Origin of the sequence: Bartonella sp. CL100XZDX, from assembly GCF_042195375.1 — a bacterium.
In the GTDB taxonomy this organism is placed as follows: Bacteria; Pseudomonadota; Alphaproteobacteria; order Rhizobiales; family Rhizobiaceae; genus Bartonella.
On record NZ_JBHIOH010000004.1, the window covers coordinates 1 to 57,671 of the forward strand.

54 protein-coding genes, 2 tRNA genes and 1 pseudogene (1 of these 57 running past the window's edge) are annotated in these 57,671 nt (G+C 36.8%); 22 read left to right on the top strand and 35 right to left on the bottom strand.

Going from position 1 to position 57,671, the window contains the following annotated elements:
• Window positions 1–56 precede the first annotated feature (56 nt).
• Complete coding sequence (locus tag ACFILU_RS00140; RefSeq protein WP_375674296.1) at window positions 57–785, top strand: phage antirepressor KilAC domain-containing protein; 729 nt, start codon at window positions 57–59, stop codon at window positions 783–785.
• Entirely contained in the window at window positions 782–1,060 is a 279-nt protein-coding gene (locus ACFILU_RS00145; RefSeq protein ID WP_375674297.1) for a hypothetical protein, read from the top strand. The genes ACFILU_RS00140 and ACFILU_RS00145 overlap by 4 nt, the downstream gene beginning before the upstream one ends.
• Window positions 1,061–1,105: 45 nt before the next feature.
• Here ACFILU_RS00145 and ACFILU_RS00150 read toward each other — a convergent pair whose 3' ends face one another.
• On the bottom strand, window positions 1,106–1,417 hold the full coding sequence (locus ACFILU_RS00150; RefSeq protein WP_317993624.1) for an addiction module antidote protein: 312 nt from the start codon (window positions 1,415–1,417) through the stop codon (window positions 1,106–1,108).
• A 12-nt stretch (window positions 1,418–1,429) separates the two neighbouring features.
• Window positions 1,430–1,753, bottom strand: a complete 324-nt coding sequence (locus tag ACFILU_RS00155; RefSeq protein ID WP_375674298.1) for a type II toxin-antitoxin system RelE/ParE family toxin — start codon at window positions 1,751–1,753, stop codon at window positions 1,430–1,432.
• 182 nt (window positions 1,754–1,935) lie between these two features.
• On the opposite strand from ACFILU_RS00155, the gene ACFILU_RS00160 reads away from it, so the two are divergent.
• Together ACFILU_RS00160 and ACFILU_RS00165 are read left to right on the top strand one after the other, a co-directional pair.
• Window positions 1,936–2,598 carry a lysozyme gene (locus ACFILU_RS00160; protein WP_375674299.1) on the top strand — a complete coding sequence of 221 codons (663 nt, stop codon included), beginning with the start codon at window positions 1,936–1,938 and terminating at the stop codon, window positions 2,596–2,598.
• A 23-nt stretch (window positions 2,599–2,621) separates the two neighbouring features.
• Window positions 2,622–3,248: an antA/AntB antirepressor family protein gene (locus tag ACFILU_RS00165; protein WP_375674300.1), complete on the top strand. Its 627-nt coding sequence runs from the start codon at window positions 2,622–2,624 to the stop codon at window positions 3,246–3,248.
• 46 nt (window positions 3,249–3,294) lie between these two features.
• Here ACFILU_RS00165 and ACFILU_RS00170 read toward each other — a convergent pair whose 3' ends face one another.
• Window positions 3,295–3,615, bottom strand: coding sequence for an addiction module antidote protein (locus tag ACFILU_RS00170; RefSeq protein ID WP_375674301.1), 321 nt, complete (start codon window positions 3,613–3,615; stop codon window positions 3,295–3,297).
• Window positions 3,602–3,904: a type II toxin-antitoxin system RelE/ParE family toxin gene (locus ACFILU_RS00175; RefSeq protein WP_006589072.1), complete on the bottom strand. Its 303-nt coding sequence runs from the start codon at window positions 3,902–3,904 to the stop codon at window positions 3,602–3,604. Before ACFILU_RS00175 ends, ACFILU_RS00170 begins: the two co-directional genes overlap by 14 nt.
• Window positions 3,905–4,062: 158 nt before the next feature.
• On the opposite strand from ACFILU_RS00175, the gene ACFILU_RS00180 reads away from it, so the two are divergent.
• From ACFILU_RS00180 to ACFILU_RS00195, 4 genes are read left to right on the top strand one after another with little or no spacing between them, the layout of a single operon-like run.
• Complete coding sequence (locus ACFILU_RS00180) at window positions 4,063–4,725, top strand: lysozyme (protein ID WP_375674302.1); 663 nt, start codon at window positions 4,063–4,065, stop codon at window positions 4,723–4,725.
• Window positions 4,722–4,949, top strand: coding sequence for a hypothetical protein (locus ACFILU_RS00185; RefSeq protein WP_375674303.1), 228 nt, complete (start codon window positions 4,722–4,724; stop codon window positions 4,947–4,949). The genes ACFILU_RS00180 and ACFILU_RS00185 overlap by 4 nt, the downstream gene beginning before the upstream one ends.
• Window positions 4,882–5,088 (top strand): hypothetical protein, encoded by a 207-nt coding sequence (locus ACFILU_RS00190; protein WP_375674304.1) that lies wholly within the window; start codon window positions 4,882–4,884, stop codon window positions 5,086–5,088. Before ACFILU_RS00185 ends, ACFILU_RS00190 begins: the two co-directional genes overlap by 68 nt.
• Window positions 5,067–5,285 (top strand): hypothetical protein, encoded by a 219-nt coding sequence (locus ACFILU_RS00195; RefSeq protein ID WP_375674305.1) that lies wholly within the window; start codon window positions 5,067–5,069, stop codon window positions 5,283–5,285. The genes ACFILU_RS00190 and ACFILU_RS00195 overlap by 22 nt, the downstream gene beginning before the upstream one ends.
• Before the next feature lie 125 nt (window positions 5,286–5,410).
• Here the strand turns inward: ACFILU_RS00195 and ACFILU_RS00200 are convergent, their stop codons facing one another.
• From ACFILU_RS00200 to ACFILU_RS00230, 7 genes and pseudogenes are all read right to left on the bottom strand, one after another.
• On the bottom strand, window positions 5,411–5,740 hold the full coding sequence (locus ACFILU_RS00200) for a hypothetical protein (protein ID WP_375674306.1): 330 nt from the start codon (window positions 5,738–5,740) through the stop codon (window positions 5,411–5,413).
• A 179-nt stretch (window positions 5,741–5,919) separates the two neighbouring features.
• Window positions 5,920–6,051, bottom strand: a complete 132-nt coding sequence (locus ACFILU_RS00205; protein ID WP_375660843.1) for a hypothetical protein — start codon at window positions 6,049–6,051, stop codon at window positions 5,920–5,922.
• Window positions 6,052–6,075: 24 nt separating this feature from the next.
• A pseudogene (locus tag ACFILU_RS00210) lies at window positions 6,076–6,141 on the bottom strand (hypothetical protein); the annotation flags it as partial.
• Window positions 6,142–6,171: 30 nt separating this feature from the next.
• The gene (locus ACFILU_RS00215) at window positions 6,172–6,405 is read right to left on the bottom strand and encodes a hypothetical protein (RefSeq protein WP_375658136.1); all 234 of its coding nucleotides are present in this window, start codon (window positions 6,403–6,405) and stop codon (window positions 6,172–6,174) included.
• Between the two features lie 711 nt (window positions 6,406–7,116).
• The gene (locus ACFILU_RS00220; RefSeq protein ID WP_375674307.1) at window positions 7,117–8,061 is read right to left on the bottom strand and encodes an outer membrane protein; all 945 of its coding nucleotides are present in this window, start codon (window positions 8,059–8,061) and stop codon (window positions 7,117–7,119) included.
• A 563-nt stretch (window positions 8,062–8,624) separates the two neighbouring features.
• Window positions 8,625–8,897 carry a hypothetical protein gene (locus ACFILU_RS00225; protein WP_273790700.1) on the bottom strand — a complete coding sequence of 91 codons (273 nt, stop codon included), beginning with the start codon at window positions 8,895–8,897 and terminating at the stop codon, window positions 8,625–8,627.
• Window positions 8,891–11,266, bottom strand: a complete 2,376-nt coding sequence (locus ACFILU_RS00230) for a mechanosensitive ion channel domain-containing protein (RefSeq protein WP_375674308.1) — start codon at window positions 11,264–11,266, stop codon at window positions 8,891–8,893. The genes ACFILU_RS00225 and ACFILU_RS00230 overlap by 7 nt, the downstream gene beginning before the upstream one ends.
• A gap of 180 nt (window positions 11,267–11,446) precedes the next feature.
• On the opposite strand from ACFILU_RS00230, the gene ACFILU_RS00235 reads away from it, so the two are divergent.
• The 4 genes from ACFILU_RS00235 to ACFILU_RS00250 all read left to right on the top strand — a co-directional run bounded on the left by ACFILU_RS00235 (window position 11,447) and on the right by ACFILU_RS00250 (window position 17,250).
• Window positions 11,447–11,824 (top strand): hypothetical protein, encoded by a 378-nt coding sequence (locus ACFILU_RS00235; RefSeq protein WP_273790698.1) that lies wholly within the window; start codon window positions 11,447–11,449, stop codon window positions 11,822–11,824.
• 92 nt (window positions 11,825–11,916) lie between these two features.
• Complete coding sequence (gene secD / locus ACFILU_RS00240; protein ID WP_375674309.1) at window positions 11,917–14,430, top strand: protein translocase subunit SecD; 2,514 nt, start codon at window positions 11,917–11,919, stop codon at window positions 14,428–14,430.
• Window positions 14,431–14,529: 99 nt separating this feature from the next.
• A complete protein-coding gene (gene ybaL / locus ACFILU_RS00245; protein WP_375674310.1) occupies window positions 14,530–16,281 on the top strand; it encodes a YbaL family putative K(+) efflux transporter in 1,752 nt (583 codons plus the stop codon).
• Between the two features lie 15 nt (window positions 16,282–16,296).
• A complete protein-coding gene (locus tag ACFILU_RS00250) occupies window positions 16,297–17,250 on the top strand; it encodes a YbhN family protein (protein ID WP_273790695.1) in 954 nt (317 codons plus the stop codon).
• Between the two features lie 1,090 nt (window positions 17,251–18,340).
• Here the strand turns inward: ACFILU_RS00250 and ACFILU_RS00255 are convergent.
• A tRNA-Lys gene (locus tag ACFILU_RS00255) sits at window positions 18,341–18,416 on the bottom strand.
• A gap of 437 nt (window positions 18,417–18,853) precedes the next feature.
• Here ACFILU_RS00255 and ACFILU_RS00260 point away from each other — a divergent pair.
• Window positions 18,854–20,422 carry a TerC family protein gene (locus ACFILU_RS00260; protein WP_375674311.1) on the top strand — a complete coding sequence of 523 codons (1,569 nt, stop codon included), beginning with the start codon at window positions 18,854–18,856 and terminating at the stop codon, window positions 20,420–20,422.
• Window positions 20,423–20,993: 571 nt separating this feature from the next.
• Here ACFILU_RS00260 and ACFILU_RS00265 read toward each other — a convergent pair.
• From ACFILU_RS00265 to ACFILU_RS00280, 4 genes are all read right to left on the bottom strand, one after another.
• Complete coding sequence (locus ACFILU_RS00265) at window positions 20,994–21,221, bottom strand: DUF6990 domain-containing protein (RefSeq protein ID WP_375674312.1); 228 nt, start codon at window positions 21,219–21,221, stop codon at window positions 20,994–20,996.
• Between the two features lie 1,829 nt (window positions 21,222–23,050).
• The gene (locus ACFILU_RS00270) at window positions 23,051–23,164 is read right to left on the bottom strand and encodes a YbfB/YjiJ family MFS transporter (RefSeq protein WP_375674313.1); all 114 of its coding nucleotides are present in this window, start codon (window positions 23,162–23,164) and stop codon (window positions 23,051–23,053) included.
• Between the two features lie 5 nt (window positions 23,165–23,169).
• Window positions 23,170–23,361, bottom strand: a complete 192-nt coding sequence (locus ACFILU_RS00275; RefSeq protein ID WP_375674314.1) for a hypothetical protein — start codon at window positions 23,359–23,361, stop codon at window positions 23,170–23,172.
• A gap of 535 nt (window positions 23,362–23,896) precedes the next feature.
• Window positions 23,897–23,973, bottom strand: a tRNA-Arg gene (locus ACFILU_RS00280).
• A 263-nt stretch (window positions 23,974–24,236) separates the two neighbouring features.
• Here ACFILU_RS00280 and ACFILU_RS00285 point away from each other — a divergent pair.
• Both ACFILU_RS00285 and ACFILU_RS00290 read left to right on the top strand, forming a co-directional pair.
• A complete protein-coding gene (locus tag ACFILU_RS00285) occupies window positions 24,237–25,010 on the top strand; it encodes an NAD kinase (protein ID WP_273790691.1) in 774 nt (257 codons plus the stop codon).
• Window positions 25,011–25,155: 145 nt separating this feature from the next.
• A complete protein-coding gene (locus ACFILU_RS00290) occupies window positions 25,156–26,559 on the top strand; it encodes a DEAD/DEAH box helicase (RefSeq protein ID WP_375674315.1) in 1,404 nt (467 codons plus the stop codon).
• Between the two features lie 59 nt (window positions 26,560–26,618).
• On the opposite strand, the gene gltX (ACFILU_RS00295) is transcribed toward ACFILU_RS00290, so the two are convergent.
• The 7 genes from gltX (ACFILU_RS00295) to ACFILU_RS00325 all read right to left on the bottom strand — a co-directional run bounded on the left by gltX (ACFILU_RS00295) (window position 26,619) and on the right by ACFILU_RS00325 (window position 36,953).
• Window positions 26,619–27,992 (bottom strand): glutamate--tRNA ligase, encoded by a 1,374-nt coding sequence (gene gltX, locus ACFILU_RS00295; RefSeq protein WP_375674316.1) that lies wholly within the window; start codon window positions 27,990–27,992, stop codon window positions 26,619–26,621.
• A 10-nt stretch (window positions 27,993–28,002) separates the two neighbouring features.
• Window positions 28,003–29,664, bottom strand: a complete 1,662-nt coding sequence (locus ACFILU_RS00300; RefSeq protein ID WP_375674317.1) for an NAD+ synthase — start codon at window positions 29,662–29,664, stop codon at window positions 28,003–28,005.
• Between the two features lie 123 nt (window positions 29,665–29,787).
• On the bottom strand, window positions 29,788–31,167 hold the full coding sequence (locus tag ACFILU_RS00305; protein ID WP_375674318.1) for a class II 3-deoxy-7-phosphoheptulonate synthase: 1,380 nt from the start codon (window positions 31,165–31,167) through the stop codon (window positions 29,788–29,790).
• Between the two features lie 68 nt (window positions 31,168–31,235).
• Window positions 31,236–32,627 carry a glutathione-disulfide reductase gene (gene gor / locus ACFILU_RS00310; protein ID WP_273790686.1) on the bottom strand — a complete coding sequence of 464 codons (1,392 nt, stop codon included), beginning with the start codon at window positions 32,625–32,627 and terminating at the stop codon, window positions 31,236–31,238.
• 203 nt (window positions 32,628–32,830) lie between these two features.
• A complete protein-coding gene (locus ACFILU_RS00315; RefSeq protein ID WP_375674319.1) occupies window positions 32,831–33,400 on the bottom strand; it encodes a DUF2059 domain-containing protein in 570 nt (189 codons plus the stop codon).
• Window positions 33,401–33,507: 107 nt separating this feature from the next.
• Window positions 33,508–34,212 (bottom strand): ribose-5-phosphate isomerase RpiA, encoded by a 705-nt coding sequence (rpiA, locus tag ACFILU_RS00320; protein WP_375674320.1) that lies wholly within the window; start codon window positions 34,210–34,212, stop codon window positions 33,508–33,510.
• A 482-nt stretch (window positions 34,213–34,694) separates the two neighbouring features.
• Window positions 34,695–36,953: a ComEC/Rec2 family competence protein gene (locus ACFILU_RS00325; RefSeq protein ID WP_375674321.1), complete on the bottom strand. Its 2,259-nt coding sequence runs from the start codon at window positions 36,951–36,953 to the stop codon at window positions 34,695–34,697.
• A 111-nt stretch (window positions 36,954–37,064) separates the two neighbouring features.
• Here ACFILU_RS00325 and gltX (ACFILU_RS00330) point away from each other — a divergent pair, with 111 nt between their 5' ends.
• The 7 genes from gltX (ACFILU_RS00330) (at window position 37,065) to ACFILU_RS00360 (ending at window position 44,910) form a co-directional block, all read left to right on the top strand.
• Complete coding sequence (gene gltX / locus ACFILU_RS00330; protein ID WP_375663669.1) at window positions 37,065–38,495, top strand: glutamate--tRNA ligase; 1,431 nt, start codon at window positions 37,065–37,067, stop codon at window positions 38,493–38,495.
• A 262-nt stretch (window positions 38,496–38,757) separates the two neighbouring features.
• Window positions 38,758–40,053 (top strand): citrate synthase, encoded by a 1,296-nt coding sequence (gltA, locus tag ACFILU_RS00335; protein ID WP_375674322.1) that lies wholly within the window; start codon window positions 38,758–38,760, stop codon window positions 40,051–40,053.
• Between the two features lie 735 nt (window positions 40,054–40,788).
• Window positions 40,789–41,541: a transporter substrate-binding domain-containing protein gene (locus tag ACFILU_RS00340; RefSeq protein WP_375674323.1), complete on the top strand. Its 753-nt coding sequence runs from the start codon at window positions 40,789–40,791 to the stop codon at window positions 41,539–41,541.
• 257 nt (window positions 41,542–41,798) lie between these two features.
• Window positions 41,799–42,551 carry a transporter substrate-binding domain-containing protein gene (locus ACFILU_RS00345; RefSeq protein ID WP_375674324.1) on the top strand — a complete coding sequence of 251 codons (753 nt, stop codon included), beginning with the start codon at window positions 41,799–41,801 and terminating at the stop codon, window positions 42,549–42,551.
• A 79-nt stretch (window positions 42,552–42,630) separates the two neighbouring features.
• The gene (locus ACFILU_RS00350; protein ID WP_375674325.1) at window positions 42,631–43,353 is read left to right on the top strand and encodes an ABC transporter permease; all 723 of its coding nucleotides are present in this window, start codon (window positions 42,631–42,633) and stop codon (window positions 43,351–43,353) included.
• Window positions 43,350–44,057, top strand: coding sequence for an ABC transporter permease (locus ACFILU_RS00355; protein ID WP_375674326.1), 708 nt, complete (start codon window positions 43,350–43,352; stop codon window positions 44,055–44,057). Before ACFILU_RS00350 ends, ACFILU_RS00355 begins: the two co-directional genes overlap by 4 nt.
• A 79-nt stretch (window positions 44,058–44,136) precedes the next feature.
• Entirely contained in the window at window positions 44,137–44,910 is a 774-nt protein-coding gene (locus tag ACFILU_RS00360; RefSeq protein ID WP_273790676.1) for an amino acid ABC transporter ATP-binding protein, read from the top strand.
• Window positions 44,911–44,930: 20 nt separating this feature from the next.
• On the opposite strand, the gene lpxB is transcribed toward ACFILU_RS00360, so the two are convergent.
• The 12 genes from lpxB to rpsB all read right to left on the bottom strand — a co-directional run.
• Complete coding sequence (gene lpxB / locus ACFILU_RS00365) at window positions 44,931–46,127, bottom strand: lipid-A-disaccharide synthase (RefSeq protein WP_375674327.1); 1,197 nt, start codon at window positions 46,125–46,127, stop codon at window positions 44,931–44,933.
• Entirely contained in the window at window positions 46,120–46,992 is an 873-nt protein-coding gene (locus ACFILU_RS00370; RefSeq protein WP_375674328.1) for an LpxI family protein, read from the bottom strand. Before ACFILU_RS00370 ends, lpxB begins: the two co-directional genes overlap by 8 nt.
• 2 nt (window positions 46,993–46,994) lie before the next feature.
• Window positions 46,995–47,819: an acyl-ACP--UDP-N-acetylglucosamine O-acyltransferase gene (lpxA, locus tag ACFILU_RS00375; protein ID WP_375674329.1), complete on the bottom strand. Its 825-nt coding sequence runs from the start codon at window positions 47,817–47,819 to the stop codon at window positions 46,995–46,997.
• A 24-nt stretch (window positions 47,820–47,843) separates the two neighbouring features.
• Window positions 47,844–48,311, bottom strand: a complete 468-nt coding sequence (fabZ, locus tag ACFILU_RS00380; protein WP_375674330.1) for a 3-hydroxyacyl-ACP dehydratase FabZ — start codon at window positions 48,309–48,311, stop codon at window positions 47,844–47,846.
• Window position 48,312: 1 nt separating this feature from the next.
• Entirely contained in the window at window positions 48,313–49,359 is a 1,047-nt protein-coding gene (lpxD, locus tag ACFILU_RS00385) for a UDP-3-O-(3-hydroxymyristoyl)glucosamine N-acyltransferase (RefSeq protein ID WP_273790671.1), read from the bottom strand.
• Window positions 49,360–49,424: 65 nt separating this feature from the next.
• A complete protein-coding gene (gene bamA / locus ACFILU_RS00390; RefSeq protein WP_375674331.1) occupies window positions 49,425–51,821 on the bottom strand; it encodes an outer membrane protein assembly factor BamA in 2,397 nt (798 codons plus the stop codon).
• 203 nt (window positions 51,822–52,024) lie between these two features.
• Window positions 52,025–53,173, bottom strand: a complete 1,149-nt coding sequence (locus ACFILU_RS00395; RefSeq protein WP_375660091.1) for an RIP metalloprotease — start codon at window positions 53,171–53,173, stop codon at window positions 52,025–52,027.
• Between the two features lie 15 nt (window positions 53,174–53,188).
• Window positions 53,189–54,004, bottom strand: coding sequence for a phosphatidate cytidylyltransferase (locus ACFILU_RS00400; protein ID WP_375670848.1), 816 nt, complete (start codon window positions 54,002–54,004; stop codon window positions 53,189–53,191).
• 724 nt (window positions 54,005–54,728) lie between these two features.
• Entirely contained in the window at window positions 54,729–55,289 is a 561-nt protein-coding gene (gene frr, locus ACFILU_RS00405; protein ID WP_273790667.1) for a ribosome recycling factor, read from the bottom strand.
• A 37-nt stretch (window positions 55,290–55,326) separates the two neighbouring features.
• Entirely contained in the window at window positions 55,327–56,046 is a 720-nt protein-coding gene (gene pyrH / locus ACFILU_RS00410; RefSeq protein ID WP_273790666.1) for a UMP kinase, read from the bottom strand.
• Between the two features lie 157 nt (window positions 56,047–56,203).
• The gene (gene tsf, locus ACFILU_RS00415; RefSeq protein WP_375674332.1) at window positions 56,204–57,127 is read right to left on the bottom strand and encodes a translation elongation factor Ts; all 924 of its coding nucleotides are present in this window, start codon (window positions 57,125–57,127) and stop codon (window positions 56,204–56,206) included.
• 102 nt (window positions 57,128–57,229) lie between these two features.
• Window positions 57,230–57,671 carry the 3' portion of a 30S ribosomal protein S2 gene (gene rpsB, locus ACFILU_RS00420; RefSeq protein WP_273788135.1) on the bottom strand. 338 nt of this gene lie beyond the right edge of the window, so 442 of the gene's 780 nt are visible here — the last part of the coding sequence; the start codon falls outside the window, past its right edge; it ends in the stop codon at window positions 57,230–57,232.

Here is a 57,671-nt window from a genome sequence, read left to right on the forward strand (position 1 = left end):
CACCCGGCACTTTTTAAAAGTGTCATTAAGAAACATCTAAATAGTAAGGAATTCTTATGAACACTCTTATAGAAATTAAAGGAAGCACTGCTAATAGTGCTATCCCTCAAACTATGTCTAGTCGTGAAATTGCTGATTTGTGTAAAAAGCAGCACGCACATATTATGCGTGATATCAAGAAGATGCTTGAAGAACTTAACGGCTCCAAATTTGGATTGGTTGATTTTATAGGTACTTACATTGATGCAAAAGGTGAAAACCGTCCTTGTTACAACTTACCTAAGCGTGAATGTTTAATTCTTGTTTCTGGTTATAACACTACATTACGAGCAAAGATTATTGACCGTTGGCAAGAGTTGGAAAAGCAGGTAGCTGTTCCACAGATAGACTACTCAAGTCCTCAAGCAATGATTGGCTTTTTGACACATTTACAAAACCAAATTGAGCAAAAGGATAACACCATTGCTAAATTAGAACCAAAAGCAAAAGCTTTGGAAGGTTTAAAGCGTTCTGATGGTTTGTTTGGTTTGATAGAAGCAGCAAAGATGCTAGAGGTACGACCAAAAGATTTAACGGATTACTTGCGTAAACATGATTGGGTTTATCGACGGGCTCCAGGGGCGCCTCTGTTGCCCTATCAAGACAAAATTAAGAAAGGATTCATGGACTGTCCTGCTATTACCATTCAAAGACCGGACGGAACAGAGAAGGTGCTGCCTTCAACTAAAATCACATCCAGAGGATTGGCATGTTTGAGAGAACAAATCCATGGAGGTGTGCAATGAAGGTAGATACTAACTTTTTATGCGATTTGTGGATAGCATTATCTCAATTTTCTAGACATGAAAATATAAGCAACAAAGAGTGTACTGCTTTGGTTGACACTATGAGTGTAGTGGAAAAAGCTTTGATTTTAAAACTTCAAGATGACGTGCCTAATATTACAAAGATTTTGGCAATTCTTACAGATTTTGGAGCTTCAGAACTACCGCATAGCATGGATTCTTTGTTGCGTGCTTATGAACCAAATTTAGACAACCCCATTAAAAATGTTGCTTAAGTACCTCCCTTCCCCATCTTTAAAGGTGGGGAGTGAACACTAAAGTTACACGTGTGGAACTGGTCGTTCAAGAGGCTGTACAGCTAAACGAAACCCCATGGTACGCAGTAAAGCATTCAAGCTGCGGAACTCTGGATTACCTTTCTCTGAAAGTGTACGGTAAAGTTGTGTTGGGTTCAAGTTGGCTGCTTTAGCTACAGCTTGAACACCACCATAAGCTTTGGCCATTTGGCGTAGAGTTACAAGCAGTTCACCCTGATCACCATCTGCTAGGATTGCATCAAGGGTAGCTGCTGCCAGCTCAGGATCATCATGGAATATTTCTGCCATTGCATCATCATGGTTACGGTCTTTCATTTTTGCACTCCTTTAATCTTCACGGTTTTGCCAATCACGCCAGCAAGCACATGCACGAGTGATATCAGTCTCTTGTGTTTTTTTGCTGCCACCGCATAATAGCAACAATACGGTCTTTCCAGATTGGACATAATAAACTCGGTAGCCAGGACCAACATTAATACGCAATTCATGAATACCCTCACGAAGCGGCTTGAAATCGCCAAAGTTTCCCTGCTCTAAACGATTAAGGCGGCGAATAATTGCAGTTTTAGCCTGCATATCACGGAGCTTTCGCAGCCAATCAGCTATCAAGTCTTTGCCATCAGAAGTAAGGTAGTGACGTATTTCAAACATGATGTATATTCGTTTATAAACGAATATTTGTCAAGAAAGAAATTAAAAGTTGAGAAAAAATCTTCTTTTATTCCAATGAAAAAGCGACATGAAGCTTAACCAAGCTATCTTTCCGAATGAGAAAGATGTCAATTTTTTAATCCAGCTCTGCTTTTTGCGGGGCTTTTTTTATGGAGAATCATATGCGAAAAATATCATCAGAAGGACTAGCACTTATCAAACAATGGGAAGGTTTGCGTTTGAACGCCTATAAAGATGCCATTGGGGTGTGGACAATAGGTTATGGACATACAAACAGTGCTGGAAAGCCTTTTATTTACGAAGGCATGACAATCACTGAAAAGCAAGCAGAAGAACTTCTTTGCCAAGACTTAAGACAATTTGAAAATGCCGTTGAACGCGCTGTTACAGTTTCATTAACAGATGAACAGTTCGCGGCGTTAGTGTCATTTTGCTATAATGTAGGAACAACAGCCTTTTGTAACTCGACACTGTTAAAAAAGCTCAATCAAGGTGAATATGAAGCTGTCCCTGCCGAGCTACAGAAATGGACCAAAGCAGGCGGGAAGCGTCTTGAAGGTCTAGCACACCGGCGTGCAGCAGAAACAGGCTTATGGGCGAAAGGTGCTTTTGTTTCCTCTAACTACCAAACCGTAGAAACGCAAGCATCAACGGGGGTTTTCAAAGCAGAAGCCCTTGCACCGATTATTGGTTCTTTTTCTGGGCTTGGAGGCTTATTAGCAGGAAATGGGCCAATCCAATGGGCTTTGGCCACCATTATGATTTTAGCCGCATGTGCTGGTATTTTCTTTGTTGCTAAACGCTTTCAGGAGCATCGTCTATGATCTTATGGATGAAAAGAAATCTGATGATAACAGGCGCGGCTTTAGCCGCTTTTTTTATTGCATTAGCAAGAGCTTTTACTCTTGGGAAAAAAGCAGAGCAACAAAAGCAAACAGAAAAAGCTTTAAAAGCAGCCACAACACGGCTTNAACAAAATATTGGTCAAGAAACTGTTCAAACGGTTAACGCACGTGAATTACATACGTTTTTAGAAGTCAACTCTAAATTTGCAGATTGGATTGTACGCCGTATTAAAGAATATGGATTTTTGGAAAATCAAGATTATGGTTTTACGTTTCTCAAAAATGAGAAACGTAAAAATGTTATAAGTAAAGAATATCATCTCACCTTAGATATGGCGAAAGAGCTCTCAATGGTTGAGCGCAATGAGAAAGGACGTCAAGCTCGTCGTTACTTTATTGAATGTGAAAAGAAACTAAAAAGTCAATTTGTTGATTATGATGATATACGTTTTGCTTTCCCAAAAGATTGGGATAAAATGTCTCCAACTAAAAAGGCTGTTTACATTTATGGACCTCTCCACATGCATCTTGTCAAAGCCTTTACGTTGGTAGAAGAAAGCAAGCATTACAAAGCCATAATCAAAGAAGCAAAACAAGTCTTAGAAAGATCTGTAGTGAAAGCCGCTTAAGTAAAAAATATGCCTCCCCTCCCCGTTCTCAAAAATGGGGAGGTGGTCAAGATGCTTCTTCTAAAGCTGTCTCTTCCTTACAATTATTTTTTGCAGGTGTTAAACTTATTTGTAAATCTAACGCACTCAAAACACTAAGAAAAGTAGAAAGTCGTGGATCACCTTTATCGCTTAAAGAACGATAAAGAGACTCGCGATTTAGTCCTGTCTTTTGAGAAACAGTTGTCATTCCTTGTTTACGCGCAATAATACCTAATACATGTGCAATATAGCCACTATTCTTTGTTTCTAAAGCATCATCTAATAAAATCTTAAAGTCTTCAGGCGTATTAAAATATTCACTTACATCAAATTTAGTAATTTCCATGTTTCATTTCCTTTACTAATTGAAGGGCTTTTTCGATATCTTTTTGTTGTGTGGATTTATCACCAGCATTTAATAACAAAATGATTTGTTTCCCTTGTTTTACAAAATAAATCCTATAGCCTGGTCCATAATTTATTTTTAGTTCACCAATGCCACGGAAATATTTCACGTCTCCTAGAAGCCCATATTCAAGGCGGAAAATACGTGCAGCAATTTTCTTTTGCACTTGTTTGTCTTTTAACGAGTCTAACCACTCTGTAAAATAGTGTGTTTTTTTAACAATAAACATCTGTAGTTTATATGCTACAGAATAAATAATGTCAAATACATTCTTTTGTTCCAATGAACAAGCTACATAGGTTTTAACAAGCCATCCTTTCAAATGGGAAAAATATCAATTTTTTAATCCAGCTCTGCTTTTTGTGGAGCTTTTTTATGGAGAATCACATGCAAAAAATATCATCAGAAGGACTAGCACTTATTAAACAATGGGAAGGTTTGCGTTTGAACGCCTATAAAAATGCCATTGGGGTGTGGACAATAGGTTATGGACATACAAACAGTGCTGGAAAACCTTTTGTTCACAAAAGCATGACAATCACTGAAAAGCAAGCAGAAGAACTTCTTTGCCAAGACTTAAGACAATTTGAAAATGTCGTTGAACGCGCTGTTACAGTTTCATTAACAGATGAACAATTCGCGGCGTTAGTATCTTTTTGCTATAATGTAGGAACAACAGCCTTTTGTAACTCGACACTGTTAAAAAAGCTCAATCAAGGTGAATATGAAGCTGTCCCTGCAGAGCTACAGAAATGGACCAAAGCAGGCGGGAAGCGTCTTGAAGGTCTCGCACACCGGCGTGCGGCAGAAACAGGCTTATGGGCAAAAGGGGCTTTTGTTTTCTCTAACTACCAAACCGTAGAAACGCAAGCACCAACGGGACTTTTTAAAGCAGAAGCCCTTGCACCGATTATTGGTTCTTTTTCTGGGCTAGGTGGTTTGTTAGCAGGAAATGGACCAATCCAATGGGCTTTGGCAACCATTATGATTTTAGCTGCGTGTGCTGGTATTTTCTTTGTTGCTAAACGCTTTCAGGAGCACCGCCTATGATCTTATGGATGAAAAGAAATCTGATGATAACAGGCGCGGCTTTAGCCGCTTTTTTTATGATTTTAGCAAGAGCTTTTACTCTTGGGAAAAAAGCAGAGCAACAAAAGCAAACAGAAAAAGCTTTAAAAGCAGCCACAACACGGCTGGAGGTGGAAAGTGAAGTTAATCAAAAAAGTGATGCTGATGTGCGCGCTGCTCTCTCTGACTGGTTGCGCGACAAATAAATATGTTTCTTCTTGTGTTGGCTGGTTGCCAATTTATTTAAGCCAGCAAGATCTGAACGCCATCAGTTTAAACTTAGCCAGAGAGATCTTAAAGCACAATAATCTAGCTGAACGCTTGTGTGGTTGGAAACATGGTTAGAAAAAAAAACACAAGACGATATAGAAATTACAGAAGCAGAAAAAGAAATCCTTCAAGAAATCATCATGACCTACAAAAGTGTAAAAGTGATGTCACGTTATACAAAATGGATTGTATTCATCCTCTTTTTGCTTATCCTTGATTTTGCTCGTCTTATGGATGTGATAGACAATGTCTGTGCACGTTTAAAACAGTGACTAACCAAAAACTGAAAGCTTTACCCTTCCCCGCTTTTAACACAAGGAATGAGAGATTATATCGTAATCTATCCGCTAATCGCTTAAGTGTTTCTTAGACACCTGACTTGATAATAGACATATTATCAAGCCTCTCCTGATATAAAAGACGCCCATTGTTCTAAGAGGACACGGCGCTGTTCTAAAAAATCCGTCAGCATGTAAGCCTTTGTCACTGACTTCTCAACTGAATACGCAAGAACAGATTCTGCAATTTCAAATGATGTTGACGTTATCTCTGCTATCCAGTCCCGCAGAATCGATCTGAAACCATGAAGTCTATAATCAAAACCTTTGTCTTTCATGAAGTTAGAAAGTGCTACATCAGATATAGGCTTTCCAGAACTCTCAGCAAATAAAAAAACATTTTTTTGCTTTTTCAATAACAGCAAGCGCTTCAGCTGTAAGCGGCACATGAAAGTCAGAAACCTTTCCAACAATTCTCTTCATATTTTCTTTTGGGATAATCCATATTGATCTATAAATCTCTTCTGACCGAATATGCCTGATTGGAATAGAACGCCCTCCCCCCGTCAAAATAAGAAGTGTTAAGGCTAGATTTGATACAAGCTCATCATTTTAAGATTGAAAAAACTTAGGCATTTTTTCCATGGCATTGCTGGATATTTTTGGTATTTTGAATAAACTTTTCTAATAAAGCTTTTGCTTTTAATTGCATATCCACATCTATACCAAGTGCCGCCGCATGTTTTATAGCTATATTCAAGTGGGATAGAGTTTTACTTGCTGTTTCGTTTTTTGTCTTCCAAATGGGAGAAATGCATCCTTTTATATCAATTTGCGTCAGTTCAGTAATTGGCGTATCATCAAATTTAGGAAAAACATGTTACTCAAGAGGTATTAGCCACCTTGCTGCTTTTCCTTCATTTTTCAATTCGTTTTTTTGCTTAAAACGCACTGGAGGCAATTTCTCGTAAAGAAATACCACCCCTGCCCGACGCAAATTTTCTTTTTGTTTTCGGCAAATTGGGTCAATTCCTTGATCCAAAAGATCACAACAAGCTGAAGTTTTGAACCATGCTTCTTTTAAAGGTATCTTGCTACAAGAGCCTAATCCCATTTCTCGTCGTCTTTTATTGAGGTAAAATCTAAAAAACTATCATCCTTGATCTGGTGTAGTTTTGATAAGCCATAAACCAGCTTTGTCAGCATATTTGCCTTTAGATAGATACAGATAAGACAGACAGTCTATCACGTGTTCTTGTTCTTCGAACCACCTTTTAAAAACCATCCTTTGAATCGCACTTAGAGCACTTTCATCTGGTACAAAGATTATATATAAAAGGCAATTTAATAAATAAAATAAAATAAAAACAATTAGTTATTAAATAGAACAAAGATAAACCGCGCTATCAGATGATATTGTAGAGAGTTCTAAGGGAAGAAAAAATTGGTGCACAAACGTGCACGCCGCCCGCATCGCTCTATGTGAATTTTCTTTATTTTCTCATTACTTAGATAGTAAAAACTCTCTTTAAATTTACTGTTTGTAACTCTATAACGATATTATAAAATGATAACTGTAATAATATGAAAGACGAATTAATCCTTCTTTGCTAACAAATATTTCAACCACACCTCGTGAACTAAAAATTTTTCATTCTTAACAATTAAGAATCTGAGTAACTCTTCCTTACCTCCTCATTCTCACTCAAAGTCAAAGCTCCCTTTTTTCACTATAAAATAGTATTTGCAATGCATAAAATTAAAAAATAAAGGCCCTATCAAAGAAATAGGACCTCTTAAATTTAAGCTCCTTTATCCTACAAAACTAGAATTTGTAAGCTATTCCTGCGCGAAAATCATTCGTCTTATACTTAACTTCAATCTCGTCTTTAAATTTCTTTTTACCAAAATCTGAGTAACGATATTCCGCACGCACAACAAAATGGTCTGTCATTGCAAAATCAACACCACCACCGAGAGTATAACCAATCATCGTTTTTGTTACATCCGATGTCCTATTAAATGGCTCACTTCCCGTAATTACTGTCGACAAAATATCTTGAAACTGTCCATAAGCAACACCACCAGCAATATAAGGCATCACACGCCCTGCAGAAAACCCAACACGCACCCGTGTAGCACCTGTCCATTTTTGTTTTAACGTATGATTAAAAGTTAAACTGTCTTTCTCTTCTTTAGCCTCTGCAGCAGAGCGAGAAAAGCCTCTACCCTGTCTCCTGACAAGTTTTGCCCTTTTTCGACTTTTTTTTTCTGCACTTGCATCAGTATCACTACCCGATTCTTTAGTACCCGATCCTTCAGTATCAGGACCATCAGTATCAGGACCACCAGCACTCGATTCATCAGCCTGAAATTTTGTTTTTGTATCCTTTTTTTCCGTTAAAACGATATCCGTATCAATCCCCATAATAAAATTATTACCGAGATCAAAATTAACACCCGCATAAAAACCACCTATAAACCCAGAAAGATCGGGCAGATACTGTTTCTCGATGGGGATCCATGGTTTACTTTTACTCTCCTCAGTATGAAGGAGAGGAATATCAACATGAGGCGTTATTGCAGAAATTTTACTTGAAAAGCCCCCAACTTGCCCCCCAAAATAAAAACCTGCCCAAGAAAAAGGTGAAGAAGCAACAACTTCTGAGGCAACATGTATCGGCTCTTCATGAGCCACCACATCTGCAGCCTGTACTATAGAAGGTGAAATTAACGAAAAAACAGATGCTGTTATAAATTTTGTATTCATAAAATTATACCCCATTGCTAAATTTAAATATAATCAAAAATCACATTTAGAAAAACAAAGTTTTATAAAATCTTATGCCGCAAAATCGCATGTACTCCTTTATAGTTACATTTAAATCTATCACTATACTAATATATCATTACATCAAAATTTAATATTATCAAATAAATTTTAAAATATTATAATAATCAATACTTTAAATAATAAATATTTAATAAAAAAACCTATTATATTTTTAAAAGGAAAAAATATAAAACATTTTGTACCAATAATACTGCAAAAAAATCACAAAATAGTACATTTTATGCATTTTTTATGAGAAAAAATTCTAAAAATGATGTAATAATTTTTAGAAAATTGATATTCATTAAAAATATTATAAATACCTCAATAATCTTACATCAAAAATGCATAACTGTAGATTCTACATAGTATAAAAATCACACCTATTTTATACTAAAATCATACCTTTTTTTACCATTTTCTAAAGGATAAGATTATTAATTACGCACAATATCATTATCCTTCTAAATCTTGTCCCCAAACAAAAATTCTCAATTATTTTATTTAAAAATTGCTCTTCCCCTATTGATTTCTATATTATCATCTGCCTTTATTGCAAAACGGTCTTTATTAGGAAAAGTTATAAAACATCCCTTCATACAAATTGTAATTGTTTGATGAGTATTTAAAGAAATTTTTGAAGGTATACTTCCTTCAACAACAATGAGAGATTGTATCTTTAAATCAGTATTCTTCACTGTTGCAGCAAAAGCTGTTATGGTAAAAATACTTAACAGAATAACTGTAATCAAAACATAAGTATATTTCAGCATTCTAAGATTCCTTCCTCAGCAAAACGCTTATATAGGCTAAATCGAAGAGCGTTGGTTATATGAGAAGGTGAAGTAATATTAGGCACATAAATAGCTAAATTAAAGGAAAAACTCTTACGATCAAATGCCGTAAAACTCACCTGTGGGATAGGATTTTTTAAAACGCCTTCTGTCGAAGAAGCAATCTCTAACAAAATTTCAACAACATGCTCTGGAGTAACCTTAGATGATACAATAACTGGTATATCAATTCGTCCTACTTTATTGCGTCGTGTCCAATTACTAACATTATTATTAATAAGGCTTGAATTGGGAATAATAATCGTCTTACGCTGAATAGTCTCAAGTTCCGTTGCACGCACACTAATACGCTTAACAATACCAGCTACTGATCCAGATTCTATATAGTCTCCTATTTTAAATGGTCTTCCAACTAAAATAATAAGTCCAGAGACAAAGTTTTGGACAATATTCTGTAAACCAAAACCTATACCCAGTGAAAGTCCTCCAGCAATAAGAGCGAAATTTCTAAGATCCAAACCTGCCATTGATAATCCCGTCAAAGCAGATACAACAATGCCTCCATAACTTATCACTGTTTTGATAGAATTACGTATACCAGAATCGAACTCTCCATGAACCAACACCACACTATCTAACCAACCAATAAATCGGCGAATAAGAAACCAGCAAACACAAAAAGAAATCATTCCTGTTACAAGAGAAATCAAAGAAAGAGTAATATTTCCAATCTGAAAACCGGTCACCGATTGCCACAAAACTGCTTTTAAATCAGAATAGGAAAATCCAAACTGTACAGCAATTGGTATTGCACAAAATATAACAACAAATAAATTGAGAAAAACGCTCACAAAAACTCCCAATTGATTCATCGTTTTTTCTTCTAAATGAAACCTCTGCATCAAAAGGTGACCAACCGTTGTTTTCATAAATTGGTCTTTAGTTCCAAGTGCTTGAGCGCTTTGTATTCCTAAATACATGAGAACTAAAAATGCTCCATCAATCATAATTTGCTGCATAATAAAACGCGCAAGACCAACATAACCTAAAAAATTCAACACAAAGAGCAGTAATCCCAAGCCAATAAGAGGAATGCGTATGTAAAATGGACAAAAGTATGGCTCTTTTTTTTCTCCTTGAAAACGCCTACGTCTAAACCGCAAAGGTACAAATGATATTATAAACAGCAATATTGCTACAAGAAAAACAGCAATAAAACTTTTAGCAATTGTCAAAGATAGAGGCGCTGAAATGATTTCATAAATACTATCAAGAACAGCGTCAAATGCCAAAACACCCCCTAAAGAAGTGAGTAAAATCACTAATTGATAAGCAGATGATGGTGCAATACTGAGAAGACGCACATGGGGCATATTCGATGATAAAAGAACAATCGCTAAGCGATTGATTAAAAATACTAAAATAATTTGACAACCTATCATATCAAAAACTGTTGTAAGCTTACCTAGATCTAAGTTAAAACTACGAAACAAAAACAACACAAGATAAACGCAAAGAATACATACAAGTGAAGGTAAGAGAACTGAAATAAAGGCAATCAATAAGCGTTGTAAATAAGATATTTTCTCATTAGACTTCGTAAAGTGGCAATACACATGAACAAGAACTTTTTGAGAAAAATACGAAAGACCCAAAGTAATAAAAAGTGGAATTAAAAAGCAAAGAAATAGTTGTAAAAACTTGAAATAAAATATAAAATTCCACCAAGAATCTAATAACAAAAGAAAATCTGATGAAGCCTCTTTTGTTTTTTGGGCGAGATTTTTAACCATCGGAATCGAAAACTCAAGCCTATACGTAAGCGTGCGTTTAAAAAGCTCCCGAGATTGAGAAATAGAAAGTTCAGCTATTCTATTTGCCGCTAAGAAAATTGCTTCAAAACGAAGCATGATACTGTTAATTTTAGCTTTTTGCTCTATCAAGTAAGAATATTCCTTCACTGAGCTTTTCAGTTTTTTCACGTCACGATGGAGCTCCGTTAATTGATCAAGAAGTGTATTAATCTCATTAAGAGGAGGACGCAAAACAAATGCTGCCTCAATAGCACGTTCACTGATATCTTGTGCACGTAACCACAATTCTTCTAAAGCACGCTCATCTTCTGGCTTTCTGTCAAAATCTCTTTTTAAAGTTTCAGTATTTTCTTCAAGAGTCTCAATAATCAACAGTTGTTGTTGAATAATTTCATCAACTGAATAAGAAGCTATCGTTTGTTCGACAATTGTACTTTGTGCCCCCCGATTCCCCCATGCACCAGAATTAAATACAAAGATAATCCCCAAAAGAAGGAAAAGTATGTGGATGTTTTTTCTACAAAATGAATACATATCTACCTTACAAGCACAAAAAGGATTTTATTCCTCTCTTTTAAATATGGTATAAAGCAGCTATTTTCAACTTTTATAGAATAATCTTATAAAAGCTTTCCCTTATCCTATAATACTGATAATAAGATAAAAGAATGATAAATAATATGAACTCAATAAGATTAACGAAGGCACTCTAGCATGTTTTTTTTGCACCTTTATTGCAAAAAAGAAGATTTTCTTCCTTTGACAACCTGGATTTTTCTATCCAGTTTAGGTGTATTCTTGACGAGTACCTTAGGAACGCGTGCTTACTTAATCAAACAATCACACACCAATAATATCATTAAAACGAATAGATTTGATTTACAAAATAAGTGTGATCAGTTGAATGCTACCACAACTGAAAACAAAAAACTTGTAACACCCCATGCAGAATCTATTTTTATGAGAACCGTTCAAAGAATCCTAACATTGGATTTCTTTTTAATAAAGGTTCCAGCTGTTGACACACGATTTCGTAACGTTAAAACGCAATATTTCTCAAATAAACGCGCTCCTCCCAATGAACATACTTAATTCTCTTCCTTGAATTATAAAAACGATCATCTTATTTTACTTGTGCTTTTAACTTTGAATAACTGTTAGATTGCCTATTAGCGGAATATATCATGCGTACACCTGGTTGGTTAACTACCCTTTATTGTTTTATTCTTTTAAGCAGCATTTATATTGCTTTACCCAATTTATTTTCACACGAACAAGTTAAAAACTCGAAATTCTTACCCGACACCCGTGTAGCACTTGGTCTTGACCTTCAAGGAGGCTCTTCTCTCCTGCTCGAGGTTGATAGCAAAACGTTAAAACGCGATCAGTTACATATAGTTTTAAGCAATGTGCGCAATGTATTGCGTGAAAAACAAATCCGCACCTCAAGCGTGCGTATCGTTGAAGATAGCGTTATTGCCCTTATTTCTGACCCATCGCAAACTGAAAAAGCACTCTCTGCTTTGAAAACATTAATAACCCCCATACACAGTAGCTTTGGCACAACAGAACATAACATCACGATCAGTGCTCAAAATGAAACTCTCCGCGTCACATTAACGGAAGCTGGTATAAAAGACCGTGTAAGCAATGCTATTGAACAAAGCTTAGAAATCATCCGTCGTCGTATAGATCAAGTTGGTGTTTCAGAACCAGCCATCCAAAAGGTTGGAAATGATCGTATTATGGTCCAATTGCCTGGCCTACAAGATCCAAAACAACTGCGTGATCTTTTAGGAACAACCGCTAAGATGAGTTTTCATCTTGTTCCTTCTAATGTGGATCCCAATAATCCCCCTATAGGTGTTTCTATTCTCCCTGGATACACTGATGCAACACAACATTATGCAATTTATGATCAAATTGCTTTAGATGGAAATGTCCTGAAAGATGCCCGTGCAGGTTTTGACCCCCAAATACCAGGACGTTCCATTATTTCATTTACTCTAGATTCCGCTGGCGCAAAAATATTTGCCGATATAACACGACAAAATATTAACCGTCCTTTTGCCATTGTTCTGGATAATAAGGTTTTAACCGCTCCGACCATCAATAGTGTCATTCCCAATGGACAAGGTCAAATTACAGGAAACTTTGACCCCAAAGAAGCCTCAACTCTGGCTGCTCTGCTTCGTGCTGGTTCCCTCCCCGCACCACTCACGGTCATTGAAGAGAGAACCGTAGGTCCAAATCTTGGTGCTGATGCCATCCAAATGGGACTTTACACCGGCATAATTGGCTTTATTCTTGTTGCAATTTTTATTTTTCTTCTCTACCGTGTTTGGGGATTAATTGCCAATATAGCACTAGCTCTGCACACGATTTTAACATTTGCTGCACTGAGTCTTTTGGGAGCTACGCTTACGCTGCCTGGTATTGCTGGTATTATTTTAGGCATCGGTATTGCCGTTGATGCTAATATCCTTATCAATGAACGTATCCGTGAAGAAAGTCGAAAAGGTGTAGGTGCTTTTGCAGCCCTAGATCGTGGATTTAAACACGCTTTTGCAACCATTGTTGATGCAAATGTTACGGCAATTATAGCGACTGTCTTACTATTTTGGTTCGGCACCGGTCCCGTTCGTGGTTTTGCCGTAACAATGTTGCTTGGTATTATCATCTCCATGTTTACAAATATCACCATTGTACGCATCATCATGATTTGGATCGTTCGTAAATGGAAAATTAAAAAGTTGCATATTCACTCTGCTTTCAACATCATGCCACAAAACACAACTTTCCACTTTATGAAAGCACGCTTCATTGGTATTGGCGTCTCAATTGTTTTATCAATGGCTTCAGTTTTTCTCTTTTTTAAGCCTGGATTGAATTTTGGTATTGATTTCATTGGCGGAAGCCAAATGAGTATTACCACGAAAGCACCAGCAGATCTAGCAACTCTGCGTTCCAAGCTTTCTACTCTTAATGTTGGTGAAGTTTCCTTGCAAAATATTGATAACGAAAACACCGTATTAATTCGCATGCAGAAACAAAGCGGTAGCGAAGCACAACAAACCATCGCCATTGATAAGGTTAAAACAGCTGTACAAAATATCTATCCCGATACCACATTCGATCAAATAGAAGTTGTTGGTCCCAAAATTTCAGGCGAGCTTGCCACAGCTGCTTTTACTGCTGTTATTCTTGCGGCTATTGCCATGTCTCTCTATATATGGTTACGCTTCGAGTGGTTCTTTGCCGTTGGAGCAATTATCACTCTCATTCTAGACACCACAAAAATGATTGGCTTTTTTGCTTTATTTCAATTTGATTTTAATTTAACGGCTATCGCTGCGCTCTTAACAATTGTTGGATATTCTATAAATGATAAAGTTGTCGTCTATGATAGGATGCGCGAAAATATGCGTCTTTATAAAAAAATGCCGTTGCGTGAGCTGATTGATCTGTCAATTAATCAGGTTCTTGTACGTTGTTTTTTTACATCAGCTACAACAATTCTTGCGATGCTCCCCATGGCGATATGGGGTGGAAGTGCTGTTCATAATTTTGCATTACCCATGGTCTTTGGGATTATTATTGCAACATCATCCTCTATCTTTATTGCTGCTCCTATTTTACTCCTGCTAGGAAATTGGTGGCGTGAGCGAAATAATCGTGCAAATATCAAAGTGAAATAAAAATGCCCTTTAATGCGTATGGTACATCTCGCCTCTCTTCTCATAGAAATATAGTCGTTTTCATTCATCCGCTTTTTGATCAAGAATAGTAAATAATCCATGCTCCACGACACACCACTTATCACAACTATTGTTGCAGGCTTATGTTTAGCATTTCTCTTGGGAATGATTGCTAGCCGTTTACGTATTTCACCACTTGTAGGCTATTTGTTAGCTGGTGTTATTGTGGGACCCAATACAGGCGGATTTAAAATAGATTCCGTCATCATTAATCAACTTGCTGAAATTGGTATTATTTTGCTGATGTTTGGTGTTGGGCTCCACTTTTCATTAAAAGACCTTTTATCTGTCAAAGCTATTGCTGTCCCTGCTGCTATTGCACAAATGGCATTTTCTACTTTTCTAGGTTTGTGCCTTGGTCTGATTATGGGATGGGGCTTCAGTGGTAGTTTGATCTTCGGTCTTGCTTTATCCATAGCAAGTACTGTTATCCTGCTACGTGCTTTGCAAGAGCGTCATCTTATTGAAACAGAAAAAGGACGCATTGCCGTTGGATGGTTGATTATTGAGGATTTAGCAATGGTCCTTATACTTGTCCTCATCCCTTCCTTGGCAAGTGCTCTCAGCAATACCAAAAAAGAAGCGTTGGATCCTCTTGTTCAATGGTTGGATTTAAGTATTTGGGGTATTTTTGGTCTCACCATCCTGAAAGTAATTGTATTTATTGCACTTATGCTCGTCATTGGGCGACGCGTTATCCCATGGCTTTTAAAAATGAGCGCACAATCGGGATCACGTGAATTATTTCGTCTTAGCGTCTTTGCTATTGCATTAGGAGTAGCTTTCGGAGCCGCTCATTTATTTGGTGTTTCCCTTTCTCTTGGTGCTTTTTTTGCTGGTATGGTCATGAGCGAATCAGAATTAAGCCACCGTGCCGCGGAAGAATCTTTACCACTGCGCGATGCTTTTTCTGTTCTCTTTTTTGTTTCTGTAGGCATGTTATTTGACCCCGAGAAACTCTTAACTCATTTTTTCCCTCTCTTAGCAACCTTATTCATTATCGTAATCGGAAAATCTGCTGTTGCCTTTTTCATCGTTAAGGCTTTTCGCTATTCTAATGCAACAGCTTTGACTATTTCTGCAAGCCTTGCCCAAATCGGAGAATTTTCCTTTATCCTCGCTGGTTTAAGTTTAAGCTTAGGACTTTTAAACAATGACGCTCATGATTTAATTCTTGGAGGAGCAATTTTTTCTATTTTGCTTAATCCTCTTGTTTTCATTGCCTGTAATAAAATTAAAAAACGTCTAGAAAAAAATTCTGCATCTTCACAAAATACCCAAACAATTATTGATATTGATCCACAAGATCCTGACCAAGATTTTTTACCGATGACCTTAAAAAATAACCATATCGTAATTATTGGCTATGGTCGTATCGGTAAGTGTGTTGCATTATCTTTAATAAATAGAGGTAAACCTATAGTGATCGTAGAAGAATCAAAACGCCTCTCTGATAAAGCGATTGCAGACGGCTTTGAGGCTATTTGCGGCAATATCATTCAACAAGAAATAATGAACGCAGCAAATATAAATAATGCACATAAAGTTGTTATTACAATGCGAAGTACCATTGAAGTAGGAGAATGTATCGTGAATATCCGTGATATGAAGAAAGATATCCAAATAATCACACATGCATTATCCGACACAGAAACAACATATCTCATTGATTTAGGTGCTGATGTTGTAGTAACAGATGATGAAGAAATTGCCAATGGCATTATAGAGTATATAACAGAACGAAGATCTGTAAGGAATATGCTCAATCATGAAAATTTACAGAAAACATAAAATGGATACAGAATCGTGAAAATAAAGCAATTTATATGGCCATTGATTGGTATCTTAGCAATGCTGGTATCTATTCGAATTCTTTACATGAAGCTCTCTGCCATTTCATTTGGGGATGTATTGGAGCGCTTGAGCAATTTAAATGCACAGCACTGGTTATTAGCCTGTTTATGTTCTCTCCTAGCTTATGCTGCTCTTGCTGGATATGATCGAATTGCCTTGCAACATCTAGGCCATAAAATTTCTTGGATTTTTATCGCTATATGTTCATTTACAACCTATGCTCTTTCACACAATATCGGTGCTTCAGTTTTTTCTGGTGCCGTTGTACGCTATCGCGCCTATAAAATGAAAGGGTTAAACGGAACAGAAATCGCAATATTAGTAGGTTTTTGCTCTTTTACTTTTGTAATCGGTACAATCTTACTTTTGGGAATCGTTTTGGTGCTGCAACCCGAAATTATCACCCTCATTCATAAAGAACTTCCTGAATGGCTAGGAACAGCAGCTGGAGCAATTTTACTCAGCTGTATAGCACTTTATACGTTTGGCAGCTGGCTTCAGTTAAAACCCTTACGCTTGGGTAAGAAAATTCAACTTTCCTATCCACGGCTGAAAATTGTTATTCAACAGCTTCTCATTAGCCCTCTAGAACTTTTAGGAGCAGCAGGAATTATATATGCTGTTCTCCCACACAACGCAGATATTCATTTTATCTCTGTTCTTGGTGTTTTCCTAGCATCTTTTACGATAACTCTTCTCTCTAATGCTCCAGCAGGAGGAGTAGGAGTTCTTGAAGCTCTCTTCATCACAGGCATGCCCAATATAAATCCAACCGATGTTATTGCAGCACTTATTGTCTTTAGAATGTTTTATTTGATTATACCGCTCATCATTTCATTATTTGTGGTCGCCATTTTTGAAGCGCAACAATATTGGAAAAGAGCCCCCAAAACACCACCTGAATAAATAAAAGGTTATCAATTACTTCTTTTTGTGTGCCTATATAAGAACAGGACACCATCGTGTTACCAATTTACATATTTTTTTAAGAAAACTCTCTCAGTGCTCTTCCCCATTACACAACAATACCCGTGAATGGTATAATAATAAAGTCATTGTTGCAACATCATCTTTAACTTAATAAAAGAGTAAGCCTGCACCATTATACTATTTTCCCAATGTTGTGATAATTTTTGGCGCCTAAGAACGTTAATAAGAATCATTTTTATGCTTTTCTTCAATAGTCTTTATCCGCACGTTAATCCCATTTATAATGCAAAAATAATAATTTTAATTGATTCATTATAAGAGGGATTGAAACAAAAGAAGTTTATGATAGTAAAGTTTAAAAAAAGAATAATTAATCATTATAAATCAATATATTATAATGATTCTGAGCGGCTTTCTTAATATTTATATTTTTAGAGGTTAAGCTAACGGAAAGACAGCATAGCATAACTTCATAGTTTAATATTTTTAAACTTGAAGCCTCATTAAAGCCTATTGTCTTTCGTTTAACAGGTACTAGTTTTAAACAATTAAACTGATCTAATTTTATTCCTGTTATGTCCGCTAAATACTTTATTTTATCTTGATTTACCCTCTTGGAATACTGATGATTATTACAGAAGTTTTTTGTTTAAGCGGGAGAGTTATCAAAAAATATCCACGCTGCTAATACAACTAAAGTGCAAAGTTTCTTCTGTCTTTAAACAATATGCTAAAAATCCAAAAAAAATTTAATCAATTTATATTAAAAGAAGTGAAAACTGTTGATTTTTATACCCCTTTAAATAAGATGATTGTCGGTAAGAAGCTTCTCCTTACCAATTGCGACTTTAAAAAAAGAAACAATACGCATTAAAAGATCTTTAAATGTCCTTTGGAAGTTTTTTGAGTCCCCTAAAAAGTACAAAAACCGATGACTAAGCTATATCAACAATCTTCACTTTTAAACAAACAGATATGGGGAAATCCTACTGCCCAATTTTATTTAGAAACTCGTATCTTAAAAAAATTTACGCAATCAATGAGTTATTTACGGTATAAAATAGAATGGTGGGTGATGAGGGGATCGAACCCACGACCCGCTGATTAAGAGTCAGCTGCTCTACCGACTGAGCTAATCACCCATAAGCTTCTCAAAAGACGAGAATGAGCGTTTCTATAACGCTCCTAAGGATGGATGTCCAGATATTTTGTTGTTTGTTATATAAACTCATTGTCTGTAAGGTTAAAAATATGATATTCACCACTTGATCTTATATAAAAATAAACCCATTATAAGAAGCTTTATAAATAAATGTTCTGATTGTTACACAGGACCTATAGTTAGAGGATTATCGAGCATAATGCCCGAGCAAAATTTAGAGGGACCTTCTTGTGGTTGTAAGCGGAATGGGGCATCATTTTGTTTTATCAGCAATCACATGCATTCAAGCAATATTGTGTTGTTTTTTTCTTTGAATATAAGTTTTCTTACATACAATGTTCATGATCCAATATACGAATAAAAGCCTATGAATTTTTTTTGTCAATCGCGCGCTTTTAAGCTTATAAAAGGTAAGGAATGATGGAATGGATCACTGATCCCCATGCGTGGTTTGGTTTGATCACGCTGGTTTTTCTCGAAATTGTTTTAGGAATAGATAACCTTATCTTTATTGCAATTTTAGCTGAAAAATTGCCACTGCATTTGCGTGACCGCGCACGCTTTATAGGTCTTACTTTAGCATTAATTATGCGGCTTTTCCTTCTTACAGTTATTGGATGGGTTATGAGACTCGATAGGGTCATTCTTTCACTTTCATCTTTTGTATTTAGTTGGCATAGCTTTATTTTAATCGGTGGTGGAGCCTTTTTGCTAGCAAAGGGAACGCTAGAATTACATGAAAGGTTAGAAGGGGTATCACATGAAAGAAAAACAGGCCTTGGTTATGCTGTTTTTTGGCAAGTAATCGTCCAAGTCGTGGTGCTGGATGCCGTTTTTTCACTAGACAGTATTATTACCGCAACAGGTATGATTGCAAAAGAGCAGGCAGCAGTTATGTATATCGCAGTCATAGCTGCTATGGGAGTAATGATGTGCGGATCTGGTGCTCTTATGCGTTTTATTAATCGTCATCCCACTATTGTAATCCTTTGTCTTGGTTTTTTGATGATGATTGGTTTTACTCTCATTGTTGAAGGGTTTGGTTTTCATATTCCAAAAGGGTATTTGTATGCTGCTATTGGTTTTTCTGTTCTTATCGAAGTTTTTAATCAAATTGGACGTCGTAACCGTGAAAAAATGATTAAAACGAATGATCTACGCAGTAGAACAGCTGATGCTGTTTTGAGGCTCTTAGGAGGAGGAAGCAAAGATAGTCACCTTGCTGAGACTGTAGATGTTATTGCTGAACAGGCCGCAGCATCTGAGTTGTTTAGACCAGAAGAAAAGGAGATGATTCGTGGTGTTCTCGATTTAGCTGATCGCCCTGTTCGCTCTATCATGTCGCCGCGTAATGAGATTGAGTGGTTAGATTTAAATGCTGATGAAAATGAAATGCGTGAAGAATTACAAAAGGTTAAACATAGCCGCTTAATTCTTGCGCGTGAAAAAGTGGATGAATTTGTTGGCGTTGCGTTGACAAAAGATCTTCTTTTGAATTTGGCTGAGGGGAAAAAGATTAATTGGAAAAAATCTATGCGAGAACCCCTCGTTGTTCATGAAAACACAAGTGTTTTACGATTGATGGAGCAATTACGTCATTCTTCGATTCAGCTTGCAATTATTGTTGATGAGCATGGATCTTTTGAAGGAATTGCAACACCAACCGATATTCTTGAAGCTATTGCAGGAGACTTTCCTGATGACGATGAAGAACTCATGATCGCAGAACAACTTGAAAATGGCAGTCTTCTTGTTGAGGGATATGCTGATATCCGCCGTTTAAGTGGTTATCTTGGGCGTAACCTTGTGGATGAAGCAGATCGTTATACGACTCTGGCAGGCTTTATGCTTTGGCAGTTTGGTCATTTACCAAATGAGGGAGAAAGCTTTGAAACTGATGGTTTACACTTTAAAGTGATTGAAATGGAACGCCGAAACATATCTAAAATCCTTATTTCTCCACTTGTAGCACCAGAAAAAAGCTAATTCTTTTTATAAGCAAAACGAATAAAAAGATTTTTTTATGATTTAAAATTGAAAAAAATAAGAAGTTGATGACTTAATTGCATTTCATTATTTTTATATTTTTTAAAAGCGTAAAATAATGACATACAAAAGTTATGTTATCAATGAACTTTCCATTACAAAAAATTTTCATTGATGATTGACAAAAAGCTGGAAGAGAGAAAATGATGCAAAATTATTTGTCAATAGTCATTAATCTCAAAAATAATGAATATATACAACATATTTATTTATAATAATTATTTATTACAATATTACCTTTATATCAAGAAAGCCTCTTTCAAACATCAGATTTCCGCCAATGGATAAAACTCCACCATTGTTGAGTTCACTCAACTGATGATGGCAGCTTTAAACCAGACTCTGGCTCCTATAATCTTTTTAGATCTTCTTGATATTTCTTAAGGAGCTATTCCTTATCTTTTGTTTCGATAAATTTAGCTATTTTTTTCCTTCCAAGAATGAGACTCAACCTCTCTGGAAAGGCCCTTATTAAGAACTTTGTTTTTCTTCTAGATAGCTCATATTGTTGCTACTTTTTAATTAAAGCGTAGCTGAGTTGCTTAGATTTGACTACTTCTTTGACTAAAGCCAATGCACGTTCAAAATGAATCTGTTGGGTATTTTCATCAAAGCCTAAATGATCCTCTGCACTGAAACTTTGATAATAAGATTGTAAGGTTACAACATCACCCAATAAAGACAGTGCACCAATATGAAGTAAGCTATAATCTGCATCATATACCTTGATAACCTTCATGTGCCTCCAACTTCACTCTATCGCCAAGGTGGTGCTCCATATCTGGAATAAAAGCATTTATGAAGATCAATTTTTTCTATCGCCTATTTCAAGACATAATCAAGCTTAATTCCAACCAATCTGCATATATTTCTTCTTCACAAACTCTCCACCCCTTTTTATCAAAATCAAGCTGTAGATCTTGTAAGTGCTGAGAATTGATAGGGATCAATTACCACGCAGGCAGCAGCTAAAATACCAGTCGTAATCGAAACTCCAAAATCAAATTGCGGATAACCTTTGATAATTGCGTCATTATAAAGAATTTGTACTTCACAATCTGGTAGTTGGTAACGTGCTGAATAATTATCTACCTCTTTATTTTTTCAACAGACCAATCAAGATTTTTGAAGAGCACTGTTGTACTCTCCATGATGAAAAAATTCTTTGCTCTACCTCAAAAGAGGTTGTATCCATATCAAAAGTCAAAAGCGAAGCAGATTTTTGCAAACAAAAGTGATAACGCCGTGTAAGAGAAGAATCTTATCAATAAGGTCTTTGGTGATTTCTTTTGCAACGTCTAAACGAGATGGAATCTTATTCATAAAAAAACACAACAAAGTCAATAGGTTTTGTGCAATTATTTTATATAAATCCCATTTAAAATCTACACTTTTATACGTGATTTAATTGACCATTTTTTATAAACAATTACCATGTATGAATAGACCACAAAAAGCAAATCATGATGCAAATGTTATAACGCATGTAAACATTCAAATGAAGTGAAAAGCAGCTATCATTCATAACAGTTCATAAATTTTATGATACGTTTTTATCACACACAAATCGTATTGTTAAAAACGTAATCGTTTGAAATTATCGATAAACATAAATTGCATGCGTTTAAAGAATGGTATGGGGTTTACTCTTTTTTTGAGCTAAACCTTAAAAAAATAATCATTTGAAACTATCATAAGATAGGTTTTAATTCATTAAGGGCACATAAAAGGATTTAAAGACAAGTCAATTTTAAAGCACCACTTACTAAAAAGTTAGTAAATGATAGGCAGACATTATGTAGATACTATCATCACAACAAGTCTTGCATTGCCATATACATTACCTCTAATCACGATATAATCAGGAGATCTTGGCATTGCCATAAACAGAGCCGTAGACCTTAGTATGACACCCCACACTAGCATTGCCATAAACCTTGCCTAAACAACCGCATGATCATAAACCGCGGCATTGCTATAAATACGTACAATACCGGATAATTTTTCATTCCCATAAACCCACGCATAATGATAAACTCAACCGTTATAAAAAAGATGAGCATTGTCATAAACATGAGCACCAAAATACACATAGGTTTTATCACATATAAGGGTATTGCCATAGACATAGCCCCCAATGGCAGTATTGCCATAGCCCCTTGTATTTTCATAAACACGACCAGATTTTACAACACAGGCATTATCAGCAACCCAGCAATTGCCATCATGATAGAGATTGCTTTCAATTTCAATAAAAGCATCTAGACCGCCTTTCTTACATCACCAAAATCTTTTAAAGCACGAATGCGATATAATGCCAGTCACGAAATCCATTTGATTGATCTATTCATATTTTGGATGGTTTTTTCTGATTAACAGGAGCGGTTTCATTTGCAATGAAAGAAATAACGGAGGTGTTTTTTGATATAGTTGTTATAATTAAACCTATATGTTTTTAAAAATTTTGAACAGACATTAAGCTAACTCCAAACCAAATGTTTGTTGAATCAAGTGCTCTGTTCAAACTAATAATAACATATTCATTACCTAGTAGTAGAATATCAACTCCTACACCTGCATAAAGCGAAGCAATAATCCGCCCATATGGCTATGCTGTATGACTATAATAGAACCAAAAATCATCATTGCTGCACTCGCAACACCAGCAGCAAAACGGATCAAAAGAACTAAGTATTAACGCCATGGAAATAATTAAGTGCACTCATTACTATAACTGTATAAGATAGCATACGAGGAGCAAGGAATATATTCCAAATTCTGCCAAACGTAAAGAACATACTCCCAACTAAATAACCATCATAATTAGCGCTTAGTATATAAGAACGTTGATTAAAGGTAAACAATCCCTCATCCAACATAACTGGCAATATCGGTGTATAGAGAAATCACCAGATACCCATATCAAAACCATACCGAATACAGCATTTTGAAACAATTCAAATCTTGAAGGTTGTTTTTTCTCCTTATTGTTCCTTTAACTGGTGATATTCCTCATCTGCGTTCCATCTCACCATAACAGCCTTTAGCTCCAAAAATAGAATAAAAGAAAATTTAGCTATCTATTTTAATGCTCAAAACAATATATTTAGCGATCTACTATCAACATCGCCAGAGCAGTTGTACAATAACATATTGAATTAATATGTATTTTTATGTTATAAATGTTTATAGTTAAATTGAAAGCATATTTAGATAATCTTGTTTTTTATCTCGATATTCAAAATGACTAACCGAAGAATTATATACGCAGCCGTAAATTTTGCTTCTCTTAAAATCATTTGCTTATTCGCTAAAAAACTTAATAAACAACTCAAATAACCATTTTCATAAAAGAGGAAATTGGCTTCTTTTTAGGTAATATTGTTATTTAGGATAATATGAAGTTGAAAAATTTGGTGCACCCGACAGAATTCGAATCTGTGACCTCTGCCTTCGGAGGGCAGCGCTCTATCCAGCTGAGCTACGGGTGCTTCACACTGATTATTAAAATCAGTTATGGTCTTTTAACTAATCATACTCTTAGCTTCAATGCTAAATTATCATTCTAATAAAAAAATTACTTGTTTGTGATTTATCTAACGACGCACTCCTTTTACTTTTTAATGATACTTTACCTTGAAATAACTTCTCTTTATTCAATGCTCTTTTTATTATAAAAAGAGCTTTTATTACAACTTCAAAACTCTCATAAATAAGTTACAACATAAATTATAAGTATCAGGACAATTTTTAAATGGCTACATTACCAAGTCGCTTTCATTTTATTTCCGCAGAAACTGAGGAGGCTATCAAAGCTACCCATAAATTAATTTCCGTTTATGGTCATTCTTCTCTGGAAGAAACTGATATTGTTGTTGCAATCGGTGGTGATGGGACAATGTTACAAACCGTACGAGACGTCATGAACACAGGCAAACCTATTTATGGCATGAATCAAGGTTCTGTAGGATTTCTTATGAATGAATTTCATGAAAAAAAATTGCCCAATCGTATTGCTGCCGCACATAAAAAAGAAATCCATCCCCTGCGCATGATTGCAAAATCTGAATGTCAAGATTCTATCGAGGCGCTTGCAATTAATGAAGTATCCCTCTTTCGGCAATCTTATCAAGCCGCAAAAATTCGCATCACCATTGATAACAACGTACGCATGGAACAATTAAGTTGTGATGGTGTCCTCGTCGCTACACCAGCTGGATCAACCGCCTATAATTTATCAGCACAAGGACCTATCTTACCTCTTATGGCTCCCCTTATGGCCCTCACTCCTGTTAGCCCTTTTCGCCCTCGGCGTTGGCATGGAGCTTTGCTTCCCAATACAGTAACAGTGCGCTTTGATATGCTTGAACCTGACAAACGCCCTGTAAATGCTGCTGCAGATAATATTGAAGTTAAATCTGTCCATTCAGTTACTATTTCAATGGCAACAGAAGTAACAGCTTCAATCCTTTTTGACTCAAATCATTCATGGGATGAGCGCATTTTATCAGAACAATTTCGCTATTAATGATTGTATTATGCGTTTTATGTGTATATGATTGTTATAGTTAATTTTTTGTAAAAACATCTTAACACTTTTAAAGAGTGTAGAATATTGGTTATAATTATCATTTAGATAACGCAGTTAAAATCACAGAGCAGTTGATAAAAAAATGATACCATCTTTAAACAGTTTTGATGATTTAGGTCTTTCCGCAAAGGTTATTAATGCGGTGAAATCAGCGGGGTATACAGCTCCAACACCTATTCAAAGCGAAACAATTCCGCATGTCCTTCAAAGAAAAGACGTTTTAGGAATCGCCCAAACGGGAACAGGTAAAACTGCCTCTTTCGTATTGCCTATGCTCACTCTCCTTGAAAAAGGTCGTGCAAGAGCACGAATGCCCCGTACGCTCATCTTAGAACCAACAAGAGAAATTGCAGCTCAAGTTGAAGAAAATTTTGATAAATACGGAATAAATCATCGTTTAAATGTTGCTCTTTTGATTGGTGGAGTTTCTTTTGAACTCCAAGATCGCAAACTTGAACGGGGAGCTGATGTTCTTATAGCAACACCAGGGCGCCTTCTTGATCATTGCGAGCGCGGTAAACTGCTCCTGATGGGCGTTGAAATCCTTGTGATTGATGAAGCTGATCGCATGTTGGATATGGGCTTTATTCCTGATATTGAACGCATCTGTAAGCTAACTCCTTTTACGCGTCAAACTTTGTTCTTTTCTGCAACAATGGCGCCAGAAATTACAAAACTAACGAAACAATTTTTACATTCTCCTGTATCTGTTGAAGTTACAAAAGCATCCTCAACTGCAACCACAATTACACAGCGGCTTGTCAAATCTGGAAATAAATCATGGGATAAAAGAGCGGTTTTACGAGAGCTTATCCAAAATGAAGGTGCAGAGCTTCAAAATGCAATCATTTTCTGTAATCGAAAGAGAGATATCTCTGAACTTTTTAGATCGCTCATCAAACATAACTTTAATGTAGGGGCACTTCATGGAGATATGGACCAATATTCGCGCATGAACACCCTAGCTGATTTTAAAAATAATAAACTTACACTTCTTGTTGCTTCTGATGTTGCTGCCCGTGGACTCGATATTCCAGCTGTAAGTCATGTATTTAACTATGATGTTCCTACACATGCTGAAGACTATATCCATCGAATTGGTCGTACAGGGCGTGCAAATCGCAGCGGAAAAGCTTTTACAATTGTCACAAAAGCTGATCAAAAATATATCAATGCCATCGAAGAAATGAGTAATGAAAAAATTGAATGGCTCAATGGAGATCTCTCAACTTTAATAGCTGATGATCAAACAGAAGATATTGTTGTAAAGAAAAAATCTTCAAAACCATCAAAGAAAACTGCTCCAAAAGAGCCTGTTGTTCACACTAAAAAATCTGTAGAAGAGAATAAAACAGAATATATCAAAAATGCAAATAATAAGGAGAAGCCATCTGAGCAACAACACTCACGAAAAAATAAGAATTACACACCCATTGGATTTGGTGATGATATTCCTGCTTTCATGCTTATAAAAACGTGTAAATAAACCCGTTCTTTACTCTCTTTAAGAGTGAAATGAACGAAATACTTTAAAAAAATCCGCTCTTATTTCCTAGAGAGCCTTTCCGTTACCTTTTTACGCCCTAAAAGCTGCAAAATTTTTCCCATTTCAGGTCCATGATCCATGCCCGTAAGTGCCTGACGTAATGGCATAAATAAAGCTTTTCCTTTTCGACCTGTTTTTTCTTTTAATGCTGTTGTCCAAATTTTCCAACTTTCCTCATTCAAAGCACCTTCAGGTAAGAAATCGAGTGATTGGTGCACAAAAGCACGATCCTCTAGTGCTACTGTATCAAAATTCTGTTCATCATGAATGATTTTCCACCAAAAAACAGCATCATTGACTTTATTAATATTGCTTCTTATCGCGTTCCAGAAATATTCCGCCTTATCTCCCTCAATAGAAAGTTTTTTAAGGCGCATTTTTACTTCCTCATAGGTTAACTCATGGACAAGATGACTATTCAAAGCAAGAAGATCAGCAATATCAAATTTTGCAACGGATCTTGACGTATCTTGGAGATTAAAATGCTCTAAAAGCGCAGCTTGATTGGGATAGGGATGCACATTTTGCGATGTCCCAATCAAAACGGCAAGGCATTGAACAGCTATAGATTCAAATCCTTCTTCCCGTAGAGAACGAATAGAAAGATCATTATTACGTTTTGAAAATCCTTTTCCTAAAACTGTCGCCAATAAATTGGTATGAGCAAAAACCGGTAATTCTGCATTAAGAGCTTTAAAAAGAGCAATTTGAGCGCCTGTATTTGTAATATGATCATCCCCACGAATAATATGCGTAATAGCCATATCTACATCATCAACAATAGACGGCAATGTATAAAGATAGGTTCCATCTTCACGAATAAGAACAGGATCTGAAAGAGAAGCTAAATCAATCGTCTGCTTTCCCTTTATTGCATCATTCCAGCAAACTTCTGTTCGCTTTGTGTGTAAAGGATCACTTTCAAAATTAGGAAGAAGAAAACGCCAATGGGGTTTACGACCTTTTGATTCAAAGTTTTTTCTCTCTTCTGTTGTCAACTTCAATGCTGCACGGTCATAAACAGGAGGCAATTTGCGTGAAAGCTGGATTTTACGACGCCGCTCTAATTCCTCTGTTGTCTCATAACAAGGATAAAGAAGACCACGTTGTTTGAGAATTTCTACCACTTCATCATATCGATTAAATCGCTTGGATTGGTAATAAATTGCATCTGGTTGAATACCAAGCCATTCAAGGTCAACAGCAATAGCATCGATATATTCTTGTTTAGAACGTTCAATATCTGTATCATCATAGCGTAAAATAAATTCTCCCTTATACGCTTGCGCATAAAGCCAGTTGAAAAGCGCAATACGGATATTGCCAATATGAATATAACCTGTTGGAGAGGGAGCAAAACGAACTTTAACCATAAAATAATACTCAATTTTTATCGCGAAAATGATTGACTATGGGATAGCGACGATCGCGTCCGAAATTTTTGTAACTGATTTTTACACCAGGCGCAGATTGACGCCTTTTATATTCGGCACCATAAAGAAGCTGTTCAACTTTCGCAACAGTTTCTCGTGAGTGTCCACGTTTAACAATATCACAAATACTCATGTCATTTTCTACAAGAGATTGTAAGATATCATCTAGAATAGGATAAGGCGGAAGAGAATCTTCATCTTTTTGATTTTCTCGCAGCTCTGCAGAAGGCGCTTTTTCTATAATATTGGATGGAATGACAATCCCTTCTGGTCCTCTTAAATTGTGCAAGTGATTTTTATTGCGCCACTCAGCTAATGCATAAACCTGCATTTTATAAATATCTTTAAGAGGATTAAACCCGCCATTCATATCACCATACAGTGTCGCATATCCCACAGCCATTTCTGACTTATTGCCTGTCGTTACCACCATTGAACCGAATTTATTTGAAAGCGCCATTAAAACTGTACCGCGTATACGACTTTGAAGATTTTCTTCTGTTATATCAGGGGGTAACCCTAAAAAAAGAGGTGCCATTGTCTTTAAAAAAGCCTCAACAGGTTGTGCAATCGGTATGATTTCATAACGACATCCCAAAAGATCAGCACATTCTTTGGCATCTTTTAATGATTCTTGCGAAGTATAATGATAGGGCATCATAATGGTGCGAACCCTCTCAGCACCAAGAGCATCCACCGCCATTGCCGTACACAGGGCTGAATCAATTCCTCCTGAAAGACCAAGAATAACATCCTTAAAGCCGTTTTTATTAACGTAATCTTTCAACCCCAAAACACAAGCTTGATAATCAGCCGCTAATCCATTGAGAAGACTTTCATTAGGACCTGAAATACAGTGCCATCCCGTCGTTGTTTTTTGCCAATGGCTTAAAGCAATATGGCTATCAAAGTGTTTCATTTGAAATATCTTTTTGCCTTGTCCATTCAAGGCAAAAGACCCACCATCAAAAACGAGCTCATCTTGACCACCAACTTGATTAGCGTAGATAATTGGCACTCCAGATTGTAGAGCTTGCGTATGGATAACATCTATACGTTTTAAAGTTTTATTACGATAGTAGGGAGATCCGTTAAGGACAAGAATAATTTCCGCTCCTTTATCTTTAAGCTCTGTACTAAGAGAGGAATCATTCCAAAGATCCTCACAAATGACTATTCCTAATTTGATTCCATGATAGACAATAGGCTGAGGACGTGGACCTGAAGAAAATAAACGCTTTTCATCAAATTCAGCATAATTAGGTAAATCAAACTTCAAACTTTCGGCAATGACTCTCCCTTCATCAAGAACCATGACAGCGTTGTAAATATTACCATTGTGCCTTAATGGAAGACCAATGACAATTCCTGGTCCGCCTACGGTTATCTTTGCTAATTTCTCAACAGTCTCTTCACATGTTTTTGTAAAAGCAGGTTTTAGAACAAGATCTTCCGGCGGATAAGCGCTTATAAAAAGTTCCGTGAATAAAACAAGATCAGCCCCCTCTTCTTTGGCCTTTTGATGCGCCATGACAGCTAAAGAAAAATTCCCCTCAATATCACCGACAATAGGATTTAATTGGGCAATTGATACCCGAAAATCATTTTTCATAAGCCTTTGTATCATTTCATCAGTTTAGCAACCACAACTTTATTCTTCATCATCGGAAATATCACTTTTTTAAAAATTCTCTTCTGCCATAATGACCTAAAAAAATATTAAGTAAATTTTTGCCTACCCCTCAGCAGCAATTGCTAACGAGTCAGTCGCACGATTTTTTTTAAGGAGTTCAGCAACAAGAAAAGCCAATTCTAACGCTTGATCTGCATTTAGCCGAGGATCACATTGCGTATGATAACGATCAGATAGATCGTCCACAGAAATGGCATGCGCCCCTCCTGTACATTCAGTAACATCACGACCTGTCATCTCAATATGAATGCCCCCTGGATAAGTTCCTTCTCCACGATGCACTGCAAAAAAATTCTCTACTTCTTTTAAAACATAATCAAAGGGACGCGTCTTATAACCATTGGCAGTAATTGTATTGCCATGCATTGGATCACATGACCATATAACCGCACGCTTCTCGCGTTCAACGGCACGGATGAGTTTAGGCAGATAACGTTCAACTTTATCATAACCAAAGCGCGTAATGAGAGTAAGCCGCCCCAACTCGTTTTCAGGATTTAAAATATCAATTAATTTTAAAAGCTCATCAGACTCAATGGAAGGACCACATTTTAATCCTATAGGATTTTTAATGCCGCGACAATATTCAACGTGAGCATGGTCAATCTGACGCGTACGGTCACCAATCCATAACATATGACCAGATGTTGCATACCAATTTCCTGAAGTTGAATCAATCCGAGTCAAAGCCTCTTCATAACCAAGCAACAGTGCTTCATGACTGGTATAAAAAGATGTTTCACGCAATGAAGAATGTGTTTTGGATGTAATCCCTATAGAACGCATAAAATCAATTGCTTCAGAAATACGCTCTGCCAATAATTCATAACGTTCCCCCTGCGGACTGTTAGAAACAAAACTCAACATCCATGTGTGAACATTTTCTAAATTAGCATAGCCACCTTGTGAAAAAGCACGCAATAGATTAAGTGTTGCCGCTGATTGGCGATAAGCCATAGACATCCGTTGCGGATCTGGAATACGAGAACCGGCTTCAAATTCAATGCCATTAATAATATCCCCACGATAAGCAGGAAATTCAACTCCCTCTTTTCTTTCTATATCAGAAGAGCGAGGCTTTGCAAATTGACCAGCAATACGACCAATTTTAACAACCGGTTTAGAACTACCAAAGGTTAAAACAATCGCCATTTGCAAAAATACGCGAAAAAAATCACGGATATTATCAGCTTCATGTTCTGCAAAGCTTTCGGCACAATCACCACCTTGTAATAAAAAAGCTTGGCCTTTCGCTACGGCTGCTAATTCATTTTTTAAATCACGTGCTTCACCGGCAAAAACTAAAGGAGGATAGCTTCTCAGTTTTAGCTCAACATCTTCTAACATAGACTTATCCGGATAAGTCGGAACTTGTTTAATTGGCCTTGTTCTCCAAGTGTCAGGCGCCCATTCTTTTATCATTACACTCTCTCTAAAGATTAAGCTTACAGATTAGCATATCAAAAACTTTTTACCATAATATATGCTGTTTAACTTTCTATTTTCTTCCCATTTTCATATATATAACTTGGTTTATACATTGTTACCAATTCTTCTGCCATCGTTGGATGCACTGCCATCGTCTCGTCAAAAATATCCTTCGTCAGCTTACCCTTGAGAGATATCCCTATAAGCTGTGCCATCTCACCAGCATTTTCCCCTAAAATATGAGCGCCCACAACAATACGGCTTTCACCATCAACAATGAGTTTCATAAGCATTTTCTCTGAACTACCAGAAAGAACATTACGCATAGGACGAAAAACTGTACGATAAATTTCAAGACGCTTATAACGCTTTACCGCCTCTTCTTCTGAAAGACCCACCGTTCCAATCTCTGGCTGTGAAAAAACTGCTGTTGTAATTAAATCATAATCAGGTGTTGTGGGAATATTCTCAAATGCTGTCTTAACAAAACACATTGCATCATGAATCGCAACAGGTGTTAATTGAATATGACCTGTTACATCACCAACAGCCCAAATATGGGGGATATTTGTTGTCATTTTCTCATCAACAACAACTGCACCAAATTCATCCACTTGAACACCTGCCCTATCAAGTCTTAAACCCGTTGTATTTGGTACACGCCCCGTAGCCAACATAATCTGATCGGCACTGATTATTTTCCCATTTGATAAAACAACTTCATAACAATTTTCTGCAGCCTGCACTTTAGAAATTGTTATTCCGTAGAGAATAGAAATCCCTTTTTCAATCATTGCATCGCTGAGCAATTGCCGCAAATCATGATCAAAATTACGAAGGATTAAATCACTCCGATGGAGGAGTGTTGTTTTTACACCTAATTCATGAAAAATATTAGCAAATTCAACACCAATATACCCTCCACCAACAATGACTATTGATTTTGGGAGTTGATCAAGGTCAAAAATCTCATTAGAAGTAAGGCAAAATTCACCACCTTCTATGGGAGTATTTTGTGCAAATTTTGCTCCCGTTGCAATCAAAATTTTTTCTGCACTTACCCGCTCACCCGTGGCAGAAAGCTCTAATGTGTGATCATCTATAAAAGTAGCACGACTTTCATAAATATGCACATTGTTATTTTCTAATCCCTTACGATACAGCCCTTCTAACCTTGATATTTCTTTATTTTTAGCTGCAACCAACTTTTCCCAGCTAAAAATTGGATCCGCATATTCCCACCCAAAACCAACACTTTTCTTAAATTCTTTTACATATTGTGATGCATAAACATAAAGTTTTTTGGGAACGCAACCACGAATAACACAAGTGCCCCCTATACGATATTCCTCTGCTATAGCGACCCGCTTGCCAAGACCTCCAGCAAGCCGTGCTGCACGCACTCCACCAGAACCACTTCCAATAACAAATAAATCAAAATCAAAAGAGCCCACGAATTATTCCTTCTTATATAGCTGCAAGAGTAGGCTAAGGTCTTTTATTATCAAATGAAAGTCTTTTTTTCTTTTGAAGAAGCATTTTTTATAAAGCAGTATTCTAAAAAGACCTACTCTCATTAAAATATTAAAAACGGCGGGAAAACCGCCGCTATTAAAAAAATCAGAAATTGCCCATTGTTGTCATGATATCGATCAAGCTATTTTTTATTTTCTGAAGATTCTGATTTTATTGGCATATTTGTAGGCATAGTAGAATTATTCAAATTAAGTGTTTCAGACATCTCTTTTTTCACATTTTCTATAAGATCCCGCATAAGAGCAGTACGCCATATATCAAATGCTGAATAAGAATCACGTGCAATATTGGGGACTTCTGTCAAAAACTTTTTACCGGTATCAGAATTATAAAATGTTGTTATCGCATCAAGCTCTTTTTGAGTAAAATATTTTGCATATACATGAGCAATCTCTTTTTCTAGATCAGAGCGCCTTTTAATTAAAGCAAGCGCCTGCTTATCAACAATATCAGAAATAGCTGTTGCTAAATTCGGATCATCGCTGATCAGTTCATTTTTGAAATCATGGACCGCATTTGGTAAAAAACTATCAAATTGATCCGTTGCATGAATAGCTCTGATTGCCTTTCGCGCTGAATCCAAATGTTGATCACTCACACCTTGTGCATAAACCGTTCCAACATTTACAAAAAAAATAGCAATTACACCAAAATATACGACAAAACGCTGAAAAGAAAATATTATTTTCATTTAATGATTACCCCGATAGCTAATTATAATTTTAATTCGTTATTCTACCTAAAATCTTTAAGACCCTTTATTTACTGTGCTAACATATCATCATGTAAATGCCTTTTCTAAAAATCAAACGGTTCTAAAACTTTTATTTGACCATCAGCCATAGCGACAATTGCACGTGAAGCCAACCCCAAAAAAAGGCCATGCTCAACAACACCAGGAATAGCAAGAAGTGCATCCGATAATGGTTTTGGTTGCAAAATGCAGCCCCAAAATGCATCAAGAATAAAATGGCCACCATCTGTTTCAAAAGGATCTTTTCCATTCATTCGCAATGAAATTTTCCCAGAAAGCCCTAAATCATCAGCGACTTTTTCAATGGCTCTACATGTTGTGTGGATACCAAATGGATTAACTTCAATTGGTAGTGCAAAAGCACCAAGTCTTTTTACCACCTTTGTTTCATCCGCAATGACAAGCATTGCACGAGATGCCGATGCTACAATTTTTTCATACAACAATGCTCCCCCTCCCCCTTTAATGAGCATCATCTCAGGACCAATTTCATCTGCTCCGTCAATATCAAGGTCCAGCTCAGGTATTTGTTCTAAAGTGCTAACAGGCACTCCAAACTTATGACAGAGTTGTTCAGAATATCTTGAAGTAGCAACACCAGTCACACGCAAACCATCCGCAACACGCTCACCTAGAAGATGAATAAATTCATTGACTGTCGAACCAGATCCGATACCAAGCCGCATACCATCTTCAACAAACTCAAGCGCTTTAATAGCTGCCATTTTTTTTAACTGCTGAACATTCATGAATGACTTTGCCTTCTATCCGTATAAGCAGCATTTATCACCCCTATTACCACCGATAATAATGATAATAAAAGATAACCTCTTGACGCAATCTATTTAAATTTACCATCATCTTTTGCTTGAAGAGATGTTACCCGTTATAGAAATATATGATAAGAATAAAATAGAATAATCAACAATTATCTTTTTTATTTCTTTGAGAAGATTTGTTAGCATTTTTTTCATTCAATAAGAATTTTTGATTTATCTTGTGCTATCAATAGGATGCACAAAGATGCACATATCAATTTTTTTGAAAAAATTAAAATGATCAGATATAAAAAATCATCTATTTCTAGAAAACTGTAGATTATTATCTCGTTTCAATGACGTTGATAAAATTACCAATCTAAATACCGTAAAATATTATGAGAAAAGTCTTCTGTTATTTTTTGTTTTGTCATTATCCAAATGTGAAGCAAAATATGACCGATTATATGTTTTTATGAATGCTGTCTGTGCATATTCCATGGTCTATGAAACCCTAGAGAAGACCAAATAATATCTCCACCTTTGGTCATCATAACGCTTCCTCGTGATAACAATTGTTGAGGCATAAATATTATTTTTGACTTCTTGTAACAAGTTGGATTATGCATCACAAATGTCTGAATGAGAATATCTGCCTCTACACATTGATCTGTTTCTCTCTGTAAAACGATCACTTTTAATCCATTATCCAATAAAGATGTACATACATGATAATCACAAATAAATTGTCCGTGCAACGAAGGACCATATTTTGTTGGTTTAATCGTTTCATTCACACGAAATGACTTTTTCCATATGGATGTCGTGAACTTAGAAATATGGTAACGATCAATATATAATTTTTTATCATGGATAACGCCCACGAGACGCATATTATCTGCTATAATCAGTTGTACAGGTGAATGCATTACACAAATAGAAATACCTGCCAAAATAAACAAACTAAAAAAGAGCCGGATGGGTGTTTTGCAAAAAGTCAGTCCAACCAAGCCTATACTCAATAAAACTAACGCTGATAACGGCATAAAACCAGGATTCAAATCAGGAGAAATAGCCTTGATAGCATGTGCAATCTTTATTACAAGATCAACTCCAAAACCCATAATTTGAAGAGGAAGCCATTCGAATCCTCCTAACATTGCAAGAACTGCGATTAACCCAAAGGGAATGACAAAAATTGAGATGACAGGCAAAGCAAAAGCATTACTAATAATGCTCAAAGATGCCATATTAGAAAAATGATAAGCAGCATAAATTCCACTTGCACTCCCTGCAACAAAGGAAGAAGCACATGTTGAAAGCATCGATGAGAAAACAAAATTTATCACTCCTCCTCCAACATAAGAGGGTGTTGTTTTTCTTTTACGAAAAAATGATCTTCCACTCCACCAATCAAAAAAAGCGATCAAAGCAGCAGTCGCAGAAAAGGACATTTGAAAGCTAGGACCTAATATTTCATGGGGTGTCATCGCTAGAGTTATCAACCCTGCAATGGAGAAATTACGCATTGTTATAGCAGAGCGATTACACAATATAGCAACCAACATAACAGCAATCATCACAAAACTTCTTTGCGCTGATATTGCTAAGCCCGACAATAACAAATAAAAAGCTGTTATCATAAAAGCAACGATAGCAGCAAATTTTTTACTGGAATAATAGGAAGAAAAAACTGGAAAAAATGCTAAAAAACTACGGATACTCAAAAGAACTATGCCGCTTAACAACGCCATATGTAAACCTGATATTGATAAAATATGGGCTAATCCAGCTGTACGTAATGCTTCATTTGTCTCATTTGAAATACCAGCACGCTGCCCTGTTATGAGGGCAGCTGCAACACTCCCCTTTTCTCCTTCAAGGGCTATATGGATTCTTTGTGTCATCTTCGTGCGTAAATTTTCAATTTTCTGTAGAATGATAGCGAATATTCCATCAGGCTGCGAAACGAATATTTTTCTTGGTTTTTCTAAATAAACGCCTTGTGCTCCAATTCTTTTAAAATAATTATGAAAACTAAAATCGTAGCCTCCTGGACGCACAGGCCCAGAGAATGCACGAATCTTAACTTTTCCATGCAGTCCATCACCAATCGCTAAGCCAGATGGCAAATATCTTGCCGATAAACGAACACGATGAAGACTATGGCGTAATACAGGATTTTCTGTATTCAAAATCTCCAAAACTAAACGAAATCCTCCTTTGGCACCTGACTCAATAGAAACAATTCTTCCCGTCAATGTAGTGACAATGTCACTGCTTAGCATGGGTGTTGCAATACGCCACGTTTCTATTTTTGCCGCTAAAGCACCCAATATAATACAAAACAGAAACCCCACGGGAATCCATATTTTTCGATAAAAACGTGCAACATAGAATATTCCCAGAAAAATACTGACCAACGCCCCCAATTGTCCCCAACTTGGTTCCCACTCTAAATGAAAATAGAAAATGATTCCTAGGGCAAAAAAGACTAAAATCAGCGAAAAAAGGATACCAAAAGAAACTTCTTTATTGATACAATCTTCTAACCATTTGCGAAAAAAAATGATTACTTCTTTTAAGAGTGTCAATAAAAAAAGTTTTTGTTGGTTATAGCTACCGTTCTTTGCATCATCATATCTAGAAAAAACACTCTGCCCTATCTGACATGGCTTTTTTCCTTCTGTAACAGATTTTTCGGATAAACCCTCTTTACTTTTATAAAACATCAGTCCCCCACTTTAACTCGCAATACGGCTATTGCACGCCCCATCACTTATGCTAACATGACTTTTCTATAAAATTCCATAAGTAATATCTTAGTTTAAAGGAAAATATTCGTGTCTGTTATTACTCGTTTTGCCCCTTCACCCACTGGCTTCCTTCATATTGGTGGTGCTCGTACTGCTCTTTTTAATTGGCTTTATGCAAAACATACCGGTGGAAAAATGCTTTTACGAATTGAAGATACAGACCGAGAGCGTTCAACAGAAGCAGCTGTAAAAGCCATTATAGATGGCTTGCACTGGATGGGTCTTAGTTATGATGGCGCCCCTATTTCGCAATTCGAACGAGCAGAACGTCACCGCCAAATCGCTGAACAGTTGGTCAAGAATGGCAAAGCATATTATTGTTATGCTTCACCTGAGGAGTTAGCTGAAATGCGTGAAAAAGCCCGTTCAGAAGGGCGCCCACCACGTTATGATGGACGTTGGCGCGACCGTGATAGTTCTGAAGCTCCTAAAGGTGTTAAGCCTGTTATTCGCATCAAAGCCCCTCAAGATGGAGAAACGATTGTACATGATCGTGTTCAAGGTGATGTCCGTTTTCCTAATAAAGATCTCGATGACTTCATTATTTTGCGTTCTGATGGTTCGCCTACCTATATGCATGCTGTTGTCGTTGATGATCATGATATGGGCATCACACATATTATACGTGGTGACGATCATCTTACCAACGCAGCCCGACAAACGATTATCTTTAAAGCAATGGGATGGGACATTCCTGTTATGGCCCATATTCCTCTTATCCATGGTGAAAACGGTGCAAAATTATCAAAGCGACATGGTGCGCTCGGTGTTGATGCCTACCGAACAATGGGATATCTTCCTGCTGCTTTGCGCAATTACCTTGTCCGTTTAGGTTGGAGTCATGGTGATGACGAACTGATGTCACTTAAAGATATGATTTCTTGGTTTGATATTGAGGATATTAACAAAGGTGCTGCTCGTTTTGATCTCAAAAAGCTCGATTCCATCAACGGACACTATATGCGTATGAGTAATGATCAAGAACTTTTTGATGCCGCTCTTAATATTCTACCAGAAACCGATAGGGGAGCACAAATTATTGAAAAACTTGATGAAAAACGCCGTGTTCAATTTTTAAAAGCAATCCCGCATTTGAAAGAACGTTCAAAAACACTGTGCGAACTGATTGACAATGCCTCCTTCATTTTTACGCAACGACCTTTACAACTTGATGAAAAAGCTCAAATGCTCTTAGATAAAAATGGACGAACCATTTTAAACGATCTTTATCTTGCTCTGAAAGCGTGCCCCTCTTGGGATACAAAAACTCTAGATGAAACACTTCGCTCTTTTGTCCAAACACAGAATCTCAAATTTGGATCTATCGCCCAACCACTTCGCGCAGCTCTTACAGGATGTGCAACATCACCAGGTGTTTTGGATATTCTTATTTTATTAGGACGCGATGAATCCCTTCATCGCATCAAGGACCAACTTATCACAACAATATGCCCATGATGTGCACTGAGTATATTTCCTCAAATAAGGATCTATACAGATATCTCAACGCGCCCTAAAAGAGTTTTTTATGTTATATCATTGAAATACATTTCTTATTGAGTAATAATGATCAATAAGGAAATATTTTTAGATTGCATGTACTCACTTTTAGAGGCAATCTACCCTTAATATAAGTAAGAAAAGCTTCAGTTATACATCCCCCACTCTGATGAAGCAGAGTCTTAATTTTTAGAAGTGAAGGATCTGAAAGGAATACCGAATGTCTGAGAATAACGCATATATTATTGTGAATGATAAAAAAGTAGAGCTTCCCTTGCGTAAAGGCACGAGTGGACCTGAAGTCATTGAAATTGCTTCTCTCTACAAAAAAACCGATATTTTTACTTATGATCCTGGTTTTACTTCAACAGCTTCTTGTGAATCAAAAATTACTTATATCGATGGTGATAAAGGTATATTGCTTTATCGTGGTTATCCTATTGATCAATTGGCTGAAAAAGGAGACTTTCTCGAAAGTTGTTATCTTTTACTTTATGGTGAACTCCCAACACAGCAAGAAAAAAATGAATTTGATCGATGTATTATGCAGCATACCATGGTACACGAACAGTTTGCACGCTTCTTCCATGGCTTCCGTCGTGATTCTCATCCTATGGCCGTCATGGTTGCCTGCCTTGGCGCTATGTCTGCGTTCTATCACGACTCTATTGATATTACAGATCCTCACCAGAGAATGATTGCTTCTGTTCGTCTTATCTCAAAAGTTCCAACGCTTGCTGCTATGGCCTATAAATACAGTATCGGACAAGCATTTGTTTATCCACGTAATGATCTTAATTATGCTGCAAATTTCCTCCATATGTGCTTTGCAGTTCCTTGTGAAGAATATAAAACAAACCCTGTGCTTGCTCGGGCGATGGATCAAATCTTTATCCTTCATGCAGATCATGAACAAAATGCTTCTACATCTACGGTACGTCTTGCTGGATCCTCGGGTGCTAATCCGTTTGCCTGTATTGCAGCAGGAGTTGCATGCCTTTGGGGACCAGCACATGGTGGTGCCAATGAAGCATGTCTAAAAATGCTACAAGAAATAGGTTCTATTAAAAGAATTCCTGAATTTATTGCACGTGCAAAAGATAAAAATGATCCTTTCCGCCTTATGGGCTTTGGGCACCGTGTCTATAAAAATTATGATCCACGTGCAAAAATCATGCAAAAAACCTGTCATAAAGTTTTAAAAGAACTCAACATTCAAGATGACCCTCTTCTTGATATTGCAATAGAGCTTGAAAAAATTGCCTTAAGTGATGAATATTTTATTGAGAAAAAGCTTTATCCCAATGTTGATTTCTATTCCGGCATTACATTAAAAGCTCTAGGTTTTCCAACTGAAATGTTTACTGTCCTTTTTGCATTGGCGCGCAGTGTCGGGTGGGTGGCACAATGGAAAGAAATGATTGAAGACCCTGCACAAAAAATTGGTCGTCCTCGACAACTCTACACAGGCTATGCTATGCGTGACTATGTTCCTATAGATGAACGTACAAATTAAAAAAAGAGATCAATAAAGCTTCAATTTACTGAAGCTTTATTGAGAGTAATCAAAAAACATCCTTTAAGAATTTTTATAAAACGTGATTTTAAAACTCTTTCTACAGAGATAACATCATCATAAAAATTTACTAAAAAATTCTAAGTTTTAGCTCTGTAAAGCAATTGAGAATACTTTTCTGCGAATTAGCCAAACATTTAGCAAAAAGAAATTGAAAATTTTACCTTATAATCCTCATTATCTTTAATAGAAATGTATTCCCTATCATTCCCCCATGTTTAAAAGCCCTATTACATATTAAAATCTAGCAATGTCAGAATTTTTCTTTCTATCTTCTTCAGATAAAATTGCAAAAGGCTTACATTAAGTGCTTTTCTAAGATGCCAAAACTTCTTATCCCTCTTCAAATAGATTCGAATAAAAATACTTTACATTTTGTCCTGTTAAGAGCTGAAATTTTCTTTGTATTTAAGTTAATAGTTTTTCTTTTAAAGATAAATTATTGATTTTTTTTAAGTAAAATCATTAAATCATATAATCAATAGAGGTGTCCTTCTTTCCTGTATTTTTTATTCCCATACTTGATAAAAAGAAATTATTTTTTGACAATGATATTCAGCATAATGATAGCAAAATGACCACAGATAAATTTTTTACATTGCTCCAAAAGAGCTTACAGATTATAAAAATTCATGATGGTTTCATATTTGCCAGCTTATCTAATAGGAGAACATAATGAAATTATTAGCAGGAGTTCTTATAATAAGCGCGACACTATTTACCCTATCGGCCAATTCTCAAACGCTGAAAATTGCAAGCGATGCTTCTTATCCGCCATTTAGTTATATTGACTCAAATAACGAACTTCAAGGGTTTGATATTGATATATCTTATGCTCTTTGCAAAAAAATGAATGTTAAATGTACTATTGTCACACAAGACTTCGAGGGGATGATTCCCGGTCTTCTTGCCAAAAAATACGATGCTATTGTTTCTTCCCTTTCTCCTACAAAAGAGCGCTTACAAAAAATTGATTTTACAGATCCTTACTACAATACAGCACTCGCTGTTATTGTTACCAAAAATTCGGAAATTAAAGAAATCTCAACACAAGCCTTTAGAGGTAAAAACCTTGGTGTACAATCAAATACAACACAAGCTGCATATGCGGAAGATCATTATGCCTCTGAAGGAGTTAATATCAAACTTTATCCTACAGCAGCAGAAGTTAATCGTGATCTTTTAAGCCATCGGCTTGATATCATCATCTTTGATAAATTAAAAGCATTAAATTGGCTTGAAAATGAAGGAAAAGACTGCTGTCTCCTATTGGGAACTCTAGAAAAAACAAATTTTCCTATTGCAATTGCACTCCGTCAAAATAATAATGATCTTAAAAACAGTTTTAATAAAGCAATAGAAGAAATCCGCGCCGATGGAACCTATGAGAAAATTATGAGAAAATATTTTACTTTCGATATCGATTAGATCTCACTATGAATTAAAATTCAATCTGTATATTTAAGGAGTATCTTTAACTCTTTATTGGACATGCAGGTATAATTGGAAATTCGGCATTTCTATAAGAAAATTTACATTTATCAAAATCTAATTTTTTGATAATAATGCCCAACATAATGATCTAAAATAAGCATCAATAAATTTTTGAATTGCTCCAAAAAAGCTTACAGATTATAAAAACATAATGATTTCGTATTTGCCCGCTTATCCAATAGGAGAACATCATGAAATTATTAGCAGGAGCTCTTATAATAAGCGCCGTACTATTCACCCAATTGGCTGATGCGAAAACATTAAAAATTGCGAGTGAAGGCACCTACCCTCCCTTTAGTTATATTGACTCAAATGATAAATTGCAGGGACTTGATATTGATATATCTTATGCACTTTGTAAAAAAATGAATGTTGAGTGTACTATTGTTACACAAGACTTCGAGGGAATGATCCCTGGACTTATTGCAAAAAAATATGATGCTATCATTGCTTCCCTCTCTCTCACACAAGAGCGCTTACAAAAAATTGACTTCACAGATCCTTACTACGATACAGCACTGGCTGTTATCGTTACCAAAGCTTCGGGAATTAAAGAAATCTCGACACAAGACTTTAGAGGTAAAAATCTTGGTGTGCAATCAAATACAACACAAGCTTTCTATGCAGAAGATCATTATGCTTCTAAAGAGGTGAAAATCAAACTCTACCCTTCCACAATAGAAGTGAATCGTGACCTTTTAAATCATCGACTTGATGTGATTATTGTTGATAAATTACAAGCATTAAATTGGCTTAAAAATGAAGGAAAAGATTGCTGTCTCCTCTTGGGAACTCTAGAAGAAACAAGATTTCCTATTGCAATTGCAGTCCGTCAAAATAATAATGAACTTAAAAATAAGTTCAATAAGGCGCTAAAAGAAATCCGTTTGGATGGAACTTATGAAAAAATTATGAGAAAGTATTTTACAGGTGATGTTTATTAAATATCGATATGATATTTAAATGAAACCTACTGGTTATTGCTAAAAAATATTATCGAACTCTTTCATGAGGAACACAGGAATGATTGAAAATTTAGCATTGCTATCATTTAGCAATGGTGGATGGGGAGTGGTTATACTTTCCAGTGCAGGAATGACTTTGTCATTGGCATTATGTTGTGGCTTTCTAGGATTTCCTCTAGGACTTCTCAATGCAGTGATGATTCGATCCAATATTAAGATGGCCAAAGCTATGGCACACCTCTTTTCAACAGTATTCCGTGGGCTACCAGAGCTTTTAACTTTGTTTTTAGTTTACTACGGATTACAAAGCCTTATTCAAAATTTATTTGACTATTTTAATTTTGAAATCATGTTCAGTATCAATGCATTTGTTGCTGGTGTTCTTGCCCTTAGTATGGTTCTTGCAGCTTTTTCTTGTGAAGTTTGGCTTGGAGCATTTAATATTTTTGATAAAGGTCAATATGAAGCGGCTAAAGCTTTAGGACTTTCACGGTCAACCACATTTTTTCGTATTGTCTTCCCTCAGCTCATCCGAAATGCCTTGCCAGGACTTTCTAATAATTGGCTTACTTTACTGAAAGATACATCCCTTGTTTCTACCATCGCGCTTGTTGACCTCATGCGACAAACGAATTTAGCTGTCGCTGCTACCAATAAACCCATGCTATTTTATTTTGTAGCATGCTTACTCTATTTGTTATTTTCAGCGGTTTTTACTGCAATCTTACGCCATTTGGAAACATACACTCAAATAGGCTATAAAAAGGTGCTAGGTCAATGATTCCTGAGTGGCTTTATTTCCTTTTTAATCCTGATCTTTTAAGCCATTATGGACCCAAATTTATTAATGGCTTTATTGTTACTGTTGAGCTTGTTTCTATCTCTTGTTCTCTAGGTCTTTTTCTTGGTATGCTTATCGCTTTTGCTCGTCTATCAAAGAATACATTTTTACAATATTTTGCAAATGTTTATGTCTATTTTTTCCGTGGCTCTCCTTTATTAGCTCAACTCTTTCTTTTTTATTATGGGCTTGGTTCAATGAATAGTTTTTGGCAACAGGTGGGACTATGGTGGTTTTTTCAAAATGCGTGGTATTGTTGTCTTTTTATTTTTACACTCAATTCTGCTGCCTATCAATCTGAGATCTTTAAAGGAAGTTTTTTATCCGTAACAACTGGACAGCGTGAAGCATCAAAAGCTTTAGGTTTAAGCAACTCTGTCACATTTTTTAGAGTTATTCTTCCACAAGCAATGATTGTAGCATTACGCCCCCTAGGAAATGAGTTGATTTTAATGATTAAATCCAGTGCTGTTGCCTCACTTATTACTGTTTATGATTTAATGGGAGTTGCTAAACTCACTTATTCACGGACTTTTGATTTTCAAGTTTACGTTTGGGCTGCTCTTATCTATCTCTTTATCGTTGAACTCATTCATCGTTTTATTGTTTTTATCGAACAGCGCCTCACTCGATATTTACGTTAAATAAAATGATCATAAAAAACTTTACCAAACCAAAATGTTGAATTAATCACGTTATTCATCAATGAAAGAATAAAATAAGATGAATTTGAAAAATAATAAATCGATCTCTCCCAATAAAAAACCAGTGATCTCTATTCAAAATCTAAATAAATGGTATGGAAACTTTCAGGTCCTACATGATATCAACTTTAATGTTCAAGCTGGTGAACATATCGTTATTTGTGGACCATCCGGATCAGGAAAATCAACGTTAATTCGTTGTATTAATCAATTAGAACAAGCACAAAAAGGTTCAATCTGTATCCATAACGTTGATATCCATACCGCTCCTATACAACAGCAAAAAAAAGTTCTTCGTAAGATAGGAATGGTCTTTCAGAATTTTAATTTATTTCCCCACATGAGCGTTATACAAAATTGTATTTTAGCACCTATGACCGTTCAAGGGCTTTCCAAACAACAAGCACAAGAACGGGCAATTCGTTACTTAACACATGTTGGTATTGAAAAACACTGTGAAAAATATCCTTTACAACTTTCTGGTGGGCAACAACAACGTGTTGCGATTGCCCGTGCACTTTGTATGGAACCTGAAGTCATGCTTTTTGATGAACCAACCTCTGCTCTTGATCCAGAAAGTGTGGGAGAAGTTTTGGAAGTGATGGCTCGATTGTCCGACACAGGGATCACAATGCTTTGTGTTACCCATGAAATGGGCTTCGCACGTAAAGTCTCAGAAAGAATACTCTTTCTAGAAAATGGAAAAATTGTTGAAGATACAGCCTCTGAAGAATTTTTTACCAATCCTAAAAGCCAACGTGCTTGTAATTTTCTTGCTAAAATTAAATATTAATCATTAAAATATTGCTTTATTTATACAGTTTTATTCCTGTTTTTTAAAAGAGCGATAATTGTTTGTGCGCCAACAACCCCCGATGGTACTTCAGTTTTCATTTTCTGTTCGACCATCTCAAAGGCATCAAGTTGTGCCTGTCGCAATAAAGGATTAGCCAAAAGTTGTTCTACTTGTCTTGCTAACATACCAGGACGGATTAATTCATTCAAATATTCCGAAACAATAGGCTTATCAGCAATAATATTTGGAAGAGCAGCACTCCATAACATCATTTTAGGAAAAATAAATAATTTAGAAAAACGATCAAGTTTATAGCAAAGAACCATAGGAATTTTTGCTAAGGCTAATTCAAGTGAAACAGTTCCATGTGCCGCAAGAGCAACATCTGCTTGTGCAAAAGCACGCCATTTTTCATCTTCACCAACGACAATTTCTATCTTGCTTTTCCAGCCTTGCACAAAATCACGGATTCTATCTACCAAATGAGGTAAGGTTGGTAAAATAATACGTAAATGAGGAATACGTTGTACAAGAATCTCTACTGTTTCTCGAAAAATAGGCATTAAGGAACGAATTTCTAAATTGCGTGATCCTGGCAAAATAACTAATGTAGGCGATGATATTTGTGTATCGATCAAATTTCTTTGTTCTAATTGGCTTTTTTTTTCTGACTGAACTCTCAAAAGGGGAGGATATGTCAAAAGACGATGTCCAACATAGGTCGTGGCAGGGCCTCCCAAATCTTGCATAATCTTTTCTTCAAAAGGAAAAACCGCTAAAACATGATCAACAAATCCACGCATAGCTTTTGCACGCTCTGGCCTCCATGCCCAAACGGTTGGTGCAATATATTTAATGATAGGAATAGAAGGCGCTAAAGCACGTACCTTTTTTGCAATACGATGTGTAAAATCAGGACTATCAATAATAATTAAACAATCAGGTTGTTCTTGTGCAATAAATTTGGATAAATTGCGAATATGTAGCAACAACAATGGTAGTTTTTTCAATACTTCCTTTAAACCTATTAAAGCAATATCATGGGAATCAAAAAAGCTTTTTAAACCTAATGCCTTTAAATGCCTCCCCCCAACACCAATCAAATGAATATTGCATCCTATCTGTTGTGATAAACAAGTAATTAAATCGGCCCCAAGTAAATCACCAGATTCCTCACCTGAAACCACAGCAATCTTTAAAAAACAATTATTCATGACCAAACCTTTCAAATGTCTCTATAAATAGAGAATATTTGTTGGCTTTTTCTATTGTTGTTTTCACCGATAATATTAGACTTCTATTTGCCTCCACCGCAACACCAGATAAACCACTTTTTGCAATATTTATTATTGTCGCGGGCCCAATTGATGGCAAATCAACGCGATTATCCTGTTGTGGTTTTGCACATTTTACAAGAATGCCACCTTTAAGGGGAATTTGCCCTCTTTCTCGCATTTCACAAACACGCCACAGCATATTATCAGTTCCCTCAGCACCCTCCAGAGCAACCACCCTTCCTTGGACAACGACAACGGCTTGCCCGATATCTAATTGACCTAAAAGCTTTGCTGCTTCTACTGCTAAAAAAATATCTTTTTTCTCTTTTGGAGTAGCGCGCCGTACTGTTAAATTAAATTCTATGGGAGCTAAAAGATCTGGGACTATTTCGTGAGCACCGATAACACAAAAACCGTGTGCTTCAATAACCCGTATAAAAGCTTTTAATAACGCATCGTCCCCCCTCTTCAAAGCTCCGATTAACTTAGGAAGAGCTAAAAATGTTGTCCAGTCCAGTCGCAATTGTTTAAGAAGTGGACGCTTTTTCACACCACCTGCCAAAACAACATTATATACACCAGCCTCTTTGAAAATTTTAACGAGTCGCGCTAACTCTACAATTGATAGCTCGCAATGCTCATAGCGATAAAGAACAGAATCTGCCTCACCATGCAAAAGCACAAGAAAAGGATTTTCTCCATTCTTCTCAAGAGTCTGCGCAACAGTAATCGGTAGAACACCATTTCCTGCTATAATAGCAGTACGGCCGGAAAGAAAACTTCTGGCTCCCCAAATAGGCATTTTTAATCCTTATGTTCTTTTATTTTATCACCTTCAAATTTTGGTGTACAATAAAAACGCTTTCCTTCTTCTTTAATAAAATTAACAACTTCAGAAACAGACTGAGAAGAAGAATAAAAAGAAGCAACATCACTAACACGCTCTTTAAATGGTTTGCTATGATCAAAAAGCATGGCAACCGCATGACGGAGTGCATGAATATCTTGACGCTCAAGTCCTGCACGCTTCATGCCAATAATATTGAGGCCGGCAAGTTTTGCCTGCACACCAACAGCTGTTCCATAAGGTATCAGATCACCAACCAGTGCAGATACGCCGCCGATAAATGCATGATGTCCAACACGAACAAATTGATGAACAGCAGCACCACCACCAATAATCACATAATCACCAACAGTGACATGACCAGCAATCATTGCGTTATTGGCAAATGTTACATGATTGCCTACATAACAATCGTGAGCGATATGCGCATAACAAAAAAATTGGCAATTATCACCAACAACTGTCATTCCTACACTCGAATCGGAACCCCTATGCATTGTTACACCTTCACGAATCGTACAATTCTTACCAATAAAAAGAGTTGTAGCTCCTCCTTTATGTTTATTATTTTGCGGATCTGCCCCCAAAACAGCATGAGAAAATACTTTACTCTTGGCTCCTAATGTTGTCTTTCCCATTATTACAACATGACTTGTCAAACTACATTCATCACCAATAACAGCCTCTGAACTAATATGGCAAAATGGTCCAACGCATACATTCTCACCAAGCTGCGCTCCCTTCTCCACAAGAGCAGTTGGATGGATTTTCGTACCGGACATTTTTAAATTCCCATCAAATATCGTTTATTCTTCTTCGACAATCATTGCAGCAATTTCTGCTTCAGCGACGCGGACATCTTCTACTTTTCCAACACATGAAAAACGTCTCATACCAGATCTTTTTTTCAAAAGCTGAACATGAATCTTGAGCTGATCACCAGGCATAACCGGCTTACGAAATTTCGCATTATCAACCGTCATAAGGTAAACTAAATTTGTTTGCTTATTGCCTAAATTTAAAAGTGCTATTGCTCCTGCCGTTTGTGCCATAGCTTCTAAAATCAAAACTCCAGGCATAACAGGCTTTGAGGGAAAATGTCCCGTAAAATGTGGCTCATTAATCGTTATATTTTTAATACCAATCGCTTCTTGTTCACCATCAATATCAACGATACGATCAATCAATAAAAATGGATAACGGTGCGGTAATATTGATAATAGTTTTTCAATATCGACAGCCTCTAAGTTTTTAGTTTTTTCACTGCTGATCATATCAGCGTTTCTCCTTTTTAACTTTTCCCATACTGCGCAACGCCGCTACTTCACGAAACCATTGTTTAAATGGTCGCGCTGGACTACCTCCCCATTTTTCGCCATCCGGAATGTCATTCATAACACCACTACGAGCAGCAATCTGAACAGATTTACCTATTATGATGTGATCAGCTACTCCCACACTTCCGCCAAGCTGAGACATATCCCCTATAGATGTACTTCCCGCAATGCCACATTGAGCGGCAATAAGACAATAGCGTCCAATTTTTACATTGTGGGCAATTTGTACAAGATTATCAATCTTGCTTCCTTCACCAATAACAGTATCTTGAAATGTCCCACGATCAATTGTCGTGTTCGCACCAACTTCTACACCATCCTCAATAATAACACGACCAAGCTGTGGAATTTTCTCGATTCCAACTCCGCCTCCAACATAACCAAAACCATCTTGTCCAATGCAAACGCCAGGATAAAGCTGAACCTTATCACCTATTATAGAACACTGAACTGTTACCTTAGGAGCAATATAGCAGTCACATCCAATACGGCAATTTTCACCGATAACAGCTGTGGATGAAATAAGAGTTCCTGCACCAATCTCAACATTTTTACCAATAACAGCTCCAGCTTCAATACACACATCATGTGCCAACTTAGCCGTTGGATGAATATGCGCATGTAATGAAATCCCCTTCTGCCCCAACCAAGGCATTGGCTTGACAGAATCTGGAAACAAAATACGACCAATCTGAGCAAAGTCACGCTGTGGTGTGGATGTCACCAAAATTGCCATAGTTTCGGGAACTTTAAAAACAATCTCATTCGTACACAAAACAGCAACAGCAGAACTGTCCAGTAAAGCATCAGAAAACTTCCGATGCTCTACAAAAACAAGTGAACCTTCCACCGCACTCTCAAGTGAAGAAAGAGTATTGATAACTTTATGAGAAAACTCTGGATTAAGAAGCTTTGCACCCGTCAACTCAGCAGCATTTGCAACTGTCAATCGTCGGGACGGCGTAAAAAAAAATGTATCCGCCATCAAAACACTTTCTCTCCCAGCTTAAGCTATTCTCTTCAAATTTTTCCTTCTTAAAATCGCTCAAATCAGAACTTCGTAGAAATACCAAAGTTCAATTGTTGCAAACGATCACCTTCCTGCTTCGTTATTGGCCAAGCATAATCAAAACGCAAAGGACCAAACGGAGAATCCCACATCAAACTCACACCTGCAGATGAACGCCAAGCACTTTTGGTATTGGTAACAGACGGTTCACCCTGAAAAACGGCTTTATAATTATTGCCATAAAGCGTGGCAATATCCGCAAATAAAGCACCGCGCAACCCGAATCCTTCAGGCACAATAGGGATAGGAAACTGTACTTCAGCAGTCGCATTCATATATGTCGTTCCCCCCAAGAAATAAACCTCACCCTTACTGGAAACCTGGCGCGGACCTATTCCATTATATTTGAACCCTCGAATCATATCAGAATTTACTTTAAACATATCGAAAATACGAACACCTTCTTTGCCTACTTCATGGATATAACCACCCCCAAAGGAAAGCAAACCAACGATATCCTTCTGGTCAGAAAGAGTCTTGTACATCATCGCCTTACCCGTGGTCTTCAAGAACTTTGCACTCCCACCAAGCCCTGCATATTCCTGAAGCAGATGCACGTACCACCCATCATGGGGGGATCTCATATCATCAATCGTATTATAGGTGAAACCATAACTAATTGATGAACGTTTCCAAGGGCTGTGTTTTGCAGCTTGAACAATCGCACCAGAATATTTCCCATATAATTCTATTATGTCACCCTCTTTGTCAAAATCATACTCTCCGCCAAAATCATATTCTTCCTGCACATAAGAATAAGCTACATTAGCAGATAATTGATTATTAATAGGTAACGAAAACCGCAGCGATCCACCTGTCTGCCGTACATCATAGGCTTTATCAGCACGATAAGTACTACGAAAAACATCAACGCCAGCAGATAAACGATATCCTAAGAAATAAGGATCAACAAATGATAAATTATAATTACGAGATTTTTCTTGCCCCGCACCTAATCCTAAACGAACATATTGACCACGTCCCCCAAGATTACGTTCAGTAACAGAAACTTCAAGTGACATACCAGGACTTGTTCCCCCTGTTGTATACCCTCCAGAAAGAGAGAGATCTCCTGTTGAAGCTTCAACGACATCTATTACCAAAACAACTTGGTCAGATTGATCTGTGGGAACCATTGAAATATTAACGGCTTTGAAGAAACCTAAACTTTCTAGACGACGTTTCGCCCGCTGTAGTAAAGTTTGATTGTAAGCATCTCCTTCATTTAAATCAATCTCACGGCGAATGACGTAATCACGCGTTTTCTCATTGCCACGTATATCAATACGTTGAATATAAGCACGTGTACCCTGTTCAATATTATATAAAATTGAAATTGTATGATTTGCTAAATTACGATTTCCCCGCGGTTCAACTTTAGCAAAAGCATATCCCGAATCAGCAACTTTGTTATTAATAGTTGCAACAGACTGTTCAATATCTTCTGCACTATAAACATTACCTGGCTGGGTTTTAAGCACCCTTTTCACAGATTGAACGTCAATTCCATCAACATCACTTTCAACCTGAATATCGCTAATTTTATAGAGCGCACCCTCATCAAGAACGAAAGAAATTTTATACGTATTGCTTGCTGCATCAAAAGTTGCTTTAGAAGAGACTACACGAAAATCTGCATAACCACGGTTATAATAAAAGCGACGTAAAGCTTCTTCATCAACAGCGAGGCGCTCTTCACTGTAAACATCACCTCCCAACAACTTCGAAAAAATTCCTGAAGTTTTTGTTGAAATCACATCACGCAAACGGCGACTTCCAAAGACACTATTGCCCTTAAAAGTGATATCACCAATCTTTGTTTTTTTCCCTTCAACGACATTAAATACCACATTAACCCGCCCTTTTCCAAGGTTAATCGTTTGAACGTTAACAGTGATATTATTACGACCAAGAGTTTTATAAGCCTCACGAATTGTATTTATATCAGCAGAAAGCTTAGCAGAATTAAAAGGCTCATTCGGTTTTAAAGAAATAAACCGCTTAAGATCTGGGTCTTTAAAAGATTTATTTCCTTGAAACAATATTTGATTGACAACCTCATATTCTTTTACGAATACAACCAATTTATCACCCACCGGATTTATTTTAACATCATAAAATAAACCCAATTCGAAAAGGTTCTTCACAGCACTATCAACTTCACCACTGGAAACACCTTGCCCAACCTTAATCCCCATATTGTCTCGAATCGCCTGAGAACTTACAAACTTATTCCCACGAACCTCAATAGAGCGGACTACAGACGCTTGTATTTCTCCGACCGCAGCAATTGACATAAAAACCGTTGCTGGGGCAATCATCCCCATCTTTAACACCAATACAGATGCTGCATTTAAAAACTTTGAATTCGTAGTCATTGGCTTTTTTACCTTACTCTCGTTCCTTGGACATGATGCCTTAAAAAGCTAACTGCCATAACAACCTTTTTACAGCGAGACTTTTCATTCCTTAATTACTCATTATAATCTACAACGCCACAACATTTTGTAGACATGGTAAACAACCTTCAATTTGTTTTTGCTATTATTACTTAATTTATAAAGCGTTTTCCATAATTTAATTAGCTAAACCAACAAAAATAATCATTAAAAAAGACAAAGATCATAAAAAGGAGAAGAATGGAAAAACCTAAACGAAAAACGATTCCCTGAATTTTGGCAGATATTTTTCTCCCAGTAATGACCTCAATGACATGCAATAAAAGATGCCCACCGTCAAGCGGTAGAATCGGAAAAAGGTTAATAAGCCCAACACTTATTGAAAGAAAAGCTGCCAAATTCAACAAAGAGATAAAACCTGTCTCGCTCACTTTCCAAGCAATTTTAACGGTTTTAGAAGGTCCACTTAGCCGACAACGATCCTCTTTGCCTCCTATTAAACGACTCATAAAAAGAACGGTTTGAGTGGCGATAAACACAGTACGGTCTGACGCTTCTCTTACAGCTGTTACAAAACCATAGCGAATATGTTTTATATAAGTTGGATCTAAATGTGCTGGATTATTTAAATCAACAGGAACACCTACACCTATCATAGCACTTCGTGTTCGATTACCAAATCCATCATCTCGCTCAACGACTTTCGGGGTAATCATGGTTGTAAAGACTCGCCCCATGCGTTCTATTTTAAACTCTATGGGTTCTCTTCCATGAAACGCTACATAATTCATCAAATCTTCAAAGCTTTCAACCCGTCGTCCATCCATTTCAACAAAACGATCACCTAATTCCAAACCGGATTGAAGAGCAGGGCTATCTTTTACCAAAGAACCAACAACGGGCTCAATGGCTACACGACCATAGATAAAGAAAAAAAATGTTAGAATAACAACAGTAAAAAGGGCATTGAAGAAAGGACCGGCAAAAACAGTTGCTGCTTTTTTCCAAGCATGCGCACTAGCAAATGAACCATCCACAATCAGAGATGATTGGGATGATTCCGTATCGATTTTTTCCTCATCCCCAACAAATTTTACATAACCTCCTAAGGGGATAAGTGCTAAACGCCACTTCGTGCCATGCTTATCTGTATAACTCGCTATTTCTGGTCCAAATCCAAGCGAAAAAATTAACGCCTTAATACCACACCACCGACCAATGAGATAATGCCCAAATTCGTGCACAAAAATGATAATCATAATGATGAAAAGAATACTCAAACTTCTTAAAAGAAAATCACCCATAGTGACGATATGATTTAAAAGTTCCAAACGATCTTCTCCCAATTAGATCATACTAAAAAGATTAAAAGGCGCATCCATATCAGACATAAATGAACCAATTAAATAAAGAAGAAAAGCTGCCCCTACCAATCCATCTATACGATCCATAAAACCACCATGTCCAGGCAATAAAGAACTAGAATCTTTAACAGAAAACCGTCTTTTGAGCCACGATTGCCCTAAATCACTCAATTGTGAAACAATTGATAAAACAAGTGTAAGGAGTGGCACAAAAAAACTAGCTAAATTTATATCAAAAAATCCAAAAGCAACCCATATACCACCGAAAACTCCGACAAATGTACCACCAAGTGCTCCTGACCATGTTTTATTAGGAGAAAATTGTGGTGCTAATTTAGGGCCCCCTAATGCACGTCCGATAAAATAACCACCAATATCTGTTCCCCACACTATCGTAAATAAGAAAATAACAACTTGGAACCCCAACATTTCATGATCCCGTAGAAAGCATAAAGCAACAACAGGAAAAGATGCATATAAAAAACCACAAAAAACCCAACCACTCTTTTTTATAGATATAATAGCCAACACCGCAGCCAAAACGATTAAAACACAAAAAATCAATGAAGCAGATACACTCAACACTAAAAAAAAGCCAAAGATTAAATAAAAGATACTTGCTAATATTTTTTGTAAAACACACCACTTCTCTTTAGTAATACTCATCCACTCATAAAGAACAAAACCGCCAATACACCATACAAATAAAAAAAAGAAGTTTCCTCCCAACCATGTTAGATACAACGCAATAACGCCAAAAACAAAAGCTGTCAGAATACGATAAACCAAATTAGACAAAACAACATCCAAACAATAAAAATAGAAAATACAAGCCCTGAAATTAACGCAAGAAAAATTCCCCTACGCAGTGTTTTTATCTCATACCTGTATAATTTCTCTTATAATTTATCATAAATAATTCAGTCTACTAAGATAGCGCTTATGAGACTAATAATCAATGAAAACAGCTTCAAAAATCTCAGTCAAGATTAATCCTAAATATTTTTTTAATATTTTCTCAAATATAAAATGAAAAAGCAGCTACCTCTGCCCCATACAAATTAACTAATATAGGTTTCGTATAAAAACACTTTTCTATCAACTATTCGTCATTAAAAAACGAATTACGCCACATAACATCTGCTTGATCGATCATACCCACATGTTTTATAATGAGAAATAAGAGAAAGGTTAGGCTTAATATTCTTTCCCCAACCTTCATCTTAGAATATTTGAATAATTTCTAATAATGCTTTCATTATGCAGTTTAACAAAGACGTACTCAACTAAAAGCCCACACTATGCTGTTAAATAGTGTCTTCCAGCAAAGGGCATGATTTACCACGCAGATTAAAAAATTTAAACATCTGCCCTTTCAAATCAGTCTCTCCCATATCAAAATGATAGAATACCTTCCTGCATCACACCTTGCTATCACAGAACACACCACCCCTCCTATTATCCCTAGAAACAATTTACAGGCTTGGGAGTATAACATCCTTTTTCTAGCGACAAAACCGTCTTAAACGTGCATAATTTCAGATTCTTTTACGGCTAAAATTTTATCAATATCAGCAATAGTTTCATCTGTGAGTTTTTGAACTTTTTCAGACAAACTATGGGCTTCATCTTGTCCAATTTCACCATCTTTTTCTAACTTTTTCAAATTGTCCAGACCATCCCGACGGACATGACGTGTAGCAACACGCGCTTGCTCTGCATAGTGATGCGCAATTTTTACAAGTTCTTTACGGCGCTCTTCATTCAACTCAGGCAAAGGAATACGTAGATTCGTACCATCAGTTATGGGATTTAAACCAAGACCAGAATCGCGAATAGCGCGCTCTACAGCTCCGACCATCGTTTTATCCCATACAGAAACAGAAAGCATCCGAGGTTCGGGAACAGAAATATTAGCAACCTGATTTATATGCACAACAGAACCATAAGATTCAACGGTCAACGGCTCTAATAAACTGGCCGATGCACGTCCAGTCCGCAAACCACCTAATTCATGTTTAAAAGCCGTAATAGCACCATCCATGCGACGTTTCAGATCATCCATAATTGATGTAACATTCATATTTCTGTCTCCTTCAATTGTCCTTTGAAGCTTACCCTTATTCCGATACTATTGTAAAGCGTCCTGTTCCATTCAAGACCTTAGCCAAACCGCCTTTTTCATGAATGGAATACACAATAATCGGTACATTGTTCTCACGTGCTAAAGTGACCGCCGTTGAATCCATAACAGATAATCCCCATTGCAAAACTTCAACATGTGTTAATTGGTCAAAACGCTTAGCCGTAGGGTCTATTTTTGGATCTGCTGAATAAATACCATCAACTTGTGTTCCTTTAAGAAGGACATCCGCACCAATTTCTGCTGCACGTAAAGTAGCAGCAGAATCAGTGGTAAAAAATGGATTTCCTGTACCACCTGCAAAAATAACAACTTTTCCCTGATTCATATAAGCTATTGCTTTACGTTGCGAGAAACTTTCACAAATTTGTGGCATAGCAATCGCAGAGAGTACAACAGTTTCAACCCCTAATTTTGTCAAAGATGTTCGCAATGCTAAAGAGTTAATAGCAGTTGCAAGCATTCCCATATGATCACCTGTCACTCGGTCCCCACCATGCGAAGCAACAGCAACGCCACGAAAAATATTTCCCCCACCGATAACAACCGCAACTTCTATCCCCATTGTGCGCACTTCTGCAATATCAGCGGCAATACGGTCTACAACAGAAACATCAATGCCAAAATTCTGCCCTCCCATAAGAGCTTCACCAGAAGCCTTTAAAAGAATACGTTTATACGGAAGTGCTAATGCCATTAATAATCTCCCCAAAAGCCTATTTACTTTTTGCTTTTGACATCACGAAGGGCACCACTTTTTTCACGTGACGCCCTCTCAACAATTACATTGTTCCCCTCAGAGATTCTACAACCAACGATATGACTTTAAATCTCTGTTCAAGAGTTTGCAATAACTAGCCTTTTACAGCAGCAGCAACCTCTGCAGCAAAATCAGACTCCTCTTTTTCCACACCTTCACCTAATGCAAAACGAATAAAGCCTGTAATTTTTGCTGGAGCACCAATTGATTTCTCAGCATCCTTTAAAGCGGCCTCAACAGTTATATCAGGATTCATAACAAAAGCTTGAGAAAGCAAAACAACCTCTTCAAAAAACTTACGCATACGTCCTTCTACCATTTTTTCAATGATATTTTCAGGTTTTCCAGACTGACGTGCTTGATCTGAAAAAATTGCTTTTTCACGCTCAACAGCAGTAGCATCAACATCTTGAGCTGTAAGTGCTAATGGATTGGTTGCCGCAATATGCATCGCGACCTGCCGACCAAAAGCAAGAGCAGCTTCCTTATTTCCTGTTGTTTCAATCGCAACCAAAACACCAAGTTTTCCAAGCCCATCAGCCACACTATTGTGTATATAAGTCGCAACAACACCATTCTCAACAGACAATTTAGCGGAACGACGAAATGTCATATTTTCGCCAATTGTACCAATTGCATCTTTAATCGTAAGCTCTACAGTCTTCTCAGAGCCTGGATAAAGAGAAACAGAAACAGATTCAACATCCCCTGGCGTATCTAAGGCAGCAGTTGCTACTTTACGCACAATGTCTTGGAATCCATCATTGCGTGCAACAAAATCTGTTTCAGAATTAATCTCAACCAAAACTGCATGTGAATCTTTTGATACGACTCCGATTAATCCCTCAGCTGCTGTACGACCAGCCTTTTTATCTGCTTTAGCTATTCCTTTTTTACGAAGCCAATCAACAGCAGCTTCCATATCACCATTGGTCTCTGCTAGAGCGGCTTTACAGTCCATCATACCAGCGCCAGATAGTCCTCGAAGTTCTTTTACTTGTGCAGCAGTAATGCTCATATTTGCCTCTTTATTTTGTAACAGTGAAAGCGTGCAAAATCCCTCTGCACGCCTATAACTTCTTTTTTAGACAATAAAAGTACCTTAATTAGGCGTTTTATATTATTCAGAAACTTCTGAAACTGCATTTTCTTCCAAAATAGGCTCCACAGGTGCATCAACTTGAGCTCCTAAATCGATACCCATTGCTCCTTGCTGGCGTGCAATACCATCAAGAGCAGCACGGGCAAAAAGATCGCAATAAAGAGAAATTGCACGTGAAGCATCGTCATTACCTGGTATTGGATGTGTTACGTCATCGGGATCACAATTGGTATCAATAATAGCAATCACTGGAATACCTAAACGTTTTGCTTCTTGGAGTGCAATATTTTCTTTATTCGTATCGATAACAAAGATAAGATCTGGAACAGAACCCATATCTTTAATACCACCAAGCGCACGATTAAGCTTTTCACGATCACGTTCAAGATTTAAACGTTCCTTTTTGGTAAAGCCTTGCGCTTCAGCAGCAAGAATTTTATCAAGCTTCCGCAAACGATGG

Excerpts from the sequence above, each read along its gene's own strand:
- ACFILU_RS00140 (WP_375674296.1), top strand. The coding sequence starts at position 57 with ATGAACACTCTTATAGAAATTAAAGGAAGCACTGCTAATAGTGCTATC.
- ACFILU_RS00145 (WP_375674297.1), top strand. The coding sequence starts at position 782 with ATGAAGGTAGATACTAACTTTTTATGCGATTTGTGGATAGCATTATCT.
- ACFILU_RS00150 (WP_317993624.1), bottom strand. The coding sequence starts at position 1,417 with ATGAAAGACCGTAACCATGATGATGCAATGGCAGAAATATTCCATGAT.
- ACFILU_RS00155 (WP_375674298.1), bottom strand. The coding sequence starts at position 1,753 with ATGTTTGAAATACGTCACTACCTTACTTCTGATGGCAAAGACTTGATA.
- ACFILU_RS00160 (WP_375674299.1), top strand. The coding sequence starts at position 1,936 with ATGCGAAAAATATCATCAGAAGGACTAGCACTTATCAAACAATGGGAA.
- ACFILU_RS00170 (WP_375674301.1), bottom strand. The coding sequence starts at position 3,615 with ATGGAAATTACTAAATTTGATGTAAGTGAATATTTTAATACGCCTGAA.
- ACFILU_RS00175 (WP_006589072.1), bottom strand. The coding sequence starts at position 3,904 with ATGTTTATTGTTAAAAAAACACACTATTTTACAGAGTGGTTAGACTCG.
- ACFILU_RS00180 (WP_375674302.1), top strand. The coding sequence starts at position 4,063 with ATGCAAAAAATATCATCAGAAGGACTAGCACTTATTAAACAATGGGAA.
- ACFILU_RS00185 (WP_375674303.1), top strand. The coding sequence starts at position 4,722 with ATGATCTTATGGATGAAAAGAAATCTGATGATAACAGGCGCGGCTTTA.
- ACFILU_RS00200 (WP_375674306.1), bottom strand. The coding sequence starts at position 5,740 with ATGTGCCGCTTACAGCTGAAGCGCTTGCTGTTATTGAAAAAGCAAAAA.
- ACFILU_RS00215 (WP_375658136.1), bottom strand. The coding sequence starts at position 6,405 with ATGGGATTAGGCTCTTGTAGCAAGATACCTTTAAAAGAAGCATGGTTC.
- ACFILU_RS00220 (WP_375674307.1), bottom strand. The coding sequence starts at position 8,061 with ATGAATACAAAATTTATAACAGCATCTGTTTTTTCGTTAATTTCACCT.
- ACFILU_RS00225 (WP_273790700.1), bottom strand. The coding sequence starts at position 8,897 with ATGCTGAAATATACTTATGTTTTGATTACAGTTATTCTGTTAAGTATT.
- ACFILU_RS00230 (WP_375674308.1), bottom strand. The coding sequence starts at position 11,266 with ATGTATTCATTTTGTAGAAAAAACATCCACATACTTTTCCTTCTTTTG.
- ACFILU_RS00235 (WP_273790698.1), top strand. The coding sequence starts at position 11,447 with ATGTTTTTTTTGCACCTTTATTGCAAAAAAGAAGATTTTCTTCCTTTG.
- secD (WP_375674309.1), top strand. The coding sequence starts at position 11,917 with ATGCGTACACCTGGTTGGTTAACTACCCTTTATTGTTTTATTCTTTTA.
- ybaL (WP_375674310.1), top strand. The coding sequence starts at position 14,530 with ATGCTCCACGACACACCACTTATCACAACTATTGTTGCAGGCTTATGT.
- ACFILU_RS00260 (WP_375674311.1), top strand. The coding sequence starts at position 18,854 with ATGATGGAATGGATCACTGATCCCCATGCGTGGTTTGGTTTGATCACG.
- ACFILU_RS00265 (WP_375674312.1), bottom strand. The coding sequence starts at position 21,221 with ATGAAGGTTATCAAGGTATATGATGCAGATTATAGCTTACTTCATATT.
- ACFILU_RS00275 (WP_375674314.1), bottom strand. The coding sequence starts at position 23,361 with ATGTTGGATGAGGGATTGTTTACCTTTAATCAACGTTCTTATATACTA.
- ACFILU_RS00285 (WP_273790691.1), top strand. The coding sequence starts at position 24,237 with ATGGCTACATTACCAAGTCGCTTTCATTTTATTTCCGCAGAAACTGAG.
- ACFILU_RS00290 (WP_375674315.1), top strand. The coding sequence starts at position 25,156 with ATGATACCATCTTTAAACAGTTTTGATGATTTAGGTCTTTCCGCAAAG.
- gltX (WP_375674316.1), bottom strand. The coding sequence starts at position 27,992 with ATGGTTAAAGTTCGTTTTGCTCCCTCTCCAACAGGTTATATTCATATT.
- ACFILU_RS00300 (WP_375674317.1), bottom strand. The coding sequence starts at position 29,664 with ATGAAAAATGATTTTCGGGTATCAATTGCCCAATTAAATCCTATTGTC.
- ACFILU_RS00305 (WP_375674318.1), bottom strand. The coding sequence starts at position 31,167 with ATGATAAAAGAATGGGCGCCTGACACTTGGAGAACAAGGCCAATTAAA.
- ACFILU_RS00315 (WP_375674319.1), bottom strand. The coding sequence starts at position 33,400 with ATGAAAATAATATTTTCTTTTCAGCGTTTTGTCGTATATTTTGGTGTA.
- rpiA (WP_375674320.1), bottom strand. The coding sequence starts at position 34,212 with ATGAATGTTCAGCAGTTAAAAAAAATGGCAGCTATTAAAGCGCTTGAG.
- ACFILU_RS00325 (WP_375674321.1), bottom strand. The coding sequence starts at position 36,953 with ATGTTTTATAAAAGTAAAGAGGGTTTATCCGAAAAATCTGTTACAGAA.
- gltA (WP_375674322.1), top strand. The coding sequence starts at position 38,758 with ATGTCTGAGAATAACGCATATATTATTGTGAATGATAAAAAAGTAGAG.
- ACFILU_RS00340 (WP_375674323.1), top strand. The coding sequence starts at position 40,789 with ATGAAATTATTAGCAGGAGTTCTTATAATAAGCGCGACACTATTTACC.
- ACFILU_RS00345 (WP_375674324.1), top strand. The coding sequence starts at position 41,799 with ATGAAATTATTAGCAGGAGCTCTTATAATAAGCGCCGTACTATTCACC.
- ACFILU_RS00350 (WP_375674325.1), top strand. The coding sequence starts at position 42,631 with ATGATTGAAAATTTAGCATTGCTATCATTTAGCAATGGTGGATGGGGA.
- ACFILU_RS00355 (WP_375674326.1), top strand. The coding sequence starts at position 43,350 with ATGATTCCTGAGTGGCTTTATTTCCTTTTTAATCCTGATCTTTTAAGC.
- ACFILU_RS00360 (WP_273790676.1), top strand. The coding sequence starts at position 44,137 with ATGAATTTGAAAAATAATAAATCGATCTCTCCCAATAAAAAACCAGTG.
- lpxB (WP_375674327.1), bottom strand. The coding sequence starts at position 46,127 with ATGAATAATTGTTTTTTAAAGATTGCTGTGGTTTCAGGTGAGGAATCT.
- ACFILU_RS00370 (WP_375674328.1), bottom strand. The coding sequence starts at position 46,992 with ATGCCTATTTGGGGAGCCAGAAGTTTTCTTTCCGGCCGTACTGCTATT.
- lpxA (WP_375674329.1), bottom strand. The coding sequence starts at position 47,819 with ATGTCCGGTACGAAAATCCATCCAACTGCTCTTGTGGAGAAGGGAGCG.
- fabZ (WP_375674330.1), bottom strand. The coding sequence starts at position 48,311 with ATGATCAGCAGTGAAAAAACTAAAAACTTAGAGGCTGTCGATATTGAA.
- lpxD (WP_273790671.1), bottom strand. The coding sequence starts at position 49,359 with ATGGCGGATACATTTTTTTTTACGCCGTCCCGACGATTGACAGTTGCA.
- bamA (WP_375674331.1), bottom strand. The coding sequence starts at position 51,821 with ATGACTACGAATTCAAAGTTTTTAAATGCAGCATCTGTATTGGTGTTA.
- frr (WP_273790667.1), bottom strand. The coding sequence starts at position 55,289 with ATGAATGTTACATCAATTATGGATGATCTGAAACGTCGCATGGATGGT.
- pyrH (WP_273790666.1), bottom strand. The coding sequence starts at position 56,046 with ATGGCATTAGCACTTCCGTATAAACGTATTCTTTTAAAGGCTTCTGGT.
- tsf (WP_375674332.1), bottom strand. The coding sequence starts at position 57,127 with ATGAGCATTACTGCTGCACAAGTAAAAGAACTTCGAGGACTATCTGGC.